The organism is Arcicella lustrica (assembly GCF_034930985.1).
GTDB classification, from domain to species: domain Bacteria; phylum Bacteroidota; class Bacteroidia; order Cytophagales; family Spirosomataceae; genus Arcicella; species Arcicella lustrica.
Window position 1 is genome coordinate 1 of the sequence record NZ_JAYGIM010000013.1, and the last position, 57,671, is coordinate 57,671.

Sequence of the window (57,671 nt, forward strand, 5' to 3'; positions counted from 1 at the left end):
GTGCGCCACTATGATATTGCTATCACCGTTCGACTTGCATGTATTAGGCCTGCCGCTAGCGTTCATCCTGAGCCAGGATCAAACTCTCCATTGTAAATATCTTACTATAGTTTCGTTGTCTTCTCTATGCCCTCTATTCTTAAATAAAGAATCAATAACAAAAACAACCTGTCTATTAAAAAAAATAAAATCATCTATTTCTATCAATACCTCAAAGAACTCTTTAACCTAAAAACCTTAATCCGATTCCTAAATTTTGATAGTAATTATCTTCCTAATTACTCCCTCTCCCCTTATTCCCTCAGCCCGTTGGCGTCGTTTGGGAGTGCAAAGATGTAGGATTAATCCGTAACCACCAAACTTCTTCCAAAAGTTTTTTAAAACTTTTTTTGAAATAATTCACAACATAATCCGTAAATAACTTAATATCAAACACTTATTACACACAATAAATTTGAAAAAAATTTAAACTTTTTTCCAACCATTTAATAAAACCTACATTTTAAATAAAAATTCGATCAACCATTGTTAATATGATTGACCGAATTTATTATAATTTATAAAAAAATCTATCCTAAAAATGGATACTTATAATACATCTAATCGAAAACCTACTCCATGAACATTGGTTAGTTTGACATTTGAGTCCTTATTAAGATACTTTCTTAAACGAGTAATGAATACATCAAGGCTTCTACCTTTAAAGTAATCGTCATCTCCCCAAATTGCAATTAAGATTTTATCTCTTGACTGTGTTTCATTCTTATGATTGATTAGAAATGCCAATAAGTCTGCTTCTCGATGAGTAAGGTCTTGTACTTCGTTTTCAAAAAACAATTTTAGATTCTTTATATCAAAAGTATATTTCCCAATTAGTTGAAGTCCTTGATTTATCGTTTGTCCAGTTTTCTTTCCAGTTCTTTTAAGAATTGCTTCTATTCTTAAAACCAATTCTTCAATACTAAATGGTTTGGTTAGATAGTCATCTGCACCTAATTTCAAGCCCTTGATTCTATCTTCTTTTAGTGATTTCGCCGTTAAGAAAATAATCGGCACATCACTTCCTGTAGCTCTTACAAATTCAGCAAGCGAAAAACCATCCATTTCTGGAAGCATTACATCGAAAATGCAAATATCATATTGGTTATTTTGAAAAGCTCGTTGTCCAGCTTTTCCATCCGTTTGAAGGTCGATGGTGTATCCTTCTTGTTCTAGATTGTCTTTTACTACAAAACCTAAGCTATCGTCGTCTTCGACTAGTAATATTTTTGTCATTCGTTTGATTATAAGATTATCTTCCTTTATGAATGAAGTGTATTAAAAAATATTGTGTTGCTAATGTACTTGTTTTAGCCAATATTTACAATTCGTAGCGAATTGCTACTTTTGTAAGTAATTATTCAAATAAAAAAGTCATTCCACAAAAGACTGGCTATTAAACAGGAAAAGTATGTTCTCGTTAAATCCAAACAAACAATATCCTAAAAAATTATATTCAAAAGCAGTTGTAAGGTTTCAAGATTGTGACCCTTTGAAACATTTGAACAATGCCAAATACTTCGATTATTTCTTCAATGCTCGTGAAGACCAAGTAGCAACTATTTATGAATTTGATTACAATGACTATTTTGAACATAACAAAACGTCTTGGGTGGTGTACAATCATCAAATTGCTTATGTTAGTTCAGCCAAAGTAAGTGAAAGAATTGGCATTATTTCGTCGGCTATCTATTTTAATGAAGATACTTTGGTGACTGAGTTTGTAATGACGGATGAAAATTGTACGCATTTGAAGGCCGTACTTTGGACAACCTCAAAATATATTGATGTCATTACAGGCAAGAAAACAGCACATCAGCCAGAAGTACATAATTTTTTGAACGCAATTTGCGTAGAAGGAATCGACTTTGAACACATTAATCTGAATTCAAGAATTAAAACTATCAAACAAGAATTATTGGCGGGAACATTTATTTAAGGCTTTTCTGCTCTACACATTTCAATATTTATAAAGAAAATCTGTTGGTTACCTATGTTAGCTCAAGAAGTATTAAAACAGCATTGGGGTTATGATTATTTTCGTCCATTACAAGCAGAAATCATTCGTTCTGTAATTGATGGACGAGACACTTTGGCATTGATGCCAACTGGTGGTGGAAAATCTTTGTGTTTTCAAGTACCCGCTTTGATGAATGAGGGCATTTGTATCGTAGTTTCACCATTGATTGCTTTAATTCAAGATCAAGTAGAACAACTAAAGCGAAGAGGGATTCCTGCCATTGGTATTTTTTCGGGAATGCACAAAAATCAAATTGATATTGCCTTAGATAATTGTATTTATGGCGATGTAAAGTTTTTATATGTTTCTCCCGAACGTTTGCAAACTACTATTTTCATAGAAAGAGTAAAACAGATGAAAGTAAATCTTTTGGCTGTTGACGAAGCACATTGTATCTCGCAATGGGGCCATGATTTCAGACCTCCCTACATGAAAATCGCTGAATTCAGGAAAATAATTCCGAACGTTCCACTTATTGCACTTACTGCTACTGCTACCAAAGAAGTAAAAGAAGAAATTCAAACTCGTTTAGAGATGAATTCTCCTGCTATTTTTCAACAAAGTTTTGCCCGTGAAAATTTATCATACTCCGCTTTTAAGGAAGAAGACAAAGAAAGTCGCCTTATTAAAATACTTCAAAACGTACAAGGCTCCTCAGTTATTTATGTACGAAATCGACGAAGAACTCAAGAAGTATCAGATTTATTGAATAAAAATAATATTACAACAACATTTTATCATGCAGGATTAAGTGCAGATGAACGAAGTAAAAGACAAGCAAATTGGATTAAAAATCAAGTAAGGGTTATCGTTGCTACAAACGCATTTGGAATGGGCATCGACAAACCAGATGTAAGAACGGTTATTCATTTAGATTTACCAGATACTTTAGAAGCTTATTATCAAGAAGCTGGTCGTGCTGGACGAGATGGCGAAAAAGCATACGCTGTGGCACTTTTCAATCAAGTTGATGTTGAAAATTTAGCAAAAAACATTCAGCAGAATTATCCGCCCATTGAATTAGTGAGAAAAGCATATCAGTGTTTGGGAAATTTCTTTCAGTTAGCTGTTGGTTCAGGAGAGTTTTCAAGTTTTGATTTTGATTTAGTGGAATTTCAAAAAAGGTTTGACTTACCTCCTACTGATACTTATTTTGCTTTGAAAATTCTGGAAAATGAAGGATTTATTCAACTTTCAGATTCGTTTCATAGTTCTTCTAAAATTACTTTAAAGGTTGATAATCGACAATTGTATGATTTTCAGCTAAGAAATCCGAAATATGATTCCTTCATCAAATTGGTTTTAAGAATGTATGGCGGAGAATTATTTAGTACTTTTTTGACGATTTCAGAAGTAAATATTGCCAAAGCGTATTCTGTTCCGATAAAAGATGTGGAAATGATGCTTTCGAGTTTAGAAAAATTTGATTTAATTATTTACGATAAACAGAAAGATAAACCACAAGTAACATTTTTAACAACAAGATTCGATGCTAAAAATTTGCCGCTTCAAGTACAAGAAATTAATCATCGTAAAGAAAAATCCTTACAAAAAGCTAAATCAGTTGGACATTATGTAAGTCATGAAAAAAGATGCCGAACCCAGCTTTTGTTGGAATACTTTGATGAGCAAACAGATGATACTTGTGGAATTTGTGATAATTGCTTGAAACAAAAAAAGCAAAGTAAGCAAACAATTGAGGATGATGAGCTTGTAAAAAGTAATCAACAAAAAATCAAACAGCTTTTAGCGAACGGAGCAATGACTTTGCAGTTAATTATTCAGATTATGCAACCAGCTAATCAAGCATTATTGAAAAATATTATTCGAGAAATGATTGCAGATGAAGAGTTGTCTTATGATTCGGAAGGAAAATTAAAGCTTTCAGGTACATAAATGCCTGAAAGCTTTAATGATATTTATTGATAAATTCCTGCTGCTACATTTTCAGTAATAGATTTTGGTGCAAGCCAAGCTAAGAAGGCTCCTAACTTATTCACTATACCAGGAATCACTTCTGTTTTCTTATCAAACATCGCTTTTACGGAAATCTTTGCAACTACTTCTGGCGTCATTGCTACTTTTTCAGCTGCTTTTCTCGCTTTGGCAGGTACAGCAGCTCTATCATTAAAACCAGTATCTGTTGCGCCCGGACTAATACAAGTAACAGATACAGAAGTATCTTTCAATTCATGCTTTAAAGCTCTTGAGAAATTCAGAACATAAATTTTCGTTGCTGCATAAACTGCCATTTTGGGCAAAGCTTGATAAGCTGTTGAACTAGCAATGTTCATGATATAAGCCTTAGACTGGCGCTTGAGCATTGGTAAAAACACATGGCACATTTCTGTTAAAGTCGCCATGTTTAGGTTCATCATATCTCTATTTTGTTCAATAGAATAAGTATCAAAATTGCCAACAGAACCATAACCAGCATTATTGACTAAAACCGATACCTCATATTGATTTTTAGCAACCCAGTCAAACACTTGCCTGGCAACATCAACCGTAGCTAAATCTACCGCTAAGTAATCTACCTTTACCCCGTATTTTTCTTGAAGCTCAATGGCTACTTCACGAAGTAAACCTTCCGACCTAGCAACAAGTAATAGATTATATTTTTGTTTTGCCAATTCTATGGCTATCTCTTTTCCGATTCCTTTACTGGCTCCTGTGATTAGTGCGTACATTATTTTGTTTTTTAGAATACCCCAAAATTAACAAAGCCCTACCAAATGGCAGGGCCTTGAATCAAACAAATTTTAATATTTTATTTTTTCGGCGTTTTAGCTGGAGTAGTCACTGCTGGTGTAGCAGGAGTAGTTGGCGCTAAAAATTCCTTTAATTTATCTGGATCTTCAGGTTTAATCGCAACAGCTTTATCTACAAACTCTTGAATTTTGGCTGTATCTTTTGTTACGTTTGCATGATAACCCACTAAATATCTATAAGCTTCGTACAATTGCTCTTTGTTTGCTTTTGCTGGATCTGCAACACCCAAGAATTTCTCATAATGTGGTACCGCTAACCATTTTGTTCCAGTATAATCCACGTAGTTGTTAGTTCTAGCACGGAATAAATAGAATGGCGCAAATTTGTCGTTAATAGCAATTGCATTAGCAAACATTGTATCAGCTTTCATACCGATGTTATATCTAGCCAATGTATCTTCTCTTGGCGTATAAGCTGTTGTAAAGTAAAGAGCCATAGCTGCGTTGTAAAAATCAGCACTTGCCATTGGAGCTTTCTTCTTTTGCTTCCATTCAATTGATTTTAAAGCATAATCAGCTGCTTTAGCATATTTTTTCTGACCATACACAATCGTGTAGATTGAAGCATAATGGTTGTTGATGGTATCTTCTGGAGCAGCTTTCAAAAAGTATTCAATAGCTAATGAATCTTGCTTTAAGCCTTGGTATCCTTTACCGAAATAAACATTATCTAAGTAATAAGGCTTAACACCCGCTTTTACCATTTGCTCTAAGTTTTCTATCCCTAATTGTGGATTTCCTAATTCAATATTAGAATAACCTTTCATTCTAAAGATATCATTATCTTTTGCTCCACCAGCCTCAGCTTGTGTTGTAAACTGCATCGCTCCTTCATAATCTTTCGCTAAGAACAATAATTTAGCTGTTGATAATAAGATTGCTGGAGTAGCTTCTGCTCTTTCTACGTATTTTCTAAAGAACTTAGATGATTCTTTATAACGGTTGAAAATGATATAGTATTCACCCATTCTTTTGTAGTAAGGAGCAAAAGAAGAATCAGTTTCATAAGCGCTTTGGTAATTGTTTACTGTATATTGGTAATTTTTACCTCTTAAATAAACAACACCTAATCTTACATAAGCTTTTGCAGTTTTATTAACTAAGATAGATTGTTCATAAGCAGAAGCCGCTGGACCGCCATCGTTTTTCAATAAAAACGCATCTCCTTTTACGATTTGCATATCAGCAGTTAAAGGCTTTTTAGTCTTTTCTGTGATCAAATCAATCAAACGGATTGCTTCACCTGGGTCATTTGTTTCCTCATACATTGTGTAAGCTTCAGCAATACGGAACATTACTTCTGCATTTTTCATTTTGGTATCAGCCAAAATTTTATCAAAAGCAGCTTTTGCACCAGCACCATCTTTTTTAGCCAACATCAAAGTAGCCAAACCTACAGCATTTAAAGGTTGTTTAGGTTCAGCAGCGATACCTTTTTCAAAAGTAGCTTTCGCTTCATCTAATTCACCTGCACGCAAATGAGCATATCCTAAATAATATAAATTTTCACCCGTATTATTAGCAGCTAATAATGCGGTAAATGTCGCTTTCGCTTTATTTGGCTGGTCTCCGTCCAACTGCGCTAAGCCTTGCTGAACCGTTTGTCCATTTACCGCAACGGCAAACAACAAACTTGCAGCCACCAACAGAGATTTAATCTTTACTTCCATTTTTTTAATGTTTTAGTTGTAAGTAATTAAAATAAGTATATAAAATCAGGTAATTCTTTTTCTTACACAAATTTCCAAAATATCTTCTGAATTTGGAACAAAACAAAAAATTAAATTAAAAAATTGTTACAATAAGTCAAAATTTTATTCGCATTGAAGCATTTTTAAATACTTCTATTAAAAATTAAGTATTACCTTTTAAATATTTCGATAAAAAACTATGCCAATCGACCTAATTTGTCTTTACTTGTCTTATCTGAAGTGGTTTCGTAAGTGGTAAAAGCCCACCTTTTAAAACAATTAATTGTCCTTGTTCAAGACACATATAATTAATAAATCCTGTTCCAAGCCCCATATAAGGTTCTTTTAATATTAACTTAATCTGGCGGATGAGTGGATATCTTTTTAAAGCAAGGTTATAACCAAATGGTTGATAATAATCTTCAGGGTTTGTACTAGCTTTTTCTGCAACTGACATTACATTTATTTCTCTAATAAAACCCAAAGATGCTGGATCATCTCCATCACTAATCCAGTTTGTACCAATAACTCCCATCGCATTTTTATGCGATTTAACATAATCAATTACTTGTTCGTTTGATTTTGCAGCAAAAAACGACACTTTATCATTCTTATTTATTCCAAATTTCTCTACTAAAAAAGTAAGGTTACTTGAACTTGTTCCATCAAAAACTAGTACTATATCTTCGCTCGAACCACCTTTACCAATTTCAGACCATTTCTTTTTTTCTCCTTTCATGATTGCTTCAAGTTCTTGAACAGTAATCGTTGAATCTCGATTTTCTTTATTGGTAATTAATGCCAAAGCATCACCAGCAAATTTGAAACTTCTGTAAGTGATTTTATCGTCAGCATATACTTTCTTTTCCGTTTCGTTTAATTCTCTTGTAATTACAGCAACCCTCGCTTTGTCATTTAATAACATTGCTACAGCTTCTCCTTCTGGTTTAAATACTAAATTGATTTTAGTATAAGGAAACGTTTCTTGAAAAGCCATTTTTTCCGCTTCAATAATTGGGCGAAAAGATTCATCTACAGCTACAGTAATTTCTCCTTTAGCAGGTGTGTCTAGTTCTTTTCCATCCTTATCAGTACTTCTTCCGCAAGAAAATACTGTGATTGCCAACAGAATACAACAAGGTAGATTTAATAGAGTTTTCATGGTTTTTGTGATTGTTTATTGCTTTATTTCAAATTAACTTAATGTTTATCTTCATAATGCGAGTACTTATCTTCTCCCTCATCATTTTCCTCATTCATTTTGATATACACTCGCCATGCTCTAAAAATACCATACAATAAAAGTAATGCCCCCAAAGCGTAAGCATACAACGGAGAAGGTAACATCATTTGTGAAAAAGCTGACTCTGGATAAAGTATCAAAAGCGCTCCAATTACTGAGTAAGAAAGAGCCATTAATACATTAACAAGCACAAAAATTCTGCTAGGCATTTTTTTAGATTGAGATATGAATTATTATGTATAAGTAAAGAATGAGGCATTTCATTGAAAGTATAACTCTTATTTAAGTACCATCATTGATGTCTCATACTTTATCTCTACATACATAACGAAATAAAAAACAAAAACTGATTCCCTTTGAAAAATGAAACCTGTCAGATTGCTGACAGGTTTTCATTGTTTCCTTAATGCTCAAGAATAGAAACTATTCAGAAAGCACAAAGCTAATTGGTACTGTAAATCTAGAACGAACTGCACGACCAGACTGTTTACCTGGAGTCCATTTCGGTACTGATTTAATTACTCTAACAGCTTCTTCATCGCAACCAAAACCTACTGATTTAAGTACATCTACGTTTTGGATACTACCATCAGTATTTACAACGAATTGAATATATACTTTACCAGAAACGTTTGCACGCTGAGCGGCAGCTGGGTATTTCAAGTTTTTCTGTAAGAATTTACCAAAAGCACCCATACCACCTGGGAATTCTGCTTGTTGTTCTACCGCTGTAAAGATTTCTTCTTCTTTCGGTTTTGGTGGTTCAACTGGTGCTTCAGGAGCTGTCCCTCTTGCATCCGGATCTACTGGAGGTCCAGCATCTTCGGTTTCTCCTTTTACAGTTTCAGAAGCAGTGTTACCTTTTACCTCTTCAGGAGGTGGTTCTGGTTTTGTTACCTCTTCATCTTTTTTGATTTCAGGAGGTAAGAATTTCGTTGTCGTCACCTTTGGTAATTCTTTTGGTGGTGGCGGCGGTGGTGGTGGTGGTGGTGGTGGTGGAGTTTTATTCTCTGGTGGTGGCTGATCAATTTTCATTACTTCAGCAGTTACCTCAGTTTTTGCTTTTGCTAATTGTTCATTGATTTTATTATAAATAAATGATAATGCAAAAAGAGAAGAAACCGAAGCTATACCAATTATCAGAGAACGTGAAACCACTTTCGGATAAGATTTTCTTAAGATATAAGCACCATATTCTTTGTTCTTATTCTTAAAAATAATGTCATCCAACGTTGCATTTTGGCTTATTACGTTTGACATAATTTCTGATGTTAATACTGTTAATGTTTTTCAACTTGAATGAATTTCAAATATAGAAAACCATCAAATTAAATATTCATTGAACTAAGATAAAACTATTAATTTAGTTTTCAAAATACTTTGAACTATTTTTTTAGTTTTATTCTAATTTTTATTAAAGACCTGATTTTTTGATTAGTTTTTCAGAATCTGGATCAATTTCAAGAATTGCATAACGCTTGTTACTAGTAATAGCACATTCATCAAGCAAATCTACCATATTCTTATACTTAGCTCCTTTTGTCGCTTTAATCACAATCGTAAAATTATCACCTACTCGTCTTTTATAGTCGAATAAAACGGTTCTAATTCCGTCTTTAGAATAATTTGTTTTCTGAAGTTGAGTTGATGCTTCTGTCGGTAAACCTTGATAGTAATATACTTTCTCGGCATCAGGCATCACAGTTAAGGTTTCAGACATTTTAACTTCTGATTTTTCTTCCTTCTCTGTTTTATCAGGCATATTCAACTGCATTACTACGGGCTTTGCTAACGTCGTGGTTAACATAAAAAAGGTAATCAATAAGAAACCCAAATCTACCATGGGAGTCATGTCAATTTTGGTTGACGCTTTTTTACTGCGTTTCTTACCGCCTTTTTTGCCCCCACCGTCTTGACTTATTTCTGCCATTGTATTGGGGTTTAATTGTTGGTAGTTAATGATACTCAGATAGGTTTTATAAGACCCTGCCTTTCAAAGAGAGGCAGGGTTAAAACTACTGAGTACAACTAAATAAAATCTATTGAGGTCTACCTTCAGGAGATGTAACCAATTGGAATGTGTTAATATTCTGTTCCTGTAAAGTACCAACTACTTGGTTGAATACTTTATAGTTTGAATTAGCATCACCTTTAATAGCTACCTTTAATCCTGGATTAGAAATTTTTGCATAACTAACCCAAAGGAAAAGTTCATTATTGGCTGAATCACAAGGAATTCCTTTCAAAAGCCCTTTTGCTTTTGCATCAGAAGGTTTCATTCCTAAGATTTGACGCATTGCGCCTGCTGGATATCCTACGATTTCAGAAGCATCATAATTCTTCTTCATTTCAGCAGAAACTGGTACAGAAAGGCGGTTTGCCATTCTTTCCAACATATAATCCTTTGCAGCTTTATCGTCTGTTCCTAAAAAAATACCACCTTCAGTACTAACTGATATAGTAAGGATTCCTTTTTCGCCAGTTATTGTTTTCTCTGAAATAGATGACGGTGGAACGATTGTTACGGCTTCTTCAGGTTTAAACTTTGCAGTAAGCATGAAGAAAGTAAGTAACAAGAACGCCACATCGCACATCGCTGTCATGTCTAGAGAAACACTTTGTCGTTTTGCTTTAACTTTTGGCATAATCTTGTTTAGTTATAAGTTATTAGATAGCGTCATAGAAATAAACCTATAACACTTAGCGCTTAACACAATAACTATTAATTATGGTGAGTTGCATAGTTTTGGTTGATACTTAAACCAATTTCATCAACGCTATAAGTTAATTCGTCAATTTTAGACGTAAAGAAGTTATAAGCGATAATACAAACTGCAGATGTACCGATACCTAATGCAGTATTGATTAGGGCTTCAGAGATACCATTTGCCAATGCAGTTGAGTCAGTTGAACCTCCTGAGTTACCTAAAGCCGAGAACGCTTTAATCATACCAACTACTGTTCCTAAAAGACCGATTAGCGTAGAAACTGAAGCTAACGTAGCAATGATAGTTAAGTTTTTCTCTAACATTGGCAATTCCAATGAAGTAGCTTCTTCAACTTCTTTGCTAAGAGCTGCTAATTTTTGTTCTTTGTCCAAAGAACCATCACTTGTTAACTGCTTGTATTTTTTAACAGCAGCTAAAGTAACGTTTCCTACTGAACCTTTTTGTTTGTCACACTCTTTCAATGCTGCTTCAGTATCGTCTTTGTCAAGAAGAGCTTGAATTTTACGAACAAATGCGTTAACATCACCACTTCCTTTTGCTTTACTGATTGTAATAAGACGCTCGATAGAGAATGTTAAAGCTGTTAAGAAACAAGTTAAAAGGATTGGTACAATATCACCACCTTTAAATGCAAGAGCTAAAAAATCTCCTTGGTGTGGGTGACCTTCGTTAGTTCCGCCTTCAAAACGTGAACCATCTCCCATCACAAAACGGAAAAATAACTGTGCAATAACAAAAAGAATTACAATAACCAAGCCTGCTGAAATGCCGCCTGATTTTTTTTGAGCTGGTGCTGCTGGTTTAGCAGCTGGAGTTTTTGCTTGTGTACTCATTAGTTTGGTAATTTTTGGGTTTAAGTTAAAAAACAGTTTTAGGTGATTTTTAAAATAAAAATAATGAAAATAACCTAAACGCAAAAGATTCTTTTGAAATATCTTGTTTTAGGTAATGACAAAACTAACACAAAATTCTTTTAATTATGATACCTTCTGTATGAAGTTTTTTTAAAAAAAATATTCAACAAAACCTATGTATTGTACTATAACAATAAATACAAGCATTTTGAAAGATATTTGCAGTACTATTTCAAGAATTTGACTTTTCAATGAATGTATATAACTTTTCAATGAATGTATTTTTTTCATAAAAACTCCCTAAGGATTGTTTCTAGGATGTTAATTTCATGAGTATTTTCTTTGATTTTCTGATAGTCTAAAATACTTATTGTTTTTTCTAATCGCTCATTGTTTCCTTTTATCAGAAGCTTTAGGCTATCGGGTTTGTCTAATAAATTGTTAAGCAATGCCATCATTTGTTTCAGACTTGCATCTTCTTCTAATTCAAAAAATACAAGTACTTTCTCAGCTTCTTTTATCAAGCTGTTGGCATAATGAAACGTTAAATTATCAGAGTGGTTATCAATATCATAAACAATAACTGATGGTTTTGTTTTCTTGACAAAATCAATCGACTCATTATTATAAGTAATATTATTCCGATTATTACGTACTTGGATATATAAAAAAAGATTAGACATTCGGTTGTATTATTAATTTAATGGCTAAGGTTTAATTTATTGGCACTTACAATAACAAAATCTCTTAACTTTGGCACTCATCAAGTTTCAATTGCTGTAAAGTCATGTCGAAAGTATATCAATATAATAAAGAAAATGCTCGTAGAAAGACAGGTACGTCCTCGTTGAAGGATGCTATCGAAGATATGCTTGAGCTATATAAAATCCGTTCTAAATTTAACGAAACATATATTGTAGCTTATTGGGAAAAAATTATGGGTTCGCCAATTGCTTCTCGAACCACACAAATCTATATTAATGATGGAAAATTGTTTATTCAGTTAGATTCTGCTCCACTTCGAAATGAATTATTGATGGCAAAAAATAAAATTATCGAACTAATCAATAAAGAAGTTGGAGAGAAAATTATTCAAGATGTGGTGTTTCTGTGAGGTGATTTATGAAGACAGAAACCACGCACAAGAAAGTCGATTGCTCTCAGCATAATATTACTTCTCCGAATTCTTTAATTTACTTTTCAAACTAAAATATTTGATGATATAGATGATTGCCAGCAACACCGAAAAGCCCAACAAGGCGATATACAAACCTTGGTACTTCTCAATTTCTTCTAACATTTGATGATTCTCTTTTGAAAAGCCCTTGTGTCTTTCCGTCAATTCTACCAAATCATGATTCTTTTGTGTCAAATCATTATTCTCTTGAATCAATTGGTTATACTTATCAGTAAAAGCGGCAGTAGCATTTGATTGAATGCTTTTGTACTCGTTGAGAATTTCGTTGTCTTTATCAATAATTTCGGTTAAAGCCTCTATGGTTTTTTGCATATCATCTTTTGAACGATTGCCAAAAAGCCCTGTTGACAAATTTTCTGATTCTTTATATTTCTGATACAAGATTTCTCTTTCCTCTGTGAGCTCTTTTATTTTGTCCTGAGCCTGAACATTTACAAACACAAAACAAGTAAGCAATAATAACAAGATTTTTTTCATTGATTTATCTATTGTGAAAATTGAAATACTGTTTAATAAAAATCCCACAAGAATTGGCGCTTGCGGGATTGGTATGTTAAAATCTATCAATTACAACTATAATGAATGTGTCTGATAATCAAGCTCTAATATTTCAGAAATATCTAACAATTTAACATTATAACGCTGAAAAGCTGGCGTGTCGTAATCTTCAATATCTGTTGGCATTTTATTCGAGAAATCGTCAATCATTTTACGAAGTCTTGGTGTATCATCTTCACGAGGTGGGAAAACATGTTTTATAGCTTGTTTTTCCTCTTCAATTACCTCCTCCTCTTCTTCTTCGTACACTTCTTCCTCAACTTTTGAAATTTGCAAGGTTACAGGCTCTTTCAAACCTTTTTTGGCATGATTCCCATTTAACCCTTGTTTTATAGGAGTACGGACAGGACCATCAGGTAAATCAAAGCCCGCTGCAATTACCGTGATACTCATATCATCACCAAGATTATTATCAATGATAAAACCGAGTTTGAATCCAGCAGGAGAATTTCCGATGGCTTCCATGATATGTGCAGTAATAGCCGTTTGTTCTTTTACCGCCATTACTTTTTGCTCGCTGGTAGCAATTGTAACAAGAATACGTTTTGCACCTTTAATATCACGATTATTCAATAATGGTGAATCAAGGGCTTTTTCGATTACTTCTTTTGCTCTGTTTGGACCTTTCGCCGTAGCTGTACTCATTACAGCTTGCCCAGCATTGCTCAATACTTTCTTAACATCTTTAAAGTCAGCATTGATTTTACCAGATTTTGTAATTACTTCCGCTACCGATTTCGCCGCATTTGCCAATACATCATCTGCATGTTCAAAGGCTTCCAAGATGTTTAAATCTTCGTATATTTCTAACAACTTATCATTCAGAACAACCAAAACAGTATCACAAGTACGTTGTAATTCCGCAATTCCACGATTAGCCGCTTCAATTTTTTCAGTTCCTTCCCATGAATACGGAGCCGTTACGATAGCAACTGTTAGAATATCTAATTCTTTAGCAATTCTAGCAATTTCTGGTGCAGCACCTGTACCAGTTCCTCCACCCATACCAGCAGTAATAAAAACCATTCTGGTACTTGGTTGAAGAAGTGCTTTTATTTGCGCTTCACTTTCTAATGCTGCCAATCGTCCTTGTTCTGGTTCTGTACCAGCTCCAAGTCCTTCAGTTAAGATTTCGCCTAATTGTAATTTTACAGGAACAGTGTTATCATTCAGCGCCTGTAAATCGGTATTACAAACAACAAAATCTACGTCATCAATCCCCATTTCGTACATGTGACGAACAGCATTACTTCCTCCTCCGCCGACTCCAATCACTTTAATGATATTGTCTTTTGTATCAGATGAAATTTCAATATTATGTTCAAAAAAATCCATATTATTTAAATCATTAATTAAGGATTAACCAATTAGCGAACAGTCGGTTGAATGTTTCAGAATATCGTAAATACATTATTCTTCAGTTCCCCATTTCCATTCTCTACCAAGTTCTAATTCTTTTCTAAGGTTTTGTTTTATGAAAAAATCTCTCGTCGAGTAAAAGTCTAATTTCTTTGCTGGAATTTTATCAACATTGGCAATTCCGTACAACATCATCGCTGTATATCTTACAGTATTTACCATTTCATTTTTGTTGATTAAATCAAAACGGTCACAATTGGCATGATAACACCCTACTGCATCCGGCGAAATTCCACCAATTGGCGAAGCCGTTGGAATACCTTCCAACATAAAACTTTGATGGTCTGAATGAAGCCCCGCTTGATTGATTACATTGTTTTTATATTCTGGAGAAGCCTTTTTCATGTACTCTCCTATTTTAGTAAACAATGCTACCATTTCTTCCCTACCTGATGTGTTGAATCCATTAGCGTTATTCGCCATATCCAGATTAAACATAAAGGCTACTTTCTCTAGCGAATTATTTCTTTTACTTTTTTCAATCATCGCTTTTGAACCCAATAGTCCTTCTTCTTCACCCATGAACATCACAAATTCAATCGTTCTTTTAGATTTCAAATTCAAGGCTTTGAAAGCACGAGCAATATCTAAAATAGAAAATGAACCAATACCATTATCCAATGCACCAGTAGCTAAATCCCATGAATCAAGATGACCACCAATTACGATTTTCTCATCACGGTACTTTTTGTTATCTCCTTTGATAGTTGCAATCACATTACGAGCTTTAATCATTTTACTAAAGTTCTTCATATCAATTACTCCCATCAAATTGGGTTGTTCGCTCATCCAAGAACGGATTCTGATGCCACTTTCTAAAGAAACACAAACCGCAGGAATCGCAATTAAACTACCTGTAACCGAAGCTGTACCTGTTAATAAGACATTTCCTTTTACAGTATTCACAAAAATTACTCCTGCCGCACCATATTGCATGGCTAAGGCTGTTTTTTCTGAACGATGCAAATTACGAGTACCTTTAAAAGGTGCTAATAATCCAAGATTCACTAAAGCGATTTTGCCAGGAAGCTGTTCTTTTACTGCTTGAAAATCTGGTTCTAATCCATTACCAACATCTACCAATTCCGCAGTAACTTTTGCTTCAACGGGTGTCATTGCTAAAGATACTACTTCTACATCTTGAAAATTGTCACTTTTCTTTGGAGCGATTGATAAGGTAACGGTATCTCTCGACCAAGCTTCTACTTGAAATGGCTGATACTTTACATCTTTGAAACCATACGATTTCAGCAAATTATAAGTATATTCTTCTGCTTTTTTTCCGTTTGAACTTCCCGTAAGACGGTGTCCAATTGTTTTGCAGGCATCTCCCAAAGTTTCGTAAGCACGACTGTTGGCTAATACTTCATCATTAATTTGCTTGAAGGTTTCAATTAATTCTTCGTCTTCATCCACTAATGGACTGAATGCAGCTGTTGAAGTAATAAGTATTAAAATTAAAAAAAAGTAAAGGTTTATTTTCATTTTGGTTTGTTGTGAAATAAGAAATAATAAGGGAATTTACAAAAAAACTCGACAAACTCTAAATATTAAAAATAAGAATAAACCTTAATTATTTCAGCAATACTTTTCGCATTGGCTTACTGCTTGTTCTCTACAACGTACTGTTTAGGATATATTTCTTTTTGATACTTGTCCCAATCGCCTTTACGATAGTGGTCGTCGCCAAAAAAAGTAATTACTTGATGAAACTGTTTGGCTTCTTGATAACCCGCCACAGGTTGAATCATATTGAATTTTTCATCCAAATATACAATCGTCGGAAAGCTCATTTTGCCTTGTAAAAGTGCTACTCCTGCTTGGTTATAGCCATTCTCCCAAATATATTGTTGTTTGCCAATTCTAAGAGTATCTTTCATTTCGGCATCCAATTTTACTGCATAATATTTTTGATTGACGAACTCTACTACTTTTTCGTCTGTAAATGTTTTTTGGTCCATCACTTTGCACCAACCACACCAGCCAGTATATACATCTACTAAAATTTTGCGTGGTTCTTTTTCTGTTGCAGCAAAAGCTTGTTCCAAAGTCATCCAATTGATTTTAGCTTTAACTGGTTTAGCTGCTGTTACTTGTGCTTTTCCAACAAAAGCCATCAGACAAAAAAATAATGTTACAAATATGTTTTTCATGATTCTTAGCACAATAATCTAAAAAATTGAATATTAAAATGAGCCAACAAAGTGTTGCAATTCAAAAATACTGGAGAAAATAGTACCCCTATTTACAAAGATAATTAGATAAAGTAATTTTCATTCTAACACTTTTCAAGATAATGCCAAATATAATTTCTTGTAAATAGCATTTCATTCTTCAAAAGCTTTTTATAAACAATTCTTTTTGCCCGAAAAACATCTTTGCTATACGTTAGCAATTTACAAAAGGTTTGTTTTCCTTACAAAGATTTTTGAGTAAACGGTCAACTGTTTTACTTTCAATAATTATCTTTAACCGTTATTGACTTCAAAAAAATTCATGGCTATACTTCGACACAAAAAAAGTAAACTTGTTGAGGCAGAAGAAAAACGCAACGATTTGGGCTTTGGGACTCAAATCACAGACCCTGATACTCGCTTATTAAATCGTGATGGCAGTTTCAATGTTAAACGAATTGGTGGTAATTTTTGGGGACGTTATAATATTTTCAATGAGTTAATTATTTGTTCTTGGAAACGTTTTTTCACACTCATTGTTGCCTTTTACTTAATCCTAAATTTTATTTTCGCTTGTCTTTATCAAGCCGTTGGCATTGAACACCTGCAAGGCGTTGATTTATCGACAAAAGGCTCTGGTTTTATGGATGCCTTTTTCTTTTCTTCCCAAACACTCACTACCGTAGGTTATGGAAGAATCGCCCCTATTGGTTTTGGCGCAAGTACCATCGCCGCCATTGAATCTTTATTAGGGTTATTGATTTTTGCCTTGGCTACCAGTTTATTGTATGGACGTTTTTCAAGACCAGTTGCCAGAGTTTTATATTCTGACAAAGCCGTTATTGCGCCTTATTTGGATATTACTGGCTTTATGTTTAGGATTGTAAATGAACAAGATAGACAATTAATCGACATTCAGGTGGAATTGGCGGTATCGATGCTCAAAAAGCAAAGTGATGGTAAAACTGTAAGACGATATTACGGACTGAAATTAGAAAGAAGTAAAGTAAATTTTTTCCCTGCCAATTGGACAATCGTTCATCCAATTACAGATGAAAGTCCACTTTTTGGTTTAACGCAAGATGATTTACTAGCAAGCGATGCCGAGTTTTTGGTTTTGTTAAAAGCCACAGAAGAAACTTATAACCAAACGGTGAATTCTCGGACTTCATTTCATGCACGAGAAGTAGTAATGGGTGCAAAATTTCTTCCAATGTTTAGCGATGTTCCCGGTGCTGGAGTAGTAACTTTGGACTTGCGAAAATTATCCGATATTCAAGAAGTACCATTAAGCAGCGAGTATCATCCTCATCACGAAACAAAAAATTAGAGCGTTTTTCAGCAATACTCTTTTATCATTAAAATGATTCAACCAAAAGCATTACAAAAAGGAGACACCGTTGGCTTGGTAGCATTAGCCTGTAAAGTAGATTTTGATTTAATAAAACCTGCCATTGAAGTAATTGAAAATATTTGGGGATTGAACGTAGTATTGGGCACTTCGCTAACGAGCAAGTATCATCAATTTGCTGGAACAGATGAAATTCGTGCTAACGATTTTCAATTAATGTTGGACGACCCGAACATTAAAGCTATTATTTCTGCAAGAGGTGGCTATGGAAGTTCACGATTATTAGATACAATTGATTTCACAAACTTCATCCAAAACCCAAAATGGGTTACTGGTTTTTCAGATATTACAGCTGTACTTTGTCATATTCACACGCTTGGTATTGAAAGTATTCACTCGACCATGCTAAAATTATTTATGCAAGATGGCGGAGAATTTGCTTTAGAAACACTCAGAAAAGTACTTTTCGGAGAAGGTGTAAATTATAATATTCCCGCATATTCATTAAATAGAAAAGGAATTGCCAAAGGACAATTAGTGGGTGGAAACCTTGCCATACTTACTCATATCATAGGCTCAAACTCAGATATTGATACTGATGGAAAAATTCTATTTTTAGAAGACGTCGGCGAATACTTATACTCTATCGACCGCATGATGATTCAATTGAAACGTGCTGGGAAATTACAATCTTTAGCAGGTTTGATTGTCGGACATTTTTCTGATTTAGAAGACAATGAAGTACAGTTCGGAAAAAATGCTAATGAAATTATTCAAGATGCTGTGGCAGCATATAATTTCCCTGTTTGTTATGGTTTTCCTGTTGGACATGAACCAGAAAATTGGGCATTGCCTTGTGGAAGAGAAGTACGTTTAAGCGTTGAAGAAAATGGTGTTTGGTTGAGTGAAGGTTTAAAATAATATGAAGATATTTCATTGTAAAAATAGAGATAATCAATTGTTGTATTCAATACAAAGACTTTAGTCTTTTTTATAAATCTATCTTATCTTTGTTTCTTGTTATTTTGTTCAAACCAAGCGCCATAAACACAAAAATCTATGCTTGCAAAAACCTTCGGTAGTGCCGTTCATGGTGTTGATGCTACCATTATCACTGTTGAAGTGAGTGAAGGACAAGGACAGCATTTCTTTATCGTCGGACTTCCCGACGGGGCTGTCAAAGAATCTACTCATCGGGTAGAATCCGCTATTAAACAAACAGGCTTTTTCTTTCCTCGTACCAAAGTCGTTGTAAACCTTGCTCCTGCTGATATTCGGAAGGAAGGTTCTGCTTATGATTTACCAATTGCCTTAGGAATTATTCATGCTTCTGGACAAGCCAATTTGAAAAGCCTTGAAGACTACGTAATCATGGGGGAATTAGCCTTAGATGGTGCTTTACGTCCGATAAAAGGAGTATTGCCCATTGCGATTGAAGCCCGTAAAAAAGGCTTAAAAGGTTTTATTCTTCCTACAGAAAATGCTTCTGAAGCTTCTATTGTTAATAATCTTGATATTATCGGCGTCAATACTTTAGAAGAAGCTGTCGATTTTCTAAAAGGTACGTTAAAAATAGAGCCACTAGTTACCGATACTCGTGATATTTTCTTTAGTTCTCAGAACGATTATGATGCTGATTTTTCTCATGTTCAGGGACAAGAAAACATCAAAAGAGCTTTAGAAATTGCGGCGGCTGGTGGTCATAATGCCATTATGATTGGTCCGCCCGGTGCTGGCAAAACCATGTTAGCCAAAAGAATTCCTTCGATACTTCCTCCGCTTTCTTTGCAAGAAGCTTTAGAAACGACCAAAATCCATTCTGTAGCAGGGAAATTAGGCACAAAGGCAAGTTTGATTTCTACTCGTCCTTATCGTTCACCGCACCATACTATTTCAGATGCGGCTTTAGTAGGCGGAGGAGGTAATCCACAACCCGGAGAAATATCATTAGCGCATAATGGCGTATTGTTTTTGGATGAATTACCAGAGTTCAAACGTTCAGCTTTAGAAGTAATGCGTCAGCCTTTGGAAGAAAGAAAAGTATCTATTTCAAGAGCAAGATGGGCGGTTGAGTTTCCGTCAAGTTTTATGCTGATTGCTTCGATGAACCCTTGTCCATGTGGTTATTACAATCATCCTGAAAAAGAATGTGTTTGTGGACCGGGCGTAGTGCAGAAGTATCTCAACAAAATTTCAGGACCTTTATTGGATAGAATCGACTTGCACGTAGAAGTAACGCCAGTAAAATTTGAACAATTGTCATCTAACAGAAAATCGGAAAGTTCAGCAGCTATTCGAGAAAGAGTAATAAAAGCCAGAGAAATACAAACAATTCGTTTTAAAGACCATCCTGCGATTTACTCAAATGCCATGATGCCTTCGCAAATGGTAAAAGAAGTCTGCGAAATTAGTACTGCAGGCGTAGCTTTATTGAAAAGAGCGATGGAAAGATTACAATTATCAGCACGAGCTTACGACAGAATTTTAAGAGTAGCCCGCACGATTTCAGACTTGGCAGGCACAGAAGATATTCGCACAGAACACCTTGCCGAAGCCATACAATATAGAAGCTTGGATAGAGAGAACTGGGCGGGATGATGATGATTTAATATTCTTTTTTCATTTCATCAATCATTAGTAAATACATTTCATCGCTAATGATTATGAAATATTTGTATTAAACTATCCGATAGCGTTGTCAATTTGGTGATAGATTTCATTCCAAGTATTGGCATCAACATTAAAACTGTGGTCAGCATCAACAAAGTATAAACCAATATTCGGGCTAAATTTATACTTTTCTTTGATTTCACTACCTCCATATTCATCATTAATTCCTTGAATAATTAACATGGGTGTTTTTAGATGTTCTAAATGTAGATACCTTTCTGGCTCAACGCCATTATCTGGATTCTGGAAAGGATAACCTAAACAAATGATATGTTTGATTTTTAATTCATCCGCAATGAAAGAAGATACTCTTCCTCCCGAAGACCGTGAAATGATGACTACTTCGTTTTCAATACTTAGTTCTTGAATTCTTTTCTTTAATTTTTTACAACGCAGTTTTACTAAATCTTTTTCTTTTCGATTGAAGATTTGTTCATACAAATAGATAAAATAACTCCAATGTATGAGTGCGTAAAGAATCTGAGATAACCTAAGATTTAGCTTTTTAATGATTGCAGGAATATTTTTGTAATGACTTTCAATTAAGCGAAGTTTGTAAGTAAAACCTCCAGCAGGATCTTCCCAAACAATCTTATAATTTTTCTTTTTAGTATAATTTACTAAAACATGATTTAGTCCAGTGTCTTTTTGCCAATCGTCACGACCGGCAAATAAAAAGACTCTATTCTTTGACTTTTTTGACATTGGTATTAATAATAAAAATGGGTAAGGTTTTTTGGATTAACTCCGAAAACCTTCCCCAAATATTTTATTAATTACTCAGAAATACAAATCGTCTTGTTTGTTTATCTTCGCTTCCAATATTTTCTTAAATCTAAAGTATTTGGATACTCTGGATTTACTACTTCTATTGGCGTATCTGCTTTGAGTTCCTTTTTGTTTTCTGCCACAAATCTCGAAATCGTTGGAGTATTTCTGATTGGAATAGCTTCTTGCGTTTCGGCTGCATCTGGTGTATGTCCAAAACCCCAAAAACGGCTAATCATTCTCGATTCTGCTTCGTAACTGTTAATTGGATAAGTATCAAAACTTCTACCGCCAGGATGCGATACAAAGTACGTACAACCACCAATTACTTTATTATTCCAAGTATCTAAAATATCAAAAACCAAAGGTGCATCTGCTCCGATGGTTGGATGCAAAGCCGAAGGTGGATTCCAAGCTTTGTAACGAACTCCCGCTACAAATTCACTTTTTACACCTGTACTTCTTAATGGTACTCTGCAACCATTACAAGTTAAAATATGACGACCTTCAATAAAGCCCGTTACTTTTACTTGAATTTTTTCTAATGATGAATCCACAAATCTTGCTGTTCCTGAATTAGATAATTCTTCACCCAAAACGTGCCAAGGCTCAATTCCTGAACGGATTTCTAACTGTGTATTATCAACAGTAATACCGCCGTAATAAGGGAAACGGAATTCAAAGAAGGCATCAAACCATGAAATGTCAAATTTATAACCAGCATCTTTCAAATCGTTTACGACATCAATCATATCTAAGTACGCATAGTGCGGTAAAAGGAAACGGTCGTGTAGTTCTGTGCCCCAACGAATAAGTTTTTTCTTGTATGGTTCTTTCCAGAATTTCGCAATCAAAGCTCTAATCAATAGCGTCTGAACCAAACTCATGTGTTTATGAGGTGGCATATCGAACCCTCTGAATTCTAAAATTCCTAAACGACCCGTTGATGAATCTGGCGAATACATTTTATCAATACAGAATTCTGTACGGTGGGTATTACCAGTAACATCTACCAAAAGGTTTCTGAAAATTCTGTCAACCATCCAGAAAGGCACATTTTCACCTTCTGGAATTTGGTCGAAAGCAATTTCCATTTCGTAAAGTCGTTCTTCTCTGCCTTCGTCAAATCGTGGTGCTTGACTGGTTGGCCCGATAAATGGTCCCGAGAATAAATAACTTAATACAGGGTGATGTTGCCAATAAGTAATTAAACTTCGTAACAAATCTGGACGACGTAAAATCGGACTATCTTCTGGTTTTGCACCGCCAATCGTTACGTGGTTTCCGCCTCCAGTTCCTGTATGTTTGCCATCGACCATGAATTTTTCTGTACCCAAACGGGCATAGAAAGCTTCTTCGTACAAGGCACTGATGTTGTGTACTAACTCTTCCCAGTTTTTTGCTGGATGAATATTTACTTCAATTACACCCGGGTCAGGCGTAACATTTAGTTTTTCTAAACGATAATCTGATGGAGGTGGATAACCTTCTATACGAATTGGCATTTGAAGCTTTTCAGCCGTAGCTTCTACACAAGCCATCAAATCTAAATAATGCTCTAAATATTCTGTAGGAGGCAAGAAAACATAAAGAATACCTTCTCTTTCTTCAACAGATAAAGCAGTTGTAAAGGTTGGAATCTCGAAGATGATTTGCTTTTCGTTAGAATCCTCTTTTTCCTTATCAGTTGTTTTTTTCGCAGCGGGTAATTCATAATCTGGAGCAATATTTCCATAGCGATTTTGAACAGTTTCCCCAAATTCTCCTAATGAAGGCAAAAGTTCAAATGAACTTCGTTCAACAGGAAACTCCTTTTTATCATCCGATAAAGCTGGTAAAGAATCTAAAGGTAAACGATAACCAATGGGTGAATTCCCCGGAATTAAGTATAAATGGTTTCTTCTGAATGTCCAAGTACAACTTGTCCAAGTATCTGTTTGTCTATGCCACTTTAACGGAAAAACAAATCCTGTTGGATTATTCAAACCTTTTTCTAATAATTTCGTCAAAGTTCTTCTTTCAACAGAATCTTTGAGATTCATCGTCAAAGGGTCAATATTTACTGGTAATTTACCTTCTTCTAAAGCCCAATAAATAGGGTCTTCGTAGGCAGGAAGGATGTTACTTTGATTAATACCTAAAAACTTACTAAGTTCAAAAGTAAATGTTTCAGCATCTTGAAAGGTAAACTTCTGGTCGTTCTCTTTTGCTACTAAAGCATCATTTTTCCAAATGGTTTGTCCGTCTTTTCTCCAATAAAGTGCGTATTGCCAACGTGGAATCAATTCTCCCGGATACCATTTTCCCTGTCCGAAATGTAGTAATCCACCATGAGCAAAACGGTTTTTCAAGCGAAGTGCCAAGTCATAAGCCAATTTACGCTTCAATGTTCCATCAGCCGTAGAATTCCATTCTGGTGATTCAAAGTCATCTACCGAAACAAAAGTAGGCTCGCCACCCATCGTCATCCGAACGTCACCTTCTTGTAAGTCTTTTTCTACATCATAACCCACTTGCATGATATTATTCCATTGCTCGTCGGTATATGGCTTGGTTACTCTTGGGTCTTCATGAATTCTGGTAACATGGTTATCGAATTCAAAAGTAACATTACAAATATCTGTTGCTCCTGTTACTGGTGCGGCACTTACATAATCAGGCGTGCATGATAAAGGAATATGACCTTCACCAGCGAAAAGCCCAGAAGTCGGGTCTAGTCCAATCCAACCTGCACCCGGCACATACGCTTCTACCCAAGCGTGTAAATCTGTAAAATCGGCTACAGGCCCAGAAGGACCATCCAAAGATTTTATATCAGAAGTAAGTTGTACCAAATAACCCGATACAAATCTTGCTGCAATGCCGTGTTGTCTTAAAATTTGGACTAATAACCAAGATGAATCTCGACAAGAACCGCTTAAAGAAGTTAATGTTTCTTCACAGGTTTGTACACCCGTTTCCATCCTGATATTATAATGTAAACCATTAAATACTCTTTGGTTGAGATGAACTAAAAAATCAACGGTATTGATGTCGTAATGAACTCTGTTATTCTCAATCCAATTGATTAATTTTTCACCAGATTCTCTTTTTTCAAAATATGGACCTAACTCTCTTTTTAGCTGGTCGTCGTATTGAAAAGGGAATTTTTCAGCATATTCTTCTACAAAAAAATCAAAAGGGTTAATTACCTGTAATTTGGCAATAACCTCTACCTCCACGTGCAATTCTGTTGTTTTTTCAGGAAAAACCACTCTGGCTTGATAATTCCCAAATGGGTCTTGTTGCCAATTGATAAAATGATTTGCAGGAAAAATTTTGAATGAATATCCTTCAATCACCGTCCTTGAATGTGGTGCAGGACGTAATCTAAAAATGTGTGGCGATAGACTGACGCTTCTATCAAACTTGTATTTCGTCTTGTGAGAAATGGCAACTTTTATCGACATATAGATTGAATTTGAACGTTAGTTTAATGATTTATGTAAAAAAAGCGAAAATTAGTGTCAAAATAAAGGAGATAGTTGTAAAATTATATTTTTGCTTGAAATAGTTTATTTTATAGTGAAAGTAATTAAGCTGAGAATAGATTTTGGCTTCCTGATTTTAGGAATTGGATTTTCCTTATTGCCTTTTGGCTTCAAGATTTTGACTTAAAATGTTACTTTATGTTAAAAACGCTAAGTAAATCTGTAGTAAATCAAAGTGAAAGATATGAGGAAAATATTGAAGATTTGAGGAATTGTTTGGTGTAGTTTTTACTTTAAAAATTTAAAAGTCGGATTCCAAGATATTAAAACTTGAAATCCGACATCTGAAATTCTAACCCTATTTCGATAATTCCGTCGCTCTTTTTTGTGCCGCAAAAATACCTTCTTGTAAGTTTTGTGCTAAAAGTCCTTCTTCAAAACGTTTTAGAGCCGCTTCGGTTGTTCCTCCTTTTGAAGCCACCGCTTTGATTAATTCATCTAAACTTTTCTCTGCATTATTAATTAAATGGAATGAACCCAACATCGTTTGTTTTACCAACAAAGCAGACATCGACTCTTCAAAGCCCATTTGCTTTCCTGCTTCAATCATCGCTTTTACCAAATAGAAAAAGTAAGCTGGTCCACTACCACTCAAGGCTGTTACGGCATCCAAAAGACTTTCGTCTTCTAAGAAAACCGCTCTACCAGTTGAGTTAATCAGGTTTTCAATCTTTTTCAATTGACTCAAAGTAATATCTCCTGCTGCCGAGAAAGCTGTCATTCCCATTCCCAACAAAGCAGGTGTATTTGGCATTGCTCGCACTACCAAAGGATGATTGAGCGTACTGATTATTTTTTCAATAGAAATCCCAGCCATGATACTTAATATCAATTGTTTTGGCTGAATTACGGCACGCAATTCTTCTTGCAAAGACGGGAAATCTTGCGGTTTTACCGACAAAATGATTAAATCATATTCTCCGATTTTTGAAGAAATCGTATCAATAACTACTCCTGCTTTCTCCAGACGCAATGCTTCTGCACGTTCTGCATTTTTTTCGATAAGGAAAAGGTCTTCTTTTTTGACTAAATCATATTGGATGAACGACTTGGCAAATGCCATTCCCATATTTCCTGCTCCGATGATGGCTACTTTCATTTCAAAAAATTGATTGTGTGATAGAATTTCTGAGAAGTATTACTCAATATTCTGTTTTGATTGTTTGGAAGAACAAAATTACATGAAAAATCCCTGACAGTTTTATAAAAAATGTCAGGGATTGAAATATGCAGAATAATATTTTGAAAAATCTTTATTTTAGAATTTCTTCTAATTTTCTTTCAAGCTCTTCGCCTCTTAAGTTTTTAGCGATAATTTTCCCTTCTTTATCCAATAAAAAAGTAGCAGGAATGCCTTGTACACCATAAGCTACAGCAGCCGCTGAATTCCAATATTGTAAATCAGAAACGTGTTTCCAAATCAATCCATCTTTTTCGATGGCTTTCAACCAAGAATCTCTTTCTTGGTCAAGACTTACTGAAAAAATATCAAAATTTTTGTCTTTGAATTTGTTGTACATTCTTACAACATTTGGATTTTCTCTGCGACAAGGACCGCACCAAGATGCCCAAAAATCAAGTAATACATATTTTCCACGTAAAGACGATAAAGCTAATACTTTATCATCGGGGGTTTTCATTGCAATTTCTGGTGCTTCCGAACCTACATTTACTCCTTTCAAACGCATTACTTGTTGCAAGAAAGTTTTGATATGCACATTGGGCGAATTTCCTTTTTCTGTCTTAAATTTTTCGGCTACTTGCAATAAAGTTTCTGTATCATTTTCAGGATTCAAAAAGTTTCCAGCCGTCCACAATGCTACTAAATTCGTTCCCATTTCAGGAATCAATACTTTAATTTTATTGATATTTGCTTCTTGGGCAGCCTGAAATTCATTCTGAATTCTTTGAATAGTAGTATTATCATTTTTCGCTTGCGCCGCAGTTACCTGTATATTCCAAGATTCTACTTTGGTCTGTAATTCCTGACTAATTTTCAGAATGCGGTTGAAGTATTCAATGTTTTTTGAATTTCCTGTTAATTGAAAACTTCCTCTTTTCGCAGGCGTATCCATTCCATCTGCTACCAAATTGATATTTTCTCCACCTTCCAGAATCAATAGTACTTTTTGGCTAAGGTCCATTCCGAAGAAGTTCACTAAATAATATCCACCGCCATCAGGTATTTTACTGTTGAATTTGAATGATTTATCAGCAGCAACTTGGGCAGAATCTATCGTTATGGCAGTTCCACGACCATTAATTTCTTGAAGTAACACCTTTTTATCGGGTACAACATTCATTACTTTTCCTGTGATGACAACCGTTTTTGTCTGGGCAAAAGTGTAAATACTGACCAGTACGAATAAAACGATAAGTGATATTTTTTTCATGATTTGTGGATGAATTAAACATGTATTTATTTTTGATTTGTATTGATTTGAACGTAATCTCCTATTTTGAAAGACCTTACTTTTCTTTCCTTGATGAAAGAAAAGTAACAAAAGAAAATCAAGAAATTCCGAAACTCTCTCCGCTCAAACAGCGGAATTTCGAAAAATGCTGACGCACAAATTTTAGACAAATACAAGGAATCTAAAAACAAATCTGTTATAAATTTTCTAAGGTTTTTTGCAATAAAGCTGTGGTTACTTTAGGGTCTGCCGAACCTTTAGATTTCTTCATGATTTCACCCATGAACATACTTAAAAGTCCTTTCTTGCCATTTTTGTATTCTTTTACTTTGGCAGGATTATTGGCTAAAACCTCATCAACTAACGTTTGAAGTGTATCTGTATTGCTTTGTTGAATCAGATTCTTCGCTTCGGCAATTTGCAAAGGCGTTTTAGTATTATCAGCAATCATTCCAGGGAAAATCTGATGCGAAGCCGTTGAGTTACTTACTTTTCCATCATCAACCAATTGAATCAATTGTGCTAATTGTTCAGGAGTAATACTTAGCTGAGTAATGTCTAAATTATGGTCATTCAAATAAGATTTTACCGTTCCCATAATCCAGTTAGAAACAGCTTTGTAATGTTTTGTAAACTTACAAGTAGCTTCAAAGTATTCGGCAATTTCTCTTGAATCCGTTAAAACGTGTGCATCGTATTCTGGCAAACCATATTCTTTGGTAAATTTCGCTAAAAGCTCCCAAGGCAAAGCTGGCATTTGCGCTTTTACAGACGAAAGCCATTCTTCTGAAATCACTAAAGGCACAAGATCTGGCTCTGGGAAGTAACGATAATCATTCATTGATTCTTTCTCACGCATTCCTGAAGTACGTCCAGTGGCTGGGTCGAAACTGCGAGTTTCCTGAATAATTTTTTCGTTATTTTCTACCGCATCAATTTGTCTAACAATTTCATATTCAATGGCTTTCTGAATAAAACGCATTGAATTCATGTTTTTGATTTCAACTTTTGTACCGAAAACTTTACTTCCGACAGGCATCACAGAAATGTTTACATCGCAACGAAGTGAACCTTCTTCCATGTTTCCATCGCAAATGCCTAAGTAACGAACTAGTTTTCGTACTTCGGTCATAAACGTTGCGGCTTCTTCGGCAGATTTAATTTCTGGTTCAGTTACCATTTCAATTAATGGCGTTCCTGCACGATTATAATCTAATAAACTATCGCTTGAACCGTCGGTATGCAAAGATTTTCCTGCATCTTCTTCTAAGTGAATATGATGAAAACGAACAGTTTTTTCACCTGTAGAAAGCTTTACATGAACACCACCTCCCATACAGATAGGTGTTTTATCTTGAGTAATCTGATAGCCTTTTGGAAGATCTGGATAGAAATAATTTTTTCTATCAAAATATTGATTTTCAGTGATTTGAGAATTACACGCAATACCCATTCTCATCGCAAACTCAACAGCTCTTTTGTTTAATTTTGGTAAAGTACCAGGGTGTCCGAGTGTAATGGGCGAAATATGTGTGTTAGGTGAAGCACCGAATGAAGCAGCATCGGCCGCAAAAATTTTACTCTCAGTTTGTAACTGAGCGTGTACTTCTAAGCCGATTACGACTTCGTATTTGTCTCTTATTTCTTGATTCACAGAATGTAAAATTTCAAATTTTAGAATGCAAAGATAATAAAAAGCCAATAGTTAGTGGCTTTAGTGTTGATAAGTAAGTAAAGACACAGAAAAATATAATTTTTTTTGCAAGCTTTTCCAACTGTTTCTAACGTTTTAACGTCTTTGTAATGTAGCGGTTAGCTCTGTTGTTGTTCGATAAAATTATTCGTAGAGATAGGAACAATGACGACAGTTGGATGAGGTCTGGTGAAGACACCAGACTCGGGAAGGGAAAATCGCTAATTCACCATTACATAAGCCTCTTTAATTAAATTTTAATAGATTTTGGAAAACGAAGAACAGCTCATACAGGCCTGTCTGCAAAATGACCGAAACGCCCAACGAAAGCTATATAATGCTTACGCTGGTAGAATGTTGGTGGTCTGTGCTCGCTATACCCAAAATAAAGAAGAGGCTGAGGATGTATTACAAGAAGCATTTATTAAGATATTTCAAAATTTAAGTAAGTTCAGAGGAGAAAGTACCTTGGGTGCATGGATTAAGCGAATCGTTATCAATGTTGCCATCAATCATATTCGTGCGCAACAGCATTTTCAAGGAATGAGTGATGTACAAGAATACGAAAATCAATTTACTGATGGTTTAACAAGTATCGAAGGCATTCATTTCAAAGAATTAATTGAAATGATTCGCAAATTACCCAAAGGTTGTCAGTCGGTTTTTAACCTTTATGCCATAGAAGGTTATCAACACAAAGAAATCGCTGAAATGTTAAATATTACAGAAGGAACATCAAAGTCACAATATGCACGAGCTAAGGCCATTTTACAAAGTCAATTATCCGTAAATAGCTAATGATGAACGATTTTACAAATAATTCATTTGAGGAACAATGGCAAAACGCCTTTGACGATACTTCTTTGACTCCATCTGACGCCGTTTGGGATAAGATAGAGCAAGGATTAAGCGTTGATGCCACACCATCGTTGCCTCAAACACCCAAAAATACTTTCCCATTCTACTATTTAGGAAGTGCTTTAGTGGCATTGCTTGGTATAGGTTATTGGGTTTTTATTGCCAATACCAGCATTAGTAATGAAATTCAGCCTATTCTACAGGAGGAAATCAAGTTAGAAAAACAAACATTGTTGAAGAGTCCTGCACCTATCGTCAATGAAAAAATTGAGAAAAACATTCAACCTCTAGTCCCTGAATTACCCCTTAAAACAAAGACTCTTCCGATAGAATTATCGGAAGAGCAACCTTTAGAAATTGTAGAAGAAGAACCTTTAGAACGTACAAAACTTGCAGATTCTATTGAGCAATTAACACCTTTATCAACCAAAAGTGCTACTCGTGAATGGCAACAACCTAGCATTATTGCACCTGTCGAAGCAACGCCATATTATGAACCAACAAAACCAAAACCTCAGAAAAAGTCAATTTTTAAAAATGTAAAAGTATCAGTTGGAGTAGGAACCTATCAACAATAATTAACATGAAAAGACTCATTTTATCATCCGTTTTCCTAATGATTTTAGGAATGTTAGCTTGTTCAAAAAATGAAATAGAAGTACTTAATTCTTCACAGAAAGTAAGTGCAGAAACACTTGAAGATTATCTAGTTTTTGGTCATGTAGGCTTAGGTTGGGGCTGTAGAGCTTCTGCTATTTATATGATTAACGACGGAAAACTTTACGCAGACACCAGTAATGTTTTCTGTAAAGACCAAGAGCAATATCAATTTTCAGGGTTTAAACTACCTGATAGTGAATACGATAAAGTTAAAACTGTATTGAGTGAATATCCGACTGAGCTTTCAAGTGTTGAAAGTAGGACGTTTGGTTGCCCTGGTTGTGCAGATGGAGGAATGTTATTCTTGCAAAGAAAGGAGAAAGGAAAAGCTGTTAAATCTTGGAGAATTGACGATACTATTTTTTATCGTGAAACAGATATTATGAATCAGCCTTTCCCTAAATACTTACACGTTTTTGGTCAGAAATTAGGAACAATTTATACTAGCATAAAAGTAAAATAAAGCCATGAAAGCATTCAGAATTATTTATCCTATTCTTGCTTTTGTACTATTTTTCTCTTGCAAGAACAATGATTTACTCGGTGATGAAGAAGCAGACAATTTAAAGCTTTCAAATCTATACACAGAAATGGAAACGTATGCACAAAACAGAGCTTGCGCTGGTGATGATTGTAAAGTAATGGGAATTGGTGCGCAGGCATGTGGAGGTCCTTCTGGCTTTTTGATTTACTCTTTATCTAAAGTGGATGAAAAAGTATTGATTGAAAAGGTAAAAGCATATACCGATTTCCAAAAAGAATTGAATACAAAATATAACAGGATTTCTGATTGTGCAATGGTTTTGCCCCCAAACGTTGATTGTGTAAATGGACTTTGTACAGCTAAATAATTTGTGTTAGAATGTTTAACCTCTTAATGCCTTTTTAGGCACATTGCTCATGAAAAAACTTTTACTTAGAGCAGTCACATTTTTTGCTTTGTTGATTGCTTTTACTTCTTGTAAGGATAATTGTGTAGAAACCAATACTTACAGAGGTTATGAATCGGTAATGATTTCATTAAATGAACTCAGAACGAGTGTAAAAACACTAGCCCCACAAGATTTAGTGAATCCCGGAAAGATTTACGTGAAAGATAATTACTTGTTTATCAACGAAGTAAAAAAAGGTTTTCATGTTATCGACAATTCAAATCCTGCTTCACCCAAAGCCATCGCTTTTATACAAGTATTAGGAAATATTGACATCGCAGTTCAAGGAAATATCCTTTATGCGGATAGTTATACGGATTTTGTTGCATTCGATATTAGTAATCCTACTGCAATTAAAGAAGTATCAAGAGTCAACGAAGTATTTACTTATGGTACTGCTGATGGAATTTCTTGGAGTTATAACGCAAATAATCAAACCATTTATGATTCAAAATGGAAATGGTACACCACCACTCAAGAAGTAGCTTGCGACCCAAGACCTTATTATTATCCTGTGATGTATGATTCTTGGAATCTATCAAGCTTTTATTCTGGAAGTAGTAATAAAGCTACAGCAACAAATGGTGCTGGAGTTGGTGGTTCAACGGCAAGATTTGCCATCGTGAATAATCATTTATACGCTGTTACTAACGACGAAATGAAGCTTTTCAGCTTAGCAAATCCTGAAAAACCTGTAAAGGATGCTTCTATTAAATTAGGTTTTGGGATAGAAACCATCTTTCCTTATAAAGACAAATTATTCTTAGGAACAACCACTGGAATGCAAATTTGGAATAACGAAAATCCCAATAATCCTACTTATTTATCTCGTTTAGACCACGTTCGTGCTTGCGACCCAGTGGTAGTTGAAAATGACATTGCTTACGTGACGCTTCGTTCAGTCAATAATTTTACTCGTTGTGGCGCCGCTAATGCCAATCAGTTGGATGTAATTGATGTATCAAATCCTGCTACGCCGATATTGAAAAAATCATACACGATGGAAAGCCCTTATGGTTTGGGAATTGATAACAAAAAGCTTTTTATCTGTGAAGGTAAAGGCGGGCTGAAAACTTTCAATGCAACCAATCCTATGGATATTCAGCAAATCCAACATTTTAAAGAAATGGATACTTTTGACGTGATTCCACTGAACGGCACTTTAATGCTTATTGGTAAAGACGGTTTGTATCAATACGATTACAGAGATGTAAACAATCTGAAGTTATTAAGTAAAATATTGGTCAAAAAAGAAAACTAATAAGCCTTAAAGAACATGAAAAATAGACTAACTATATTGTTTTGCTTCCTCTTTTCAGCGAGTTTTGCTCAGGAAAAAACGAGTAAAATAGAACGTTTTTTCCAAAATAAATATGTCAATTACACCGAATTCGGGGGCTTATTTGGCAAGTCTTATCAAATTTCTCAACAAGCTTATGCCACACCTGTTGATGGAAGGACAAATTTCACGATTCAGTCGTATAATGGCTATAAAATTTTTGATAAGCTTTCTGCTGGGGTAACTGTTGGCGTCGATTGGTTTAATGCTATGCAAATTGTGCCTGTATCAGTCGGTATTAGAAATACATATGGAAAAGCAAATACAAAAAAAGTAAAACCATACATTGGTATTGATGCTGGCTATGGCTTTACTTGGTTGAATGATGACGCATCTGATAACCAGACAGCATCTGGAGGTTTGGCACTTAGTCCAGTACTTGGGTTATTAATTCCAACTGGCGGACAAGCAAATTTTGTATTGAGTGTCGGCTATAAACACAATGCTTTCAAAACAGTAACCACTTCGGGAACATCGGAGTATCCTTATACAACAACGAAAGAGTATGAATTAAATAGAATGGCTGTTAGATTGGGAGTAAACTTTTAGCGTCAATAGGCGCTAAAAATTTACTCTAAAATATTTACTTCACTACAAATGTTCAAATGTTAGGCTGAACGTTGTGCCTTTCCCAACAGTCGAATCAACAGAAATTTCACCATGATGCAGCTTGACAATCTTTTGTGTAAGCGAAAGACCTATGCCATTTCCATCTGTATATTTTTTGTTTGTTCCTCTGAAAAAAGGAGTAAAAATTTGAGCGATTTCTTCTTCACAAATACCAATTCCTTCATCAGTAAAACCAAGCTTTATTTTTTGCTCCTGAACAACAATTGAAATAATACATTTTTTATTGTCCGAAAACTTGCAGGCATTTTCAATCAAATTGGCAAACGCTACTTTCAATAAATATTCATTGCCATTCATTGAAAGTTCTTCGTCATTTTCAACTTCGTTTTTATAAATAATATCAACCAAATAGGTCGGGTATTGGCGTTGTACTTGATGACGGGCGTCTAAAAGTACTTCGTCTAAACGAGTTTCTCTGAAAGAAATCTCAGATGGGTCATAACTTGCTTTCGCAAAATCTAATAAACTGGTAGAAAGTCGGGCGAGCTTTTGGGCATCTGTTAAAGTATTTTGAATAACGCTTTGATATTCTGTAGTACTTCTTTCTTTATGTGTTGAAAGTTCCAACTCAGTAATCATCGACGCAAGGGGTGTTCTCAGTTCATGCGAAATGTTGGATACAAATTGTTTTTGAGCATCAAACGATTTTTCCAGACGGTCGAGCATCTCATTGAAAGTACTTGACAATTCGGCTAATTCATCCCTTCCCTGTGTATTGTTCAAGCGTAAATCAAGGTTTGAAGCCGTAATTTTCTTTACTTTATTCACAATGATAGTCACAGGCGAGAGTGCTTTTTTAGAAAAAAATCGACCTGCCGCATAAATCAGAATGATTGAAGCAATGAAAATAATCAGAATGGTATTTCTAAGATTTTCTAATTTTTTATAGCCAAATTGGTCATAAGCGGCAGCCATCACAATATGCTTTTCTCCTTCAATACTGAAGAGTAAGCCTACAACTTGCCAATTATCTTGATAAAAACGCACTTCATTTTTTTGCTTTACTTCATCAATCATTTGCTTGGTTTCCTTCACAAAATCAATGTCTAAAGCATCATGGTAGCGTAATTTGAAGTTTGTGTCATAAATAGCTACTTCTACTTCATTAATAGTTTCACGGTTATTTTTATAAATCGTTTGAAGTGTTTTTGAATCTACCTTTGCAGTAAAAAAAAGATTGGCTTTCGTTATTGCTTCTTTTTTCAAGCGGTTGTAAAACTCTGTTTCACGATTTTGATAAGCAGCATAATAGACCAAAGCCGCAAAAATCATCAAGATGGCTGCGGTGATTAAAGTAAAAAGTAAACTTAGTTTTTCTCTGATTGTCATTCTGCCTTAAAGATAAAACCCATTCCAGATTTTGTATGAATGAGTTTAGGTTCAAAATCTTTATCAATCTTTTTACGTAAGTAATTGATATACACGTCAATAAAGTTAGTCCCTGTATCAAAATGCGTATCCCAAACTTTATCAGCAATTTCAGTTCTACTCAGAATTCTTTCAGCATTTTGCATCATGTATTCTAGTAATTTGAATTCTTTGGGCGTTAAATTAATATCAATTCCTGAACGACTTACGGTTTTTGTCTGGTTGTTCAATTCTAAATTATCATATTTCAAGATAAATCCTTGATGGTTTGTCTTGCCATTTTGGCGTTTCATCAAAGCCCGAATACGCACGTGCAATTCTCTGAAATCAAAAGGTTTCACCAAGTAATCGTCTGCTCCAGCATCAAAACCCTCTACTTTATCATCAGTCGTTCCCAAAGCAGTAAGCATAATAATCAAAGTATCTGGCTTGGCTGAGCGAATATCTTTGCAAAGCTCTAAACCGTTGAGTTTCGGTAAAATTATATCCGTGATGATTAAATCATAATCATTTTGTAAAGCCAATTTTCGCCCCATCATGCCATCGTAAGCAAGCGTAACGGTATAATCGTTTTCTTCTAATCCTCGTTTTACCAAAGAGGCAATTCTTTCGTCGTCTTCAATAATGAGAATGTTCATGATTTTTATTTTGTGAGTATGCTTATTCCGTATTTACAAATTTAGATGAATTATTGATGACGATTGTTGTTCGTAAATGAATCTGTTAAAAATACAAAATTACAATTGTGATGAAGCCTTTATTCAAACATCTTTTTGAATAAATAATCGTTTACTCATTTAAGTATTTTTCAAACAATAAAAATGAAATACCTTCGTAGAAAATTATGCAAAATACTTTTTAAGGAACAAAAATCTTGATAAGCTTTGTTACCTTTGAGCCTTCCAATGACAAAAGCTCTTTTTAAAGAAAATAAATTGGATAAAAACAATCAACAAGACATTTTAACTGCTTGTCCTCTGATGTGTAAATTGAAAATTAGAGGAAACAATATCTTTACTAATGCGATTTTCAAAAACAATCATTATCCTCTCTATTCTATTTGTATTCAATAGTTTAGCTCAAAAAAACAAGACGGTTCCTGCAACCGATGTTTTCCCAACTCCTCCTGATACAGATATTCGTTTATTTTATATTCAGCGAAGTTCTAATTCAAATACAGTAATTTATGATGCCAACCTGACGGCGGATAAAAAACTAAATCCTAAAAGTCCAGTGCATACTTATTGGATAAAATATAATGAAGGTGGGCGCAAACAAGAATTGACTAATATTCAACGAACCCTTGCTTATGGTTTATATACTAAAGAAGTTGAGACGGAAAAAGAAAGTTATGACGGACACTTTTTGGCATATCGCAAAAGAAAGTTTGTCGTAAAAATTACTCCACAAGGCGAACCAGTAGCATTATTTCCCATTAACGGGAAAATGCAAATTCTTAAAAAAGTATTTGTAAAAGTTGACGAAAGTGGCATGATGCCTTCGGTGGTATATGTAGAGCTTTGGGGAAAAGACCCTGCAACAGGCAAAGAAGTTTACGAGAAATTCAAACCATAATATTGAGTGAGGAGTTGTGAATGCTGAGTTGTGAGTTGTGAATGTGGAGTAATATTCCGATTCCAAACTCAAAAAACTCCTCACTCAAAACTCAACATTCAAAACTCAAAATGATTCAATATCAATATAAACCCGAAAACTTTCGGCTTTCTGATCCTAACAAACATCAGTTAAAGGATTTGAAATCGGAAGAAATGATTTTATCACTTGGTCCTCAGCACCCATCAACGCATGGAGTTTTGAGAATGGAAGTGGTTTCTGATGGTGAATTGGTGGTGGATGTTGTGCCACATTTGGGTTATTTGCATCGCTGTTTTGAAAAACATGCAGAGTCGTTACCATTCAATCAAATCATACCTTATGTAGATAGAATAGATTATTTGGCAGCCATGAATTCAGAACATGCTTATGTAATGGGCGTAGAAAAACTCTTGGATTTAGAAGGAAAACTCCCCAAACGTATTGAATATATTCGTGTCTTGGTGGCAGAATTAAATCGTTTGGCTTCGCATTTTGTAGCTGTGGGTACTTATGGTTTGGATATTGGGGCATACACTGCTTTTTTGTGGGTAATGCGTGACCGGGAGCATATTCAGCGATTATTAGAATGGATTACTGGAGCAAGAATGCTCTATAATTATATTTGGGTAGGTGGTTTGTTTTATGATTTACCCGTTGGTTTTGAGGAGCGTTGTACAGAATTTATCAATTACTTAAAACCTAAAATGGTTGAGTTAAGAGAATTGATTATCGAAAACAAAATCTTCATTCAAAGGACTGCCAATGTTGGTGTATTGCCAATGGCATTGGCAATCAATTATGGTTGTACTGGTCCAGTACTAAGAGGTTCGGGACTAAAAGTTGATTTACGTAAAGTAGATGGCTATTCAGTTTATCCAGAATTAGATTTTGATATTCCTGTGGGCAAAGGCGAAATGGGAACAGTAGGCGATTGTTGGGATAGAAACTATGTTAGAGTATTAGAATGCGATGAATCTATCAAGATTATTGAACAATGTTTGATACAATTAACCAACGACCATAAACGTACTACCGAATTCAACCCACAAGCTTTAGTACCAAAAAAGATTCGTCCACAAGCGATGGATTTATATACTCGTGCCGAAAACCCAAAAGGAGAATTAGGCTTCTTTTTCCGCACCGACGGACGTTCGGATATTCCTGTACGTTTAAAAGCCAGAGCTTGTTCGCTACATAATTTATCAATCATTCCAGAAATCAGCCGTGGAGCGATGTTGGCAGATTTAGTCGCCATCATTGGCTCAATGGATTTGGTAATGGGCGAAGTGGATAGGTAAAACGGGTTTTCAACCCGTAAAAATTAAATTGGCAACTCATTACACAATTGAAAAATACTGATATTTTACTCGCTCAATCCTATTAATCTATTTATATAGCATATTTATATTGCTTGATTTAAGGGTATATATCTATTTAATAATTCTAACTAAGTTTTTTTTCAGAAGTAAATTTTATTGAAGTTACTTCATGGAGTGTAGTTTTTATACACTCAAATGCACGATCATTGAAGATTGCAATATTATATCCTTGAGGGTTTAAAGAGCTCCTAAACTCAACTCCATCGAAACCAATTGATTTAATAAATTCACATAGATATTGAGTGGGAAGGTAGTCTAACTCACTGTCTTGTCGTCGAATGGGTTTTGATAGTTCTTTTTCTAATTTCGACAAATAATTCTTATGATTTAGATATTCTCCAATAAAGTCTTCATCAAGTAAAAAGGGGCTTATTTTTGAAGTATCTCTTAAATTTAGCACATTAATGTCTTCATTAATTTTAAATTCAGCAATAGTAACATAGTCATATAATGAAGCTCTGGTTTCATATAATGTCGTTTCTTCATCATTAGAAACATACAAGTAAGATATACCTTTCGGATTAGCTCGACCAGCGGTAGATTTATCAACAGGAGGCTTCCCCATTTCAACTGCCTCAAACTTCTTTTCACCAAAACAAATTCTGGCTCGATAGAAACGTTTACCTTTTTTGTATGATTTTGGATATTTCTCCAGAAGTCTTTCAAGAAGGTCTAAGTTCAGGGTATTTTCAAGAAAAAAACGATTACTATATTTAATTTTATGAACTAAAACATCCCAGTTTATCTCCTGATTCTCAATTGATTTATCCTTATAATGAAAATCCAAAGGCGTACTCATCAACGTAGCGTTTTGTTCTAATTCTTCGGCACAAATTTTCTCAAGTAAACCCTTTATCGTGTCAGGGTTTTCTATTCTGAATAAATTATCCCAATCTCTTTTTAAACATTCATGAAGAGGTAACCCATTCTCAACAGTAGGTTTGTAAATAGAAATTAACAATTGAAAAAAGATTAATAATTCGGAAGGTAATATTAATTCTATGTTTTTTGATTCACAGAAATTACAATCACCTTTTTGAGTAGAATATGAGATTATGTAGTTTTTTAACTCAGAATCCCAAAAGCAATTCGGACAACAGTGCATTATTATAAATTGGTGAGAAGTTGAATAACTAATTCGATATGATTCACTACAGATAATTTCTTAAGTGTTCCAAGCCCAGGATAATGTTCCTTTTCACTTAGATTTAAAAACTCGATAGTAGCAGATGTTTTAAAATAGGAGTGGGATTTGAGAAATATCATTAACTTATTCAATGATTCTGCAAATTTTCCAGCAATATCTACCGTATCTTCATTAGAATTTGAAACAAAATGACCTATTCTGATTTTATTATTATCATCAGGATAAGTTAAGTGTATAACCACAGCATAAGGTAAAAAACCACCTTCGGCGAAAGGTTCTCCTATTGTTAGATAATCTGAAAACCCTGCATATCCTTCTTCTGAAAAATAAAGATGTTCTTCTGAAAAAAACTCATCAGTATTATTAGAGTAATCTTTATTCTTTTTTTGTTGCCGAAAAGAGTCGGTTAATGTAATAACTGTCTGCCTCTTAAAATTCCTGTCATATCGTTTACTGACTCTATCCGAGTTGATAACATTATACTTGACCTCCCTGTTTTTATTAAACTCATTGATGATGGCTAAATCATCTAATTGTTCATTATGGATAAGTGTGAAATTGGCATTTAGTAAATTACAATCGTCTAAAAACTTGATTTGTTTAGAAAAATCTACCTCGCTTTTTATATAAATTCCTATTTGAAAATTATCATAATCTCCAAGTCTATTTTTAATAAAATCTACTATTATTTGCTGTTTTCCTCCTTTTAGTTCTCCCTCTATAGGATTTATGATAATGGTAAAATTGATACCCTTCTGTATAAATAGAGTTAATGTTTTTTCTAAAACAGAGATGGATTCTTTTACAGGTTCAATAATGGGAGACACTTTTTTTGATTGAGCAATTTTGTCACTCAAATCTCTGAGTGCAATAAGCTCAAATTGTTTACTTCTAATAAGTGGAAAGTACATAGGTAAATAGTAGTTTATTTAAGAAATGGAGTATTCAAAAAATCATCTAAAGCTTGATATTCAGATTTAGAAAAATCTAAGCATAGACATATATGTTTTATTTCATTTAATTTTTTCTTGTTTAAATATTCAAGTTCTTTCAGATTTCTTTTTTTCAATTCTTGAAATACTAGCTTTTGTAGCTTTTCTGGAGCAATACTATTGGCTAGTTTAAGACATTCTTTAAAGAACAATGTGTTGGGTACATCTGGCAGTTTACCAAATACAGATTCTAATAAACTACAATACTCATTTTTTCTTAAAAGTTTAAATAGCGTATTAGTATCCAAAAAAGCATTAGAGATATTCGATGTTTTAATAGTCTCTAACTTAAATTTTTCATCAAGTACAATCAATCCCACATTTGAAAAATCTTTGTTTTTTTGAAGGATTGAAAGATACTTATCTTGCAATGTCCAATGTGTTACGATATAAATTTCAGAAAAAACCTTTTGATAATCAAATATTTGTGTTTTTAATCTTTCGGGGGAATCAAGTTCAGTTTTGATTTCAAACACCCTGTTTTCTCCATTAATAAATACCAAATCAGCGATAGATTTACCAACCTTAAATTCATTTATAACAATAGATGTATTTTCCTTTAGCGTTTTATCTTTTATAATTTTCTTAAGAATGGTGTTTTTATAAACATATTCATTTCTATAATTTTTAGATAATAGTTTATATATATCTTTGATAAATTCTCCATTATTTTTACTCTTAAATGACAAAAACAAATCACTATGCCGATTAATCTTATCGGTAAAATGAGTATAATCTGACTCTTTAATCACCTTTCTAAAGGTTGTATTACTGAGAATTTCAGAAGCTACTCTGTATGTATCATTTTGTTTTTGTTTTGAAAGCATTTGGTAATAATCTTATTTTAAAACTTTATACAAAATTCATACTTTAATAACCATATTCATAGAATAACAAAAAAAAAAATTACTTATCAGAGTCTAGCCCCAAACACAGCTATATTTTCAATCAACTAACATAAACTCTCTCCTTCTCTAATAATTTTCTAATAATTTTCTAAAACCTCTCTAACTGCCTTTCTCCCTTGAATCCTCCACATTTGTAACATCAATTAAAGATTTACAAGATGATGCGGCTCCGAGAAATTTCATTCATTATCACGCTTGTTTTTTTAATGTATAAACCTTCTTCAGCGCAAGAAATTTATACTTTACAAAAAGCATTACAAGCAGCCAAAGCAAATAATCCTTTGCTGGCTACTCAGCAACTTAATATTGGTATTACTGCAACCGACATTGTAAGTGCGCAACTTCGTCCAAATCTTAATTTGAACAACCAGACACTTGTACTTACTCGTCCTGCTGCCTATCCAGCTAACACCGATTGGGCAAGCGCACAGAACCGACAAGTTTGGTGGCAATTGACGAAAGTAATTCAATTGCCTTCGCAACGTCAGGCAAAAATAGATTTAGCACAGAAAAACACGGTGCTTTCACAAAAAGCCTTTGTCGAAACCGAAAGAAATGTTTTACAAGATGTGGCTTTGAAATGGTTGGATGTTTGGACAGCTCGTAAGCAATTAGATATTCTACAGATTGCTAAAACCAATACGGATAGTTTGGTGAGTATCAATAAAATTCGATTGGGCAAAGAAGTAATTACTTCAACCGACCTTACTCGTACAGCTTTATTAGCGAATCAATATGATTTACAGCTCAAATCAAATGAAAGAGTTTACCTGAATGAATTATCGAATTTAAAATTCATGTTGGGAACCCAAGATAATATTGACATTGATGTAAAAGATGATTTCTCTTTTGCTTTTTCTCCAAAACTAGATTCCCTTTTGCAACAAGCTTTGAGAGATAGAAGTGATATTCAAGCCTATAAAGCGAGTATTCAAGCGGCAGAAAGTAATATAAAATTACAGAAATCACTGGCAACACCACAGCCAACTTTAGGAATGATTTATAATCCACAAAATACAGTTCCATACATTGGTTTTTTCGGAGCGATAGATTTACCCTTTTTCTCAAGAAATCAAGGAGAAATCAAGAAGTCGTATTTGCAAAAACAACAAGCTGAAAAAGGTTTACAAGCAACCCAAACATTGATACAAACTGAGCTTTCAACGGCTTATAATACTTATCAAACTCAGAAACAGAATATAGAACAATTCAAAGATTTGCTCTCGAAATCTGAAAGTATTCTTAGTAGTGTAAAATATTCATATCTGCATGGAGGCACTACGATTGTGGATTATTTAGAAGCCCAAAGAAGCTGGCTGGATACGCAACAACAGTATTACGACACATTACAACAATATCGCCAAAGCTATATCAAACTACTTTATGCTTCTGGTTTAATCAATCAAATGGCACAATAAAACGATGAAAAATATCTTAAGCATCCTCCTTTTTTCAGTCGGCATGATGGCTTGCGGAGGAAAAGAAAATCAAGCAACAAAACCGATTGATGTATTGCCAAAAGTACAGGAGAATGGCATGAAAATCGTTTTCCCAACTTCAACAAGTATGCAGTTTTTTGCTACAGAAACTTTGGGAAGCTCTTCGCTCAATGATGAAATTACTGCTCCAGCCAAAGTGTCGGCAACGGTGGTTTCTTCACAAGAAGGTGCTTCACAGAATATCATTTTGTTTGAAAATGCTGATTTGGCAACCAATTATACTTCGCTTTTACAGCATTTGCAGAATATTCGTCAGAAAGCGACAATCATTCAGCAAAAGAAAACGATTATTGCTCGTAAAAAAGTAGAAGTAAGTCGTTTTGAAGATTTACAAAAAAATGGAGCTGGAACAGGAAAAGACGTAGCCAATGCACAAGTAGATTTATTAAGTGCTGAAACAGAGTTAGCAATCGTACAAAACGATTTAGCCAACGAAAAAACAGCCATCATCGAGCATGAAACTAAGCTAAAAACAGGCGGTTTTAATCCAGAAACATTGAAAAACTCAAATATTGGAAAGGCTTTTATCATTTGTGATATTCCTGAAAATCAAATCACGAAAATTAAAGAAGGCGGCAATTGCACTTTACAATTTACGGCTTTCCCGAATGAAAAGTTTACAGGAAAAATTGAAGAAGTTGCCGATGTAATTGACGAATCGACCAGAATGGTGAAGCTGAGAATAAGCTTAAACAATTCAAGTCAAAAGTTAAAAGCAGGAATGTTTGCTACGGTTTTGTTTGGTGTAAGCGAAGGTTCTCATATCAATATTGATAAAAATGCGGTGGTGACGGTTCAAGGTAAAAATTATGTTTTTGTAAAAAATGTGAACAATACTTTTGAACGTAGAGAAGTAAATATTGGCAATCAGATTGGTGATAGAATTGTTGTTTTTAGTGGTTTACAAAACGGAGAATCGGTTGCTGTTAAAGGAGTAATGCAGTTGAAGGGTTTGAGTTTTGGGTATTAGGATTTCAAGACGGAAGAAGCAAGAGACAAGATTTTCTTTTTGATTTGAAGAATTATAGCTCAAGTCCCGTCAGGGACGATGTATTGGTAGCAATGATGTCATGAAAATTGTACATAATCAAGTTCCGTAGGAACGACATGAGTACATGAAAAACAGAGAAGGTAAAAGACTAAGAAATTAAAATCTGACAGCCGACTTCCGAAAGCTGATAGCCAATAAAAGCCATGAAAGATATTAGAGCAAGAATTTTAAAGGGCGATTTCAGTACTTTATTGGGTTTAGACAAAAATAAAAATTTTGTCCATCCAAATGACGTAGCAATATTGATTGGTTCTTTGCCTTTGGAAGTTGCGGCTGAATCTTTAATTTCTTTACCTAAAAACTCTCAAGCTAAAGTATTTGCTTATCTCAATTTCGACTGGCAAGTACAAATCATCAAAGGTATTTCTAAAGAGAAAGCCTCAGCCATTCTAAATAATTTGCCTTCTGATGATAGGTTTGAGTTTTTTTCAAATTTGATTGGTTTAGAGCAGTCGTACTTTATTGAATACCTTTCTGAGAAAAACCGAGCTGAAATTCATGACTTTTTCGGTTATCCTGAAAACAGCGTTGCCCGACTTATCAATACAGATTTTTCTACGATTTCAAGACAAATGACTGTAGGCGAAGCGGTTGAACATTTAAGGAATAACCCAAACGACACCGAAGCCGCCAATGTAATTTATGTCATTGATGAAACAGGAAAATTGGTCGATGATATTCCCATTAGAAAATTAGTACTGAACGAATCTTTCAAAACCATTGAAAGTCTTTTAGATGGATTTTGTGTAAGCTTGACCATTGATGATACCAAAGAAATAGCCATTGATAAATTCAAAGAGTACGACCGAGATGTATTGCCAGTGGTGACAGATAAAAATGTTTTGATTGGAGTATTGACAGCCGACGACGTACTGGATTTTGCGGAACAAAGAGATACTGAAGATATTCAAAAATTTGGGGGTTTAGAATCTTTGGATTTCCCTTATGTGAAAACGCCCATTTTTACCCTTATCAAAAAAAGAGCAGGTTGGCTTATCGTGCTTTTTCTCAGCGAAATGCTTACAGCTTCTGCGATGGGTTATTTTGACGATGAAATTTCAAAAGCTGTCGTTTTAGCCCTCTTTATTCCTTTGATTATTTCAAGCGGAGGAAATAGTGGTTCACAGGCCGCAACATTGATTATCCGTGCGATGGCTTTGAAAGAAATTACTTTTAGCGACTGGTGGTTTGTGATGAAAAGAGAATTTTCATCAGGTATTATTCTCGGAATTATTCTTGGAACAATAGGTTTTATCAGAATACTTCTTTGGCAACAATTTCACTGGTTTAATTATACTGAACATTACTTATTGGTAGCCACAACAATATTTTTCTCGCTTATCGGCATCGTCATGTGGGGAACTTTGAGTGGCTCAATGATACCGATAGTCTTAAAAAAATTAGGCTTCGACCCTGCCACTTCGTCAGCACCTTTTGTGGCTACTTTAGTGGATGTAACCGGTCTTATCATTTATTTCAGCATCGCAGCATTCTTGTTGAAAGGAACGTTGCTTTAACAAAAAAAGGCTATGCTTCAAGCTCAGATTTTTATAGATGAAGATGAACTCTTTGGAACAAAATCCTTACATGAGTTTATCGTACAGTTTTTGATTGCTCAGAAAATCAAAGGATTAACCGTTTTTAAAGGCATTTCGGGTTTTGGTTCAAACAATCATTTCCATCGTCCAAACGATTTATTCAGTTTCGACGAAACGCCCATTCTGATTACTTTCATCGACGACACAGAGAAAGTAAAAGCTGTGCTGACAGCACTGAGAGTAGAAGTAAAAAGTGGATTTATTATTACGAACCAAGTAGAACAGTGGAAATAAATGATTAAGAACTTATTAATATTCAGCCTTCGTAATCGCTGGATTGTGATTGCGATAAGTACTGTGCTGATGGCGGTAGGCTATTGGTGCTTTACACAATTGAAAATAGAAGCTTATCCAGACATTGCCGATACTTGTGTGATTGTAGTAGCACAATACGACGGAAGAGCAGCTGAAGAAGTTGAACAACAAGTAACAGTACCGATAGAACGTGCCTTACAAAATACTCCCAATGTATTAGACCGTAGAAGTCGTACAATTTTTGGTTTGTCGGTTGTGCAATTAACTTTTAAAGATGGCACAGACGATTACTTCGCTCGTCAGCAAGTAATTGAACGTTTGAGTTCAGCATCTTTGCCTGATGGTGTAAATCCAGAATTAGCACCGATGAGTACTGCCGTTGGAGAAATCTATCGCTATGTGGTAGAAGCTCCAGCGAATTTTAGTCAAACACAATTAAGAGATTTGCAGGACTGGGTTATTAAACCTGCTTTATTACAAGTACCGGGCATTGCAGATGTAGTAACTTTTGGTGGCCCTTTGAAACAATATCATATCATTACTTCGCCCGAAAAACTAAGAAAGTATAACCTTACTTTACAAAATGTGACGGATGCAGTTAATGTCAATAACCAAAATACAGGCGGAAACATCTTAGCTCGTGGTGGACAAGGTTTTGCAGTTCGTGGCTTGGGAGCGATTAAAACAGAGCGAGATATTCAGAATATCGTGTTGAAATCTGACAATGGAATGCCTGTATTTATCAGAGATGTTGCAACTGTAGAAATTACCCCTCCGCCCGCCAGCGGGGTTTTGGGTTACACGGTTACAAAAGATAAATTGGATGTAAAAAGTGGCGTAGAAGGCATTATTTTGTTAAGACGTTACGAAAATCCAAGTGAAGTATTGAAGCTTTTGAAAGAAAAAATGGCGGATTTACAAGCCAGTGAATTGCCCGAAGGTGTGCATTTACGTCCGCTTTACGACCGCAGTTTCTTGATTGACCATTCTTTAGAAACCGTAGCTCATACTTTATTTGAAGGAATTTCAATCGTTGTAATTCTCTTGATATTTTTCTTGGGAAGTATCAGAAGTGCATTTGTAGTGGCTTTAACGATTCCGTTTTCATTGTTGTTTGCCTTTATTTTAATGCGTTTGACGGGCATTCCAGCCAATTTACTTTCCTTGGGAGCAATCGACTTTGGAATTATTGTTGACGGAGCATGTTTGATGGCAGAACATTTAATCAGGAAGTACAGAACTGCCACCATTGAAGAGAAAAAACAAGGCATTATCAGAATCACTTTGCTTTCTGCACAAGAAGTTGGACGTGAAATTTTCTTTTCTGTAACCATCATCATTTTGGCTTATATGCCCATTTTATTGATGACTCGTGTAGAAGGAAAACTGTTTTCGCCAATGGCACTTACTTTGGCTTTTGCTGTAATTGGTTCGATGTTGGCGGCACTTACTTTTATTCCAGTCTTGATTTCATTCAGTTACAAAAAAGCCTTAGCTGATTTTGACAAACCGATGAAAGAACATAAAAATTATGTGCTGGATTTTCTGTCGAAAAATTACGGAAATATACTGGATAAATTATTGAATCATTATAAAAGAACCGTAATTATCGGTTTCACTATTGTAGGAACATTCATTTTCTGTGGCATAAAACTCGGAACTGAATTTTTACCAACCTTGGATGAAGGTTCGATTTTCCTTAGAGGAAATTTTCCTGCGGGAATTACCATTCAGGAAAATGCCAGTTATGCTGCTAAAATCAGAAGTACCATTGCCAAGTATCCACAAATTTCATTTGTTATTACACAAACAGGTAGAAATGATGATGGAACAGACCCATTTCCAGCCAACAGAAACGAAATTTTGATTGGTTTAAAAGATTATAGTTTGTGGAGTAAAACCATTTCTAAAAAAGAATTGGTGGATAAAATCAAGACGGATTTACAACAGCAATTGCCTTCGGTTTCCTTTTCATCTGGTCAGCCCATTATCGACCAAGTAATGGAAATTGTGACAGGAAGTGCCGCAGATTTGGCAATTTCAGTAGTAGGCGACGACTTGAAAATGATGCGACAAAAAGCCGATAGCATTGCCACGATCGTAAAACAAACCACTGGAGCAGACAACGTAAATATTGAGCAAGAAGGTCCACAAGACCAATTGGCTATCAATATCAATCGTGAATCTGCGGCTCGTTTTGGAATTAACGTAGCTGATATTCAAAACATGATTGAAGCGGCGATTGGCGGAAAAACGATTTCTACTTTGTACGATGGCACAAAACGCTATGACATTGTGATACGCTTTTTGCCACAGTTCAGAAATTCCATTGATGCCATCAAAGATATTCTTGTGCCTTCGGTAAATGGGGCTTTAATTCCGATGAGTCAATTGGCAGATATTCATTTTGTAGAAGGACAAACCAATATTTACCGCTACGGAAGTAAAAGAATGGTAACTGTTCGGACGAACATCAAAGGCAGAGACCAAGGCAGTTTTGTGAAAGAATTACAAGATAAAATTGATGCTAAAGTACACGTTCCGAAAGGCTATCAAATCATTTACGGTGGACAATACGAAAACCTTGAACGTGCAGGCAAGCAATTGGCTTTCACCATTCCTTTAACGATACTTTTGGTGTTTCTTTTCTTGTTTATGTTATTCAAGAATTTGCCCAATACTTTAGTAACGATGAGTTGTATTTTATTTGCTTTGGGCGGAGGAATCGTGGCTTTGTTAATGCGTGGCTATTACTTCAACGTTTCGGCTGGCGTAGGCTTTGTAAGTATTTTCGGGATTTCGGTAATGGCAGGCGTATTATTAGTTTCAGCCATTAATCGAGCCAAAGGTGAAAACGATACCGAATTACAGCACAGTGTGTTGGTATCATCAAAAGAGCAACTGAGAGCTTTATTATCTATATTAGTTGTTGCTATCATTGGTCTTGTACCTGCGGCAATTTCGTCAGGAATTGGCTCAGACGTACAAAGACCATTAGCAACAGTAATCATTGGCGGACTAACCAGTACTTTAATTTTTGCTCCACTGATTTTGCCTTCGCTTTATTTATGGGCGGAAAAGAATAGAAAAGTTAACAAACAAGAAGAACAATAGTAAGCTTTTAAGCAAAGCTATAAAAGATTTTTTTATCCTAATCTGCTTTATATAATATGGAGGGCGCTTTCAAAGGCGCTCTCTTTTTCACAAGAATACCTAACCAATAATTTATATGAATCCAGTTTAGTCATATTATTCTGTTTTAATAGAATAGGTATCTAAACAAAAATCCCTCACAATCAATTGATTGTGAGGGATTTTTTTGTGGGCCCACTTGGAATCGAACCAAGCACCTACTGATTATGAGTCAGTTGCTCTAACCGAATGAGCTATAGGCCCTACAAAGCGTTTAATTTCTTTGTGGTGCAAAATTAGATTTTAAAAAGCATTTTTACAAAATATCTTTTTAAAAATACTTTTAAACCTTTTCAATCCTTATTCATCTAAACGTCGTTTTAAAAATAAAAATCTTAACAATGAAAAGGATATTAATCTTCGCAGTGAGCTTATTAGCCGCTACTTTTATCGTAAATGTTCAGACTTCAGTTGCACAAAATGCAGAAGCACCGAATGGTCAACGTCAAGATATGACGCCTGAACAAAGAGTTGAAGCTCAGTTAAAAAGATGGACAACATCTTTAAATTTGACGGCTGAACAAGTAAGTCAAATTAAGCCTTTGTTAACAGAAAGAACGGCGAAAAGAGAAGCAATTAGAAATGCTTCTGACAGACGTGCAGCGATGCAAGAATTGCGTGATTTGACGAAAGCACAAGATGAAAAATTGAAAACAATTTTCACAGCTGAACAATTGACAAAATACGCTGAATTACAAGAAGAAATGAGAGGTCGTGGAGGAAATGGCGGTGGTCGTAGAGAAGGCGGTAATAATTAAGATTTTTAACGACTAAATAATTGAAAAAAATAGCGATGCAGTTTTTGTATCGCTATTTTTGTTTTTTAGGACTTTGGGAGAGACTGAAAGACTTTAGGACTGGAGGATTGGAAGACGGAAGAAGCAAGACACAAGAGGCAAGATTTGGATATAGACTTTAGGACTAGAAGACGAAAGAGCAGGAAACAAGAAGTAAGATTTTGAAAGTATTCACTAATTCAAAAATCACTCATTCACAACTACAACACATGAACAAGCGCAAAATAGTTAATGACCCTGTTTATGGGTTTATCAATATACCAACCGAGCTAATTTTTGATTTGATTGAACATCCTTACTATCAGCGTTTGCGGAGAATCAAACAATTGGGCATGGCAGAGTATGTGTATCCAGGTGCTTTGCATACTCGTTTTCATCATGCTTTGGGCGCAATGTATTTGATGAACGAAGCATTAATGACTTTGCGCAGTAGAGGACACCAAATTTCTGAAGCTGAACTAGAAGCAGCACAGATTGCTATTTTATTGCACGATGTCGGTCATGGACCTTTTTCCCATGTTTTAGAATCTGTCATTTTGGATAAAGTACCACATGAACAAATTTCATTTTTATTGATGGAAGAATTGAATCGTCAATTGGGTGGAGCTTTGACTTTGGCAATACAAATGTTCACGGGTAATTATGAGCGAAAGTTTTTTACACAATTAATTTCGAGTCAATTAGATGTTGACAGAATGGATTACTTGAACCGAGATAGTTTTTTCACAGGCGTTCGTGAAGGTTTTATTGGCGCCGACAGAATCTTGAAAATGTTGGATATTGTCGATAATCAATTAGTTGTAGAACAAAAAGGGATTTACTCTATCGAAAACTTCCTGACTGCTCGCCGTCTGATGTACTGGCAAGTATATTTGCACAAAACATCTATTTGTGCTGAAACAATGCTGATACAAATCATCACCAGAGCCAGAGAATTAATCAGAGCAGGCGAAGACGTTTTTGCTACACCAGCTTTCATGATTTTCTTAAAAAAAGAAGTAAGTTTAGAAGACTTTACTGCCGATAAATCTTATTTAGAAGCCTTCGCAGAAATGGACGATTATGACATTTGGGCTTGCGTAAAAATTTGGGCAAAACATCCAGATAAATTACTTTCGAACATCAGTAAAATGTTGTTAGATAGAAATTTATTTAAAATTCATATTTCGGACGCTCCTATCGAAACATCTTTTCTTGAAAAAATTCAAATTGATTTGCTCAGTAATCCAAGTATTCAAGAAAGTGATTTACCTTACTTAATTATCCAAGGGAACACTTCTAATGCTGCTTATGTATCTGGCAAACAGAACATTAATATCCTAACAAAAGACAAAAAAGTATTGGATATTGCCGAAGCATCTGATTTACCTACAATAAAGGCATTAAGTAACATCGTCAAAAAATATTATATATGTTGGGCAAAGAATGTATATTTGCGGTAAAATATGTTAGGCGAAGCCGTCCAAAAACAAACCCCAACGACCACCACCCCAAGAATGGAATTTACCGTTGAACAAATTGCTCTGATGCTAAATGGAGAAGTAAAAGGAGATAAAAGCCTTAAAGTTAGCCAATTAGCCAAAATTGAAGATGGAACTGAAGGCAGTATTTCCTTCTTAGCAAATCTTAAATATGAGCATTTTTTATATACTACTCTGGCAACTGCTGTAATTGTTGATAAAACATTTGAGCCCAAAAAAGGATATTCTCCTACTTTAATCTTAGTTGAAAATGCCTATTCTGCCTTTACTACACTTCTTCAAGAATACCAAAAATTCATCGCAAATCAGAAAAAAGGAATAGAACAGCCCTCATTCATTAGTAGTTCAGCTACTATCGGTGAAGGCGAATATATTGGTGCTTTTAGCTATATTGCTGATAATTGTAAAATTGGTAAAAACGTAAAGATTTATCCCCACGTAACGGTTTTAGAAGCAAGTATTATTGGTGATAATTGCACTCTGTACTCGGGTGTGAAAATCTATCCAAATACTCGTATCGGCAATCATTGTACTATTCATGCCAATGCAGTAATTGGCGCAGATGGTTTTGGTTTTGCTCCGCAAGCAGACGGTACTTATCAAACAATTCCCCAATTAGGAAATGTAATATTAGAAGATTACGTAAGTATTGGCGCAAATTCTACGATTGACCGTGCCACAATCGGTTCGACCATTCTAAGAGAAGGTGTAAAAGTTGATAACTTGGTTCAAATTGCACACAATGTAGAAATCGGGAAAAATACAGTAATTGCTGCTTTAACAGGTGTTGCTGGTTCAGCAAAAATTGGAGCAAACTGTATGATTGGCGGACAAGTTGGTATTAATGGACACATCTCTGTTCCTAATAAAACCATCGTAATGGGGCAATCAGGTGTTTCTAAAGCTCCTAGTAAAGAAGGAATGATTTTAAGCGGAACTCCAGCCACAGAAAATATAGACTACTTGAAAACACAGGCTCTTATTCGTAAACTCCCTGCTACAGAAAAACGATTGAGAGAATTAGAAAATAAGTTAAAAAGCAATGAATAACAAACAGCATACCATCAAGAAATCGGTTACGATGTCAGGTGTTGGTTTACACACAGGTGTTGTAGCCAATATGACATTTTTGCCAGCTCCTACCAATCATGGATACAAATTTCAAAGAATAGATTTACCGAATCAGCCTATTGCTGATGCTGATGTAGATCACGTTGTTGATGTTTCAAGAGGAACAACCATCGAACATAACAGAGCTAGAATCAATACGGTAGAACACGTATTAGCGGCAATGGTAGGCTGTCAGGTTGATAATGTTTTGATACAATTAGATGGACCAGAACCGCCAATTATGGATGGAAGTTCAATCAAATTTGTAGAAGCTATTTTGGATGCTGGTTTAGAAGAACAAGAGGCACATCGTAAATTCTTTGAAATTCCTTCTGAAATAAGATATAAAGATGCTGAAAGAGGTGTTGAATTAGCGGCTTTGCCACTAAACGACTACCGCCTAACAGCTATGGTTGACTATAATTCTAAATTCTTAACAAGTCAACACGCTAATTTAACTGCCATTAGTCAGTTTAATGAAAGCTTTGCTAAATGCCGTACTTTCTGTTTTGTACACGAATTAGAAGCTTTATACAAAGCAGATTTAATCAAAGGTGGTGATTTATCAAATGCCATCGTCATTGCCGACCGTGATTATTCTGAAGAAGAACTTAACCATTTAGCAATGGTTTTAGGCAAACCAAAAGTAAGTGTTTCTAAAGAAAAAGGTATTCTTAATAATTTAGAATTGTATTACAATAATGAAATGGCTCGCCATAAATTATTGGATATGGTTGGTGATTTAGCTTTAGTGGGTCGCCCTATCAAAGCACAAATCTTAGCCGCTCGTCCGGGTCATGCTGCCAATGTTGAATTAGCCAAGAAAATCAAAAAGTTGATGTTGGAAACTGAGAAAAACAAAGTACCTCAGTACGATCCAAAGCAACCACCAATCTTTACTTTCGAGAGAATCTATCAATTACTTCCTCATCGTTATCCATTCCAAATGGTTGATAAAATCATTTATTTGGACGATCAAAGTGTAGTTGGTATCAAGAATGTAACCATGAATGAAAATTATTTCATGGGTCATTTCCCTAACAATCCTGTAATGCCGGGCGTTATGCAAGTAGAAGCAATGGCACAAACAGGTGGTATTCTTGTACTTAGCTCTGTTCCAGACCCAGAAAACTACTGGCCATATTTGGTAGGTATCGAAAACTGTCGATTTAGAAAGAGTGTAGTACCGGGTGATACTGTCATTTTCAAATGTGATTTATTGGCTCCTATCAGAAGAGGTATCGCCAAAATGCACGGTGTAGCTTATGTAGGCGGGCAAGTAGTTTGTGAAGCTGACATGACAGCAAGCTTAGTAAGAAAGAGTTAATTATTACGAATAACTATTCGTTGTTATCAATAAAAAAATATGACACAACCCTTAGCGTACATACATCCCGACGCCAAACTTGCTCAGAATGTGGTCGTAGAACCTTTTACGGTGATTCATCAAAATGTGGAAATTGGTGAAGGTAGCTGGATTGGCTCAAACGTAACGATTTTCCCTGGTGCAAGAATTGGTAAAAATTGTCGTATTTTTCCGGGTGCCGTAATATCTGCTATTCCACAAGATTTAAAATTTCAAGGCGAAGAAACCCTTGCCATCGTAGGTGATAACACTACAATTCGTGAATGTGTAACCCTCAACAGAGGTACTGTTGATAAGTATAAAACACAAATTGGTAAAAATTGCTTAATCATGGCTTATTGCCATATTGCTCATGATTGTATCATCGGCGACAATGTAATTATTGCCAATAACGTACAAATGGCTGGACACGTAGAAGTGGGAGATTTCGCTCGTTTTGGCGGTACTGCTGCTGTTCATCAGTTTGTAAAAATCGGAAAACATGTAATGATTTCAGGTGGAGCTTTGGTTAGAAAAGACATTCCTCCTTATACAAAATCTGCTCGTGAGCCACTTGGTTATGTAGGTATTAACTCGGTTGGCCTAAGAAGAAGTGGTTTTTCTGAAGAACAAATCTCGCAAATACAGGAAGCATACAGGTATATTTATTTGAAAAACTTAAATACTACTGATGCTTTAACCCAAATTGAAATCAATCTTCCTGCTTCTTCTGAACGTGATGAAATTGTAAACTTCATCCGTAACTCTGAAAGAGGTATCATGAAAGGTCTTTCTTAATATTTTTAAAAGGGTTGATAGTAAATGTTTAAAGCGTTTATTATCAACCATTTTTATTTAATCAGCACAGATAAATTGCACATCATCACTCAAAATCTTGGTAAAAAATTCAGAAATGAATGGATTTTCAGAAACGTAAATCTGACCTTTCATGCTGGAAATTCCTATACTTTTACGGGTGCGAATGGTAGTGGAAAATCTACTTTACTTCAAGTACTTTCGGGCTTTATGCCCCATAGCGAAGGAACTGTTAGTTTTCAAGATGGCGATAAAACCCTTGAAGTCGATAGTTTCTATCAACACATTAGCATCACTGCTCCTTACTTAGAACTTATCGAAGACTTTACTTTAAGCGAGCTTCTAGCCTTTCATATCAAGTTTAAGCCATTAAGAGACGGACTTACTATCAGTCAATTCATTGATTTTATAGAATTACCGCAGGCTAAAAACAAAGAGATAAAGTATTTCTCATCTGGAATGAAGCAAAGAGTAAAATTAGGGCTTTCGTTCCTATCTGACTGCGAGATTCTGATGCTTGATGAACCAACTTCTAATCTTGATAACAACGCTAGTAACTGGTACTTAAAGAATGTACAAGAATACTCCAAACAACGTTTGTTATTCATCTGCTCTAATCAACCTTCTGAATATGAATTCTGTAGTGACATTTACAATATTCATGATTTTAAGGGATAATCTACTCGAATGCTATTTCAAAATACTGAAGAATAGTCTTGTAATTATCCTGAGCGGTAAAACAATTATCCAACAGATATTCTTTTATATGATCCCATTCTTGCAAACCTCTGTAATAGAAATACTTTAGGTCTTCATCTATTATAAACGGTACAATATTATTGGCAAGGCATTCTTTAAACATAATCAACCGACCAACACGTCCGTTGCCATCTTGAAAAGGATGAATAACTTCAAACTGATAATGAAAGTCGATAATATCTTTAAAAGTTTTCTTTTCGATGTTGTGATAAGAAGAAAGTAGTTCTTTCATTTTTGCAGCAACCTCTTTAGGTGGACAAGTTTCATTACCACCAACTTCGTTTGGTAATTTTTTGTATTCGCCAACGTTAAACCAATCTTTTCTACTATCAGAAGTCCCTGATTTTAAAAGAAAATGTAACTCTTTAATGAAAGGTTCAGCTAGTTTGACTTTTGCCTTTTCAATGATTAAATCAATACAGCGAAAGTGGTTGGTGGTTTCTATGATGTCATCAACATTTATACTTTCTTGGGATGCACCAATAGTATTGGTTTCGAAAATATATCTGGTTTGGTCGTGTGTCAGCTTACTTCCTTCAATACGATTTGAATTATAGGTCAAGTCAATCTGTGTACGATGGTAAATACCACCTTTGAGCTTCATGTCCTTTTGCTCTTTGAGGTGGTTGAGTAAGGGATTGTTACTAAACTTCTTCTTATTCCCTTTTTCGGGGATGGTAGCATCATTTGGAATATTCCAAGTTTTACCTGTCAAGAAAGCACCTTGAATTCTTCCTGTAGCACAGTAATTCCGGACAGTTCTTTCTGGAATACTCCATCTTTTTGCGAATTCACTTACTGAAATATAATTCATAATTTCTCTTATATATACCGTTATCGGCAAATATACAACAAATAAACATCCTTCCTTGGACTAATCTTGCCGATAACGGCAATAATATGCTATATTAAAACTTTCGTACAAAATGTCCTAACAAAAAACAAAACCCCTAACATTTTAAATGCTAAGGGTTTGTTCTGATTATTTGTGGCCCCGGAAGGAATCGAACCTTCATCTTAGGTACCGGAAACCTACATTCTATCCATTGAACTACGGAGCCGAGAGCCTTGAATTGGATGGGCGCAAAATTACGAAAACTTCTCTAACTGCTTTACCAAAACCTCAAAATCTTTAGGATATGGCGCTTCTACTGCGATAACCTCTTCATTCAATAATTTAAAGGTCAAAGAACGAGAGTGAAGTGCTACTCTTTTCATCAAAGGCAATTCGTCGGTATCTTTTTTCAGATTAAATTTTCTTTTTAAATCAGACAAGTAAATAAACTCTCCGCCATACGTTGGGTCACAAACAATTGGTGCTTTCAAACACACCAAGTGAATTCTAATTTGGTGCATTCTGCCCGTTATAGGCATACATTCTACCAAAGTGTGGTTACGATATACTTTGATAGTATTGAAGATTGTTTCAGCCTCTTTTCCCTTCTGGCGGTCAATCATTACTTGTGTTCCATCTCTTTTCTGAGCGATGGGCAAATAGACTGAAATCATTTCAAAATCATGTGCACCATTTACTACAGCATGATAGCGTTTTTCTACCTGACGGTGCTCGAATTGCATAGCCAAATGGCGATATGCTGCTGGATTTTTAGCAATTGCTAAAGCACCAGAAGTTTCTTTATCCAAACGGTGAGCCAACTGGGCATCATCCGAATACTCTTTCGCTAAACGAAGAATACTCTGTGAATTATCAGCCTGACGTTCGTCTAATGAAGCAATGTATGGAGGTTTGTTGATAATAATATAATCGTCGTTCTCAAATATAATTAAGTCCTTGAAATTCAGTCGCATGATAATCTTTTTGTCTTTAAGCCTGCAATTTACCAAAATAGTTTCACATTAGCTTATTCATTTTGTTGCTCGATTACCTTGATGAGTTGTAGCAAAGTAGCTTGGCGAGCCTCATCTGCTTCTGGATACTCCATCTCTAAAGCCTTGATATGGTGTAAAATAATAGTACTGACAATCAATCGCATATTCTTTTTATCGTCTGCTGGCACAACATACCAAGGAGCATGTTTGGCTGCGGTTTGATTCACCACCTCTTCGTAAGCCTCTTGGTAATCATTCCAAAACTCACGTTCTTTTACATCTCCCTCTTCAAATTTCCAGTTTTTAGTTGGGTCTTTTATGCGTTCAATCAAGCGTTCAGCCTGTACTTTTTTTGATAAATTCAGAAAGAATTTTAACACAACCGTACCATTTCTATTCAAGTACTTTTCATAATTACGAATATCTTCATAACGATGCTCCCATACTTTATCTAAATCTTTAGTAAATTCTAAAGGAAGTTTTTCACTTTTTAATAAAATCTCAGGATGTACTTTTACCACCAATAGCTCTTCATAATACGAACGATTATGAAAAACCATTTTTCCTCTCTCAGGCATTTTTACCATATTTCTCCACATAAAATCATGGTCTAATTCTTCCTGAGTTGGTCTTTTAAAGCTATGTACAGAAATGCCCGCAGGATTAATTCCCGAAAGTACCGCACGCACAGTTCCATCCTTCCCTGCCGCATCCGAAGCTTGAATAATCATCAACATCGCATAACGGTTATCAGCATACATCAAACTTTGGCGTTTATCAATTACTTCTTTAATCTCCGCCATCATCAACTCATACTCCTCAGCTGATTCATAAAAATCTTTAACTTTGGTATCCGAGTTTTTGATTTTAAACTTCTTTTCGCCGTTGTACTCAAAATCCTTGATGTCTATTTTCATGATTGTTTTTTGGGGAGAGTTAATATCTTGCTTTCGCCTTGGGTTGTGTCTTCACAGTCCGCCACCACACAAACGACAGCAATGTTTTTC

General features: G+C 35.0%; 52 protein-coding genes, 2 tRNA genes and 1 rRNA gene. 25 read left to right on the forward strand and 30 right to left on the reverse strand.

What is annotated here, in order from left to right:
- Both VB798_RS16605 and VB798_RS16610 read right to left on the reverse strand, forming a co-directional pair.
- Positions 1-94 (reverse strand): 16S ribosomal RNA (locus VB798_RS16605); the annotation flags it as partial.
- A gap of 494 nt (positions 95-588) precedes the next feature.
- Positions 589-1,275 carry a response regulator transcription factor gene (locus VB798_RS16610; protein ID WP_323260340.1) on the reverse strand — a complete coding sequence of 229 codons (687 nt, stop codon included), beginning with the start codon at positions 1,273-1,275 and terminating at the stop codon, positions 589-591.
- A gap of 175 nt (positions 1,276-1,450) precedes the next feature.
- Here VB798_RS16610 and VB798_RS16615 point away from each other — a divergent pair, with 175 nt between their 5' ends.
- Together VB798_RS16615 and VB798_RS16620 are read left to right on the forward strand one after the other, a co-directional pair.
- Positions 1,451-1,978 (forward strand): acyl-CoA thioesterase, encoded by a 528-nt coding sequence (locus VB798_RS16615; RefSeq protein ID WP_323260342.1) that lies wholly within the window; start codon positions 1,451-1,453, stop codon positions 1,976-1,978.
- Between the two features lie 54 nt (positions 1,979-2,032).
- Positions 2,033-3,955, forward strand: a complete 1,923-nt coding sequence (locus VB798_RS16620) for a RecQ family ATP-dependent DNA helicase (RefSeq protein WP_323260343.1) — start codon at positions 2,033-2,035, stop codon at positions 3,953-3,955.
- A gap of 23 nt (positions 3,956-3,978) precedes the next feature.
- On the opposite strand, the gene VB798_RS16625 is transcribed toward VB798_RS16620, so the two are convergent.
- The 9 genes from VB798_RS16625 to VB798_RS16665 all read right to left on the reverse strand — a co-directional run bounded on the left by VB798_RS16625 (position 3,979) and on the right by VB798_RS16665 (position 12,030).
- Positions 3,979-4,749: an SDR family NAD(P)-dependent oxidoreductase gene (locus VB798_RS16625; RefSeq protein ID WP_323260346.1), complete on the reverse strand. Its 771-nt coding sequence runs from the start codon at positions 4,747-4,749 to the stop codon at positions 3,979-3,981.
- An 80-nt stretch (positions 4,750-4,829) separates the two neighbouring features.
- Complete coding sequence (locus tag VB798_RS16630; RefSeq protein WP_323260348.1) at positions 4,830-6,500, reverse strand: tetratricopeptide repeat protein; 1,671 nt, start codon at positions 6,498-6,500, stop codon at positions 4,830-4,832.
- A 232-nt stretch (positions 6,501-6,732) separates the two neighbouring features.
- Complete coding sequence (locus tag VB798_RS16635) at positions 6,733-7,683, reverse strand: PstS family phosphate ABC transporter substrate-binding protein (RefSeq protein WP_323260350.1); 951 nt, start codon at positions 7,681-7,683, stop codon at positions 6,733-6,735.
- Between the two features lie 38 nt (positions 7,684-7,721).
- Complete coding sequence (locus VB798_RS16640; protein ID WP_323260351.1) at positions 7,722-7,973, reverse strand: hypothetical protein; 252 nt, start codon at positions 7,971-7,973, stop codon at positions 7,722-7,724.
- A gap of 214 nt (positions 7,974-8,187) precedes the next feature.
- Complete coding sequence (locus tag VB798_RS16645; RefSeq protein WP_323260354.1) at positions 8,188-9,024, reverse strand: energy transducer TonB; 837 nt, start codon at positions 9,022-9,024, stop codon at positions 8,188-8,190.
- 154 nt (positions 9,025-9,178) lie between these two features.
- On the reverse strand, positions 9,179-9,694 hold the full coding sequence (locus tag VB798_RS16650) for an ExbD/TolR family protein (protein WP_323260355.1): 516 nt from the start codon (positions 9,692-9,694) through the stop codon (positions 9,179-9,181).
- A gap of 109 nt (positions 9,695-9,803) precedes the next feature.
- Entirely contained in the window at positions 9,804-10,409 is a 606-nt protein-coding gene (locus VB798_RS16655) for an ExbD/TolR family protein (RefSeq protein ID WP_323260358.1), read from the reverse strand.
- Between the two features lie 77 nt (positions 10,410-10,486).
- A complete protein-coding gene (locus VB798_RS16660; protein WP_323260360.1) occupies positions 10,487-11,326 on the reverse strand; it encodes a MotA/TolQ/ExbB proton channel family protein in 840 nt (279 codons plus the stop codon).
- A 308-nt stretch (positions 11,327-11,634) separates the two neighbouring features.
- The gene (locus VB798_RS16665) at positions 11,635-12,030 is read right to left on the reverse strand and encodes a hypothetical protein (protein WP_323260362.1); all 396 of its coding nucleotides are present in this window, start codon (positions 12,028-12,030) and stop codon (positions 11,635-11,637) included.
- A 104-nt stretch (positions 12,031-12,134) separates the two neighbouring features.
- Between VB798_RS16665 and VB798_RS16670 the strand changes: the two genes are divergently transcribed.
- On the forward strand, positions 12,135-12,461 hold the full coding sequence (locus VB798_RS16670) for a DUF721 domain-containing protein (RefSeq protein WP_323260363.1): 327 nt from the start codon (positions 12,135-12,137) through the stop codon (positions 12,459-12,461).
- Positions 12,462-12,518: 57 nt separating this feature from the next.
- Here the strand turns inward: VB798_RS16670 and VB798_RS16675 are convergent, their stop codons facing one another.
- The 4 genes from VB798_RS16675 to VB798_RS16690 form a co-directional block, all read right to left on the reverse strand.
- Complete coding sequence (locus VB798_RS16675; protein ID WP_323260365.1) at positions 12,519-13,022, reverse strand: hypothetical protein; 504 nt, start codon at positions 13,020-13,022, stop codon at positions 12,519-12,521.
- Positions 13,023-13,118: 96 nt separating this feature from the next.
- Positions 13,119-14,438: a cell division protein FtsZ gene (gene ftsZ / locus VB798_RS16680; RefSeq protein ID WP_323260367.1), complete on the reverse strand. Its 1,320-nt coding sequence runs from the start codon at positions 14,436-14,438 to the stop codon at positions 13,119-13,121.
- A gap of 75 nt (positions 14,439-14,513) precedes the next feature.
- Entirely contained in the window at positions 14,514-16,007 is a 1,494-nt protein-coding gene (locus VB798_RS16685) for a M20/M25/M40 family metallo-hydrolase (protein ID WP_323260369.1), read from the reverse strand.
- 116 nt (positions 16,008-16,123) lie between these two features.
- Entirely contained in the window at positions 16,124-16,675 is a 552-nt protein-coding gene (locus VB798_RS16690; protein ID WP_323260371.1) for a thioredoxin family protein, read from the reverse strand.
- A gap of 343 nt (positions 16,676-17,018) precedes the next feature.
- Here VB798_RS16690 and VB798_RS16695 point away from each other — a divergent pair, with 343 nt between their 5' ends.
- From VB798_RS16695 to VB798_RS16705, 3 genes are all read left to right on the forward strand, one after another.
- Complete coding sequence (locus VB798_RS16695) at positions 17,019-18,026, forward strand: ion channel (RefSeq protein ID WP_323260373.1); 1,008 nt, start codon at positions 17,019-17,021, stop codon at positions 18,024-18,026.
- Positions 18,027-18,059: 33 nt separating this feature from the next.
- Positions 18,060-18,968 carry a S66 peptidase family protein gene (locus VB798_RS16700; RefSeq protein ID WP_323260375.1) on the forward strand — a complete coding sequence of 303 codons (909 nt, stop codon included), beginning with the start codon at positions 18,060-18,062 and terminating at the stop codon, positions 18,966-18,968.
- Positions 18,969-19,106: 138 nt separating this feature from the next.
- Positions 19,107-20,645, forward strand: coding sequence for a YifB family Mg chelatase-like AAA ATPase (locus tag VB798_RS16705; protein WP_323260377.1), 1,539 nt, complete (start codon positions 19,107-19,109; stop codon positions 20,643-20,645).
- Between the two features lie 84 nt (positions 20,646-20,729).
- Here VB798_RS16705 and VB798_RS16710 read toward each other — a convergent pair whose 3' ends face one another.
- The 5 genes from VB798_RS16710 to gatB form a co-directional block, all read right to left on the reverse strand.
- Positions 20,730-21,422 (reverse strand): alpha/beta family hydrolase, encoded by a 693-nt coding sequence (locus VB798_RS16710; RefSeq protein WP_323260379.1) that lies wholly within the window; start codon positions 21,420-21,422, stop codon positions 20,730-20,732.
- A gap of 101 nt (positions 21,423-21,523) precedes the next feature.
- On the reverse strand, positions 21,524-24,934 hold the full coding sequence (locus VB798_RS16715) for a transglutaminase family protein (protein ID WP_323260381.1): 3,411 nt from the start codon (positions 24,932-24,934) through the stop codon (positions 21,524-21,526).
- A 379-nt stretch (positions 24,935-25,313) separates the two neighbouring features.
- On the reverse strand, positions 25,314-26,114 hold the full coding sequence (proC, locus tag VB798_RS16720) for a pyrroline-5-carboxylate reductase (RefSeq protein WP_323260383.1): 801 nt from the start codon (positions 26,112-26,114) through the stop codon (positions 25,314-25,316).
- 154 nt (positions 26,115-26,268) lie between these two features.
- Positions 26,269-27,408, reverse strand: coding sequence for a TlpA disulfide reductase family protein (locus tag VB798_RS16725; RefSeq protein ID WP_323260385.1), 1,140 nt, complete (start codon positions 27,406-27,408; stop codon positions 26,269-26,271).
- Between the two features lie 217 nt (positions 27,409-27,625).
- On the reverse strand, positions 27,626-29,083 hold the full coding sequence (gatB, locus tag VB798_RS16730; RefSeq protein WP_323260386.1) for an Asp-tRNA(Asn)/Glu-tRNA(Gln) amidotransferase subunit GatB: 1,458 nt from the start codon (positions 29,081-29,083) through the stop codon (positions 27,626-27,628).
- A gap of 306 nt (positions 29,084-29,389) precedes the next feature.
- Between gatB and VB798_RS16735 the strand changes: the two genes are divergently transcribed.
- Genes VB798_RS16735 through VB798_RS16760 form a run of 6 tightly spaced genes read left to right on the forward strand, consistent with a single transcriptional unit; the run spans position 29,390 to position 33,460 of the window.
- Positions 29,390-29,920, forward strand: coding sequence for an RNA polymerase sigma factor (locus VB798_RS16735; RefSeq protein WP_184130546.1), 531 nt, complete (start codon positions 29,390-29,392; stop codon positions 29,918-29,920).
- Between the two features lie 2 nt (positions 29,921-29,922).
- Positions 29,923-30,558, forward strand: a complete 636-nt coding sequence (locus VB798_RS16740; protein WP_323260389.1) for a hypothetical protein — start codon at positions 29,923-29,925, stop codon at positions 30,556-30,558.
- A gap of 5 nt (positions 30,559-30,563) precedes the next feature.
- A complete protein-coding gene (locus VB798_RS16745; RefSeq protein ID WP_323260391.1) occupies positions 30,564-31,103 on the forward strand; it encodes a hypothetical protein in 540 nt (179 codons plus the stop codon).
- A 4-nt stretch (positions 31,104-31,107) separates the two neighbouring features.
- The gene (locus tag VB798_RS16750; protein ID WP_323260392.1) at positions 31,108-31,491 is read left to right on the forward strand and encodes a hypothetical protein; all 384 of its coding nucleotides are present in this window, start codon (positions 31,108-31,110) and stop codon (positions 31,489-31,491) included.
- A 49-nt stretch (positions 31,492-31,540) separates the two neighbouring features.
- Positions 31,541-32,833, forward strand: coding sequence for an LVIVD repeat-containing protein (locus VB798_RS16755; RefSeq protein WP_323260393.1), 1,293 nt, complete (start codon positions 31,541-31,543; stop codon positions 32,831-32,833).
- A gap of 15 nt (positions 32,834-32,848) precedes the next feature.
- A complete protein-coding gene (locus VB798_RS16760; protein WP_323260395.1) occupies positions 32,849-33,460 on the forward strand; it encodes a hypothetical protein in 612 nt (203 codons plus the stop codon).
- A 42-nt stretch (positions 33,461-33,502) separates the two neighbouring features.
- On the opposite strand, the gene VB798_RS16765 is transcribed toward VB798_RS16760, so the two are convergent.
- Entirely contained in the window at positions 33,503-34,870 is a 1,368-nt protein-coding gene (locus VB798_RS16765) for a HAMP domain-containing sensor histidine kinase (protein WP_323260398.1), read from the reverse strand.
- Positions 34,867-35,547, reverse strand: a complete 681-nt coding sequence (locus VB798_RS16770) for a response regulator transcription factor (protein ID WP_323260401.1) — start codon at positions 35,545-35,547, stop codon at positions 34,867-34,869. Before VB798_RS16770 ends, VB798_RS16765 begins: the two co-directional genes overlap by 4 nt.
- A gap of 382 nt (positions 35,548-35,929) precedes the next feature.
- Between VB798_RS16770 and VB798_RS16775 the strand changes: the two genes are divergently transcribed.
- Positions 35,930-36,484 carry a DUF4833 domain-containing protein gene (locus VB798_RS16775; RefSeq protein WP_323260403.1) on the forward strand — a complete coding sequence of 185 codons (555 nt, stop codon included), beginning with the start codon at positions 35,930-35,932 and terminating at the stop codon, positions 36,482-36,484.
- A gap of 110 nt (positions 36,485-36,594) precedes the next feature.
- Positions 36,595-37,803: an NADH-quinone oxidoreductase subunit D gene (locus VB798_RS16780; protein ID WP_323260405.1), complete on the forward strand. Its 1,209-nt coding sequence runs from the start codon at positions 36,595-36,597 to the stop codon at positions 37,801-37,803.
- Positions 37,804-37,948: 145 nt separating this feature from the next.
- On the opposite strand, the gene VB798_RS16785 is transcribed toward VB798_RS16780, so the two are convergent.
- The 3 genes from VB798_RS16785 to VB798_RS16795 all read right to left on the reverse strand — a co-directional run bounded on the left by VB798_RS16785 (position 37,949) and on the right by VB798_RS16795 (position 40,850).
- Positions 37,949-38,845, reverse strand: coding sequence for an RES family NAD+ phosphorylase (locus VB798_RS16785; RefSeq protein WP_323260406.1), 897 nt, complete (start codon positions 38,843-38,845; stop codon positions 37,949-37,951).
- A gap of 146 nt (positions 38,846-38,991) precedes the next feature.
- Positions 38,992-39,942 (reverse strand): sce7725 family protein, encoded by a 951-nt coding sequence (locus VB798_RS16790; RefSeq protein ID WP_323260408.1) that lies wholly within the window; start codon positions 39,940-39,942, stop codon positions 38,992-38,994.
- Positions 39,943-39,956: 14 nt separating this feature from the next.
- Positions 39,957-40,850 carry a sce7726 family protein gene (locus tag VB798_RS16795; protein ID WP_323260410.1) on the reverse strand — a complete coding sequence of 298 codons (894 nt, stop codon included), beginning with the start codon at positions 40,848-40,850 and terminating at the stop codon, positions 39,957-39,959.
- Positions 40,851-41,089: 239 nt separating this feature from the next.
- Here VB798_RS16795 and VB798_RS16800 point away from each other — a divergent pair, with 239 nt between their 5' ends.
- The 5 genes from VB798_RS16800 (at position 41,090) to VB798_RS16820 (ending at position 48,448) form a co-directional block, all read left to right on the forward strand.
- On the forward strand, positions 41,090-42,349 hold the full coding sequence (locus VB798_RS16800; protein ID WP_323260412.1) for a TolC family protein: 1,260 nt from the start codon (positions 41,090-41,092) through the stop codon (positions 42,347-42,349).
- Positions 42,350-42,353: 4 nt separating this feature from the next.
- A complete protein-coding gene (locus tag VB798_RS16805; protein ID WP_323260414.1) occupies positions 42,354-43,400 on the forward strand; it encodes an efflux RND transporter periplasmic adaptor subunit in 1,047 nt (348 codons plus the stop codon).
- A gap of 224 nt (positions 43,401-43,624) precedes the next feature.
- Complete coding sequence (mgtE, locus tag VB798_RS16810) at positions 43,625-44,998, forward strand: magnesium transporter (protein ID WP_323260416.1); 1,374 nt, start codon at positions 43,625-43,627, stop codon at positions 44,996-44,998.
- A gap of 12 nt (positions 44,999-45,010) precedes the next feature.
- Positions 45,011-45,313, forward strand: a complete 303-nt coding sequence (locus VB798_RS16815; RefSeq protein WP_323260418.1) for a DUF190 domain-containing protein — start codon at positions 45,011-45,013, stop codon at positions 45,311-45,313.
- On the forward strand, positions 45,314-48,448 hold the full coding sequence (locus VB798_RS16820; protein WP_323260421.1) for an efflux RND transporter permease subunit: 3,135 nt from the start codon (positions 45,314-45,316) through the stop codon (positions 48,446-48,448).
- A gap of 208 nt (positions 48,449-48,656) precedes the next feature.
- Here VB798_RS16820 and VB798_RS16825 read toward each other — a convergent pair.
- Positions 48,657-48,730: transfer RNA gene (locus tag VB798_RS16825), tRNA-Ile, on the reverse strand.
- 137 nt (positions 48,731-48,867) lie between these two features.
- Between VB798_RS16825 and VB798_RS16830 the strand changes: the two genes are divergently transcribed.
- The 6 genes from VB798_RS16830 to VB798_RS16855 all read left to right on the forward strand — a co-directional run bounded on the left by VB798_RS16830 (position 48,868) and on the right by VB798_RS16855 (position 54,753).
- Positions 48,868-49,284, forward strand: a complete 417-nt coding sequence (locus tag VB798_RS16830) for a hypothetical protein (RefSeq protein ID WP_323260423.1) — start codon at positions 48,868-48,870, stop codon at positions 49,282-49,284.
- A gap of 248 nt (positions 49,285-49,532) precedes the next feature.
- A complete protein-coding gene (locus VB798_RS16835; protein WP_323260425.1) occupies positions 49,533-50,765 on the forward strand; it encodes an HD domain-containing protein in 1,233 nt (410 codons plus the stop codon).
- Between the two features lie 54 nt (positions 50,766-50,819).
- Positions 50,820-51,854: a UDP-3-O-(3-hydroxymyristoyl)glucosamine N-acyltransferase gene (lpxD, locus tag VB798_RS16840; RefSeq protein ID WP_323260703.1), complete on the forward strand. Its 1,035-nt coding sequence runs from the start codon at positions 50,820-50,822 to the stop codon at positions 51,852-51,854.
- The gene (locus tag VB798_RS16845; protein WP_323260427.1) at positions 51,847-53,241 is read left to right on the forward strand and encodes a bifunctional UDP-3-O-[3-hydroxymyristoyl] N-acetylglucosamine deacetylase/3-hydroxyacyl-ACP dehydratase; all 1,395 of its coding nucleotides are present in this window, start codon (positions 51,847-51,849) and stop codon (positions 53,239-53,241) included. The genes lpxD and VB798_RS16845 overlap by 8 nt, the downstream gene beginning before the upstream one ends.
- Positions 53,242-53,280: 39 nt before the next feature.
- Positions 53,281-54,057, forward strand: a complete 777-nt coding sequence (gene lpxA, locus VB798_RS16850) for an acyl-ACP--UDP-N-acetylglucosamine O-acyltransferase (protein ID WP_323260429.1) — start codon at positions 53,281-53,283, stop codon at positions 54,055-54,057.
- A 24-nt stretch (positions 54,058-54,081) separates the two neighbouring features.
- Positions 54,082-54,753 (forward strand): ABC transporter ATP-binding protein, encoded by a 672-nt coding sequence (locus tag VB798_RS16855; protein ID WP_323260431.1) that lies wholly within the window; start codon positions 54,082-54,084, stop codon positions 54,751-54,753.
- Between the two features lies 1 nt (position 54,754).
- On the opposite strand, the gene VB798_RS16860 is transcribed toward VB798_RS16855, so the two are convergent.
- From VB798_RS16860 to VB798_RS16875, 4 genes are all read right to left on the reverse strand, one after another.
- Positions 54,755-55,648, reverse strand: coding sequence for a Fic family protein (locus VB798_RS16860; protein WP_323260433.1), 894 nt, complete (start codon positions 55,646-55,648; stop codon positions 54,755-54,757).
- A gap of 175 nt (positions 55,649-55,823) precedes the next feature.
- Positions 55,824-55,895 (reverse strand) — tRNA-Arg (locus VB798_RS16865).
- 28 nt (positions 55,896-55,923) lie between these two features.
- Entirely contained in the window at positions 55,924-56,643 is a 720-nt protein-coding gene (locus VB798_RS16870) for an RluA family pseudouridine synthase (RefSeq protein WP_323260435.1), read from the reverse strand.
- 53 nt (positions 56,644-56,696) lie between these two features.
- Positions 56,697-57,581 (reverse strand): PPK2 family polyphosphate kinase, encoded by an 885-nt coding sequence (locus VB798_RS16875; protein WP_323260437.1) that lies wholly within the window; start codon positions 57,579-57,581, stop codon positions 56,697-56,699.
- Positions 57,582-57,671 lie beyond the last annotated feature (90 nt).

What these genes read in the sequence shown, in the direction of transcription:
- VB798_RS16620 (WP_323260343.1), top strand. Translation starts at nt 2,033, where the DNA reads ATGTTAGCTCAAGAAGTATTAAAACAGCATTGGGGTTATGATTATTTT.
- VB798_RS16870 (WP_323260435.1), bottom strand. Translation starts at nt 56,643, where the DNA reads ATGCGACTGAATTTCAAGGACTTAATTATATTTGAGAACGACGATTAT.
- proC (WP_323260383.1), bottom strand. Translation starts at nt 26,114, where the DNA reads ATGAAAGTAGCCATCATCGGAGCAGGAAATATGGGAATGGCATTTGCC.
- VB798_RS16670 (WP_323260363.1), top strand. Translation starts at nt 12,135, where the DNA reads ATGTCGAAAGTATATCAATATAATAAAGAAAATGCTCGTAGAAAGACA.
- ftsZ (WP_323260367.1), bottom strand. Translation starts at nt 14,438, where the DNA reads ATGGATTTTTTTGAACATAATATTGAAATTTCATCTGATACAAAAGAC.
- VB798_RS16835 (WP_323260425.1), top strand. Translation starts at nt 49,533, where the DNA reads ATGAACAAGCGCAAAATAGTTAATGACCCTGTTTATGGGTTTATCAAT.
- VB798_RS16805 (WP_323260414.1), top strand. Translation starts at nt 42,354, where the DNA reads ATGAAAAATATCTTAAGCATCCTCCTTTTTTCAGTCGGCATGATGGCT.
- VB798_RS16740 (WP_323260389.1), top strand. Translation starts at nt 29,923, where the DNA reads ATGAACGATTTTACAAATAATTCATTTGAGGAACAATGGCAAAACGCC.
- VB798_RS16685 (WP_323260369.1), bottom strand. Translation starts at nt 16,007, where the DNA reads ATGAAAATAAACCTTTACTTTTTTTTAATTTTAATACTTATTACTTCA.
- VB798_RS16710 (WP_323260379.1), bottom strand. Translation starts at nt 21,422, where the DNA reads ATGTCAAAAAAGTCAAAGAATAGAGTCTTTTTATTTGCCGGTCGTGAC.
- VB798_RS16775 (WP_323260403.1), top strand. Translation starts at nt 35,930, where the DNA reads ATGCGATTTTCAAAAACAATCATTATCCTCTCTATTCTATTTGTATTC.
- VB798_RS16640 (WP_323260351.1), bottom strand. Translation starts at nt 7,973, where the DNA reads ATGCCTAGCAGAATTTTTGTGCTTGTTAATGTATTAATGGCTCTTTCT.
- VB798_RS16845 (WP_323260427.1), top strand. Translation starts at nt 51,847, where the DNA reads ATGAATAACAAACAGCATACCATCAAGAAATCGGTTACGATGTCAGGT.
- VB798_RS16745 (WP_323260391.1), top strand. Translation starts at nt 30,564, where the DNA reads ATGAAAAGACTCATTTTATCATCCGTTTTCCTAATGATTTTAGGAATG.
- VB798_RS16830 (WP_323260423.1), top strand. Translation starts at nt 48,868, where the DNA reads ATGAAAAGGATATTAATCTTCGCAGTGAGCTTATTAGCCGCTACTTTT.
- VB798_RS16625 (WP_323260346.1), bottom strand. Translation starts at nt 4,749, where the DNA reads ATGTACGCACTAATCACAGGAGCCAGTAAAGGAATCGGAAAAGAGATA.
- VB798_RS16800 (WP_323260412.1), top strand. Translation starts at nt 41,090, where the DNA reads ATGATGCGGCTCCGAGAAATTTCATTCATTATCACGCTTGTTTTTTTA.
- VB798_RS16665 (WP_323260362.1), bottom strand. Translation starts at nt 12,030, where the DNA reads ATGTCTAATCTTTTTTTATATATCCAAGTACGTAATAATCGGAATAAT.
- VB798_RS16655 (WP_323260358.1), bottom strand. Translation starts at nt 10,409, where the DNA reads ATGCCAAAAGTTAAAGCAAAACGACAAAGTGTTTCTCTAGACATGACA.
- mgtE (WP_323260416.1), top strand. Translation starts at nt 43,625, where the DNA reads ATGAAAGATATTAGAGCAAGAATTTTAAAGGGCGATTTCAGTACTTTA.
- VB798_RS16765 (WP_323260398.1), bottom strand. Translation starts at nt 34,870, where the DNA reads ATGACAATCAGAGAAAAACTAAGTTTACTTTTTACTTTAATCACCGCA.
- VB798_RS16645 (WP_323260354.1), bottom strand. Translation starts at nt 9,024, where the DNA reads ATGTCAAACGTAATAAGCCAAAATGCAACGTTGGATGACATTATTTTT.
- VB798_RS16755 (WP_323260393.1), top strand. Translation starts at nt 31,541, where the DNA reads ATGAAAAAACTTTTACTTAGAGCAGTCACATTTTTTGCTTTGTTGATT.
- VB798_RS16725 (WP_323260385.1), bottom strand. Translation starts at nt 27,408, where the DNA reads ATGAAAAAAATATCACTTATCGTTTTATTCGTACTGGTCAGTATTTAC.
- VB798_RS16790 (WP_323260408.1), bottom strand. Translation starts at nt 39,942, where the DNA reads ATGTACTTTCCACTTATTAGAAGTAAACAATTTGAGCTTATTGCACTC.
- VB798_RS16815 (WP_323260418.1), top strand. Translation starts at nt 45,011, where the DNA reads ATGCTTCAAGCTCAGATTTTTATAGATGAAGATGAACTCTTTGGAACA.
- VB798_RS16695 (WP_323260373.1), top strand. Translation starts at nt 17,019, where the DNA reads ATGGCTATACTTCGACACAAAAAAAGTAAACTTGTTGAGGCAGAAGAA.
- VB798_RS16875 (WP_323260437.1), bottom strand. Translation starts at nt 57,581, where the DNA reads ATGAAAATAGACATCAAGGATTTTGAGTACAACGGCGAAAAGAAGTTT.
- VB798_RS16635 (WP_323260350.1), bottom strand. Translation starts at nt 7,683, where the DNA reads ATGAAAACTCTATTAAATCTACCTTGTTGTATTCTGTTGGCAATCACA.
- VB798_RS16795 (WP_323260410.1), bottom strand. Translation starts at nt 40,850, where the DNA reads ATGCTTTCAAAACAAAAACAAAATGATACATACAGAGTAGCTTCTGAA.
- VB798_RS16675 (WP_323260365.1), bottom strand. Translation starts at nt 13,022, where the DNA reads ATGAAAAAAATCTTGTTATTATTGCTTACTTGTTTTGTGTTTGTAAAT.
- VB798_RS16690 (WP_323260371.1), bottom strand. Translation starts at nt 16,675, where the DNA reads ATGAAAAACATATTTGTAACATTATTTTTTTGTCTGATGGCTTTTGTT.
- VB798_RS16630 (WP_323260348.1), bottom strand. Translation starts at nt 6,500, where the DNA reads ATGGAAGTAAAGATTAAATCTCTGTTGGTGGCTGCAAGTTTGTTGTTT.
- VB798_RS16660 (WP_323260360.1), bottom strand. Translation starts at nt 11,326, where the DNA reads ATGAGTACACAAGCAAAAACTCCAGCTGCTAAACCAGCAGCACCAGCT.
- VB798_RS16820 (WP_323260421.1), top strand. Translation starts at nt 45,314, where the DNA reads ATGATTAAGAACTTATTAATATTCAGCCTTCGTAATCGCTGGATTGTG.
- VB798_RS16855 (WP_323260431.1), top strand. Translation starts at nt 54,082, where the DNA reads ATGTTTAAAGCGTTTATTATCAACCATTTTTATTTAATCAGCACAGAT.
- VB798_RS16700 (WP_323260375.1), top strand. Translation starts at nt 18,060, where the DNA reads ATGATTCAACCAAAAGCATTACAAAAAGGAGACACCGTTGGCTTGGTA.
- lpxD (WP_323260703.1), top strand. Translation starts at nt 50,820, where the DNA reads ATGGAATTTACCGTTGAACAAATTGCTCTGATGCTAAATGGAGAAGTA.
- lpxA (WP_323260429.1), top strand. Translation starts at nt 53,281, where the DNA reads ATGACACAACCCTTAGCGTACATACATCCCGACGCCAAACTTGCTCAG.
- VB798_RS16770 (WP_323260401.1), bottom strand. Translation starts at nt 35,547, where the DNA reads ATGAACATTCTCATTATTGAAGACGACGAAAGAATTGCCTCTTTGGTA.
- VB798_RS16705 (WP_323260377.1), top strand. Translation starts at nt 19,107, where the DNA reads ATGCTTGCAAAAACCTTCGGTAGTGCCGTTCATGGTGTTGATGCTACC.
- VB798_RS16780 (WP_323260405.1), top strand. Translation starts at nt 36,595, where the DNA reads ATGATTCAATATCAATATAAACCCGAAAACTTTCGGCTTTCTGATCCT.
- VB798_RS16860 (WP_323260433.1), bottom strand. Translation starts at nt 55,648, where the DNA reads ATGAATTATATTTCAGTAAGTGAATTCGCAAAAAGATGGAGTATTCCA.
- VB798_RS16715 (WP_323260381.1), bottom strand. Translation starts at nt 24,934, where the DNA reads ATGTCGATAAAAGTTGCCATTTCTCACAAGACGAAATACAAGTTTGAT.
- VB798_RS16750 (WP_323260392.1), top strand. Translation starts at nt 31,108, where the DNA reads ATGAAAGCATTCAGAATTATTTATCCTATTCTTGCTTTTGTACTATTT.
- VB798_RS16650 (WP_323260355.1), bottom strand. Translation starts at nt 9,694, where the DNA reads ATGGCAGAAATAAGTCAAGACGGTGGGGGCAAAAAAGGCGGTAAGAAA.
- VB798_RS16760 (WP_323260395.1), top strand. Translation starts at nt 32,849, where the DNA reads ATGAAAAATAGACTAACTATATTGTTTTGCTTCCTCTTTTCAGCGAGT.
- VB798_RS16615 (WP_323260342.1), top strand. Translation starts at nt 1,451, where the DNA reads ATGTTCTCGTTAAATCCAAACAAACAATATCCTAAAAAATTATATTCA.
- VB798_RS16610 (WP_323260340.1), bottom strand. Translation starts at nt 1,275, where the DNA reads ATGACAAAAATATTACTAGTCGAAGACGACGATAGCTTAGGTTTTGTA.